A 55,395-nucleotide genomic window follows, 5' to 3' on the forward strand; every position below is an offset into this window, starting at 1 on the left:
ACCACGCCGACGCGGCGCTCGTCGAACTGTCCGGCGCGAAGGCCGCCACGTCCTTGGGCGACATCGGCGAATGGCTGCGGCTGAGGGGCACGATCGGTGTCTGCGCACAGCAACTCGGCGTGGTCGAACGAGCGCTGGAGCTGACCGCGGCGTACGCGCGGGAGCGCAAGCAGTTCGGTCACCTCATCGGGAGTTTCCAGGCGGTGCGGCAGCGGCTCGCCGACGCCTACGTCGACGTCGAAGCTGTCCGGCTGACGCTGTGGCAGGCCGCCTGGCGGCTCAGCGAAGGGCTTCCGGCGGCCGAAGAGGCCGCGACGGCGAAGTTCTGGACGGCCGAGGCCGGGCACCGGGTCGCGCACACGGCCGTGCACGTCCACGGCGGGGTCGGCATCGACGTCGACCACACGCTGCATCGCTATTTCGTCGCGGCGAAACGGCTCGAGTTCACCTTGGGCGGGGCGACCGCGCAGCTGCGGGGCCTCGGCGACCTGCTGGCCGCGGACCCGGCATGACCCCCACGGTCACGGAACTCCTGCTCGCGCGGGCGGAGGACCGCTCGACCGGCCTGCTGTTCGAAGACCGGCGCTGGACCTGGGCCGAACACGTCCGAGCCTGCGCCGGGCACGCCGCCGCGCTCACCGGCATCCTGCGGCCCGGCGGGCACTTCGGGCTGCTGGCGGACAACGTCCCCGAGTTCTCGTTCCTGCTCGGCGGCGCGGCGCTGTCGGGACACGTGCTGGTCGGCCTGAACCCCACACGGCGGGGCGCGGCGCTGGCCCGCGACGTCGCACTGGCCGACTGCGAGCTGGTGTTCGCCGAGGAGAAGTACCTTTCGTTCCTGTCCGAGGCGGATGTCCCGGTGCTGCCCCTGAGCGATCTCGAACCCGCGCGGGAGGCTGTCGTCCCCGTGGCCGCGAAGCCCGAAGACCTGCTGATGCTGATCTTCACCTCGGGCACCAGCGGCGACCCGAAGGCCGTCCGGTGCACGCACGGCAAGATCACCTACCCCGGCGAGATGCTGGCCACCCGATTCGGTCTGTCCACAGAGGACACTGTGTACGTGTCGATGCCGATGTTCCACTCCAACGCCATCATGGCCGGCTGGTCGGTCGGGCTCGCGGCAGGCGCGGGGATCGCGTTGCGGCGGCGGTTCTCGGCGTCCGGTTTCCTGCCGGACGTACGGCAGTTCGGGGCGACGTACGCCAACTACGTCGGCAAGCCACTGTCCTATGTGCTCACCACTCCCGAACGGGACGACGACGCCGACAATCCACTGAAACTGGTCTACGGCAACGAAGGCGCGGAAGCCGACCTCGCCGCTTTCGGCAAGCGTTTCGGCTGCCACGTGGTCGACGCCTTCGGTTCGACCGAGGGCGGCGTGAACTTCGGCAGGGACGCCACCACCCCGGCCGGCTCGCTCGGCCGGCTGCTCGACGGCGTCGCCGTCCTCGACCCGGAAACCGGGAAGCCCTGTCCCCCGGCGAAGTTCGACGAAGGCGGGAAGCTGCTCAACGCGGCCGAGGCGGTCGGCGAACTGGTCAACACCGGCGGGCCCGGATTCTTCGCCGGGTACTACGGTGACCCGGCGGCCGAGGCCGAGCGGATGCGTGACGGGATGTACCACACCGGCGACCTGGCCTACCTCGACGCGGACGGCTACTGCTACTTCGCCGGACGGCTCGGCGACTGGCTCCGCGTCGACGGCGAGAACCTCGGCACCGCCCCGATCGAACGCGCGCTCCTGCGGCATCCCGCCGTCCGCGAGGCGGCCGTGTACGGGATACCGGATCCGCGGGTGGGCGACCAGGTGATGGCCGCGCTGGCCTGCCGGTCATCGATCGACCCGGACGAGTTCGCCGCTTTCGTGGTGGCGCAGGGCGATCTCGGGCCGAAACAGTGGCCACGGTTCGTGCGGGTGGTCGAGGAACTGCCGCGGACGGCGACGCACAAAGTGCTCAAGCGGGAGTTGGCGACGGAGGGGACCTCGGGAGCCTGGGAGGTGCGGTACCGGACGTCGTGAGCGGTTGTGATCGACTCGCTGCCATGAAGGTCCCTTTGCTTACCCTCAAAGTAGGGAAGGAGGCCTTCACCACCCGCGCCCATGAGCAGGTCTCGACGGCTCTATGCGCGGACCCGGAGGGAGTCGTGGGGTGAGTCGAAAATGATCGTGCCGCGCAGGGCGCCTTCACCGACTTCGCGATGAGATGGCCGCGCCGGACGGCAGGGTTTGAGACTGACTTGCGGGCCGACGCCGGTGCGAAGTCGTCCGTTTCTCGCGTGGGTCGTGAGTGGTAAGTGTCGTTAGAACGACACTTACCACTCACGACCCCGAACTCCCCAAGCCGGGCACCTGCCTTCGGAGAAGTGTCTCTTGTGGACGCGAGGCCGGACTAGACGCGTTTGGTCACGCGGCCGAGACGGAAACCCAAGGCCATCCGCGAAGTGGTGCCGAACCGATCGTGCAACTCGGACACGATCGTGCGCACGGTCCTGCTGCTCAGGCCGAGGCGGTTGGCGACCTGATGATCCGTGGCTCCCTCCACCAGCAGGTCCGCGACCTGCCGCTGCCGTCCCTTGAGACAGGCGCCCCGGCCGGGCCCGCCACCGAGCGGCCGCGATTCCGACCAGAGGACCCCGAAGAACTGGCCGCAGGGACCGACGAGCGGGGGACGCAGCACCAGCGCGCCCGCGTGCAGGCTCAGCTCGTCGAGCGGCACGACCGCGTACCGGGCGTCGAAGACCAGCATGTGCCGCAGCACTCCGCCGTACACCCTGATTTCGGTCTGCCTGGCTTTTTCGTGGTGCCGCACCAGCTCACCGCCCGCCAGCCGCGAGTCGACCACCAGCCGCCTGCGGCCGGGGCTGAAGAGCATCGACTCCAGCAGCGCCGGGTCGCAGACGCCCGCCCGGCTGCCGTTGGAAAGAATTCCGGACACGAGTTTGGTGGTTTCACAAAAACGATCGATACGTCTGAGCGTATCGCACCGTCCCGACAGCACCTCCACGAATTCCATTCGCCGAGTCATGGGGCCATCGGCCAGTCGGTTGTAGATCATCTGAGCATCATCACCACCATCCGAATACCCCATCCGACATTCCCAGCGACCTATTCTCAAGAGCACTCGGAGGATGCGACAGGGCCATCCGGGGGATGAGATGTCCACAATCGGGGATTATCCGGCGGAAGCCGCTTCGGCAGGCCGGCTTCCGGTGGACCGGTCCTCGGACAACTGATTCTCGACGAGCCGCCGGTACAACGGGCAGGACACGGTGAGCTCGTCGTGCGTGCCGTCTCCGGCGATCCTGCCCTCGTCGAGCACCAGTATCCGGCCGGCCCGGCGGACGGTGGCCAGCCGGTGCGCGATGATCAGCAGCGCGCATTCACGTCCGGCCCGCTCCAGCGCCATGGTCAGCGCGAACTCGTTGATCTGGTCGAGATGCGCACTCGGCTCGTCGAGAAGCAGCAGGTCAGGCCGCGTGAGCAGGGCGCGGGCGATGGCGACCCGCTGCCGCTCTCCGCCGGAGAGCATGTTCCCGCGTTCACCGACCTGGGTGTCGAGCCCGTCGGGCAGGCCGGCGACGAGCCCGGCGAGATTGACCGTTTCCAGCACCCGCGCGAGGTCCTCCGCATCGGCGTCCGGCGCCGCGTACAGAAGGTTTTCCCGCAGGGTGCCGTGCAGGATGGGCACGTTCTGGTCAACCAGTGCCAGCCGGGAACGACAGTCGGAAAGTGACATTCCGTTCAGGTCGGCGCCATTCAGCAGTACCGTTCCGGAAAAGGGCTGATAAAAACGCTCGGCCAGTGAGAAAACTGTCGACTTTCCCGCCCCCGACTTTCCGACCAACGCCACGCTCGTCCGCGGTTCGACCCGGAACGAAACGCCGTCCAGCACCGTCCTTTTCCCGTAGGAGAATCGGACCTCGCGAAATTCCAGCACCGGCGCGGACCGCACGGGGAGTATCGGCGAGCGGGGCACCGTGTCGCTTTCGACGGGCAAGAGAGACGCCTCGTGCACCCGCTGCAGCGCGCCCATGCCGCGCTGGACGAGGCCGATTCCCTGGAGCAGGGAGATGAGCGGCACCACCAGGTAGGTCGCGTACAACAGGAACGCCACCAGCTCGCCCAGCGAGGTCGCGTTCGCCGCCACCCGCGCCCCGCCGATGAGCAGCACCAGCAGAAGCGAGCCGCGGATGGCCAGTTCGACGGCCGGGGTCATCACCGAGGTCAGCTTCGCCGCCTGCACCCCCGCGGCGAAGGCCGACTCCGCCCGCTCGCCGATCCGCCGCTCCTCTCGCGGCTCCGCCCGGTTCGCGCGCACCATCCGGATCGCGCCCAGCGCGCGTTCGAGGTCCGCGGCCATCTCGCCAACGCCGCGTTGCGTGCGCTCGCCCGCCTCGCGGAGCCTGCCGAGCAACGCCGCCACCACGACGGCGGCGACCGACACGGTCGCCGCCACCAGGCCGAACAGCACCGGGTCGAGCAGCAGCATCAGCACCGCAGTGCCCAGTCCCGTCAACCCGCCCGCGACGAGCTGCACCGACGCGGTCGACACCACGTCGCGCAGCACGGTGGTGTCGACGCTGAGCCGGGAGATCAGGTCGCCGAGCCGATGGTCCTCGTAGGCGGGCATCCGCAGCCGCAGCAGGCGCGCGATCAGCCGCTTGCGCACGCTGAGCACCACGCGTTCCCCCGACCGCTCCAGCATGAACAAGCCGAGCCCGTCCACGGCGGCCTGGACGAGGAAAAGCCCGGCTATGCCCGCGATGAACCACCAGGAGAGCGGCCGCGTGCCCACCGAGTCGATCCCGTGCCGGACCAGCAGCGGCTGGAGCATCCCCAGCCCGGACGCCGCCACGGTGAGCACGATGGCCAGCGTCAGCACCCTCCGGTGGCCCGCGGTCAGCCGCAGCAGATCCCGGAAGCCCGCCCGATCGCTCATCGGACCCGATCCGGCGGCCCGACCGCGACGAGCCTCGCGAAATACCCGGCGGAGACCCCTTCGCCGACCGGCTGCCCGTCCACCTCGACCCAGGCGTGCGCGCCGAACGGCGGCCGCGCCCGGACGCCGACGCACCACGTCGGCCAAACACCACGCAGCCTGCACAGCAGCGCCACCGCCAACGACCTTGGCAGACAGCCCTTCGGGCCGAGACAGGCCAGGCTGACCGCGAGTACCGCCTCCCTCGCGGCCTCCGCCTGCTCACAGGTGGCGGGCCGGGCGCCGCGGCGGAGTACGCCGAAGACCACCCGGATCCGCTGGGGCGGCAGCATCGCGATCAGCCTGGCCACGGCGACCGCCAGCCGCGCGGCGAGCCGCCGCGCGAACGGCAGTGACCGCGACCTGCTGAGCGCGCTCGGGGTGGTCACGGCGTCACCAGGCCAGCCGCGCGCAGACCCTCCACCAGCGCGGTCACGTCCTGCTCGGCACGCTCACGCGAAACGTCGTACTCCTCGATGAGCGCGCCGGCCGCTTCTTCGCTGTCACCGCCTTCCAGCAGCGTCCGCACGACGATCCGGCCGCTCGGGTTGAGCTGGAAATACCGGCCCTTGCGCTCGTCGAGCAGCACTGACCCGTAGTCTGTGTCCACAATGGACACGTTGGGACGGAACGCGAGGCTCATTTCTCCTCCAGAGAGAGCAAGGGCTTCGAGAGCGTGCGCAGCCATACCTCGCAGCCGATGGTCGGATACAGGATGCCGTCGCGAAGCTCCGGCGTTTCGGGACGCGATGCCAAGGCGCCCAAGCGATTCCGGTCGACGAGGCCGAGCTCGGCCAGCCGCGAGTCCGCCCACAGCTCACGCAGGTCGCCCCGGCTGGCCCGCAGGCCCGCCGCGGCGTCCATCGACGCCTGCGCCTTGCTGGTGCGGGCCAGGCATTCGCCGGGAACCACGCCGCGCATGGCTTCGGTGAGCACCGGTTTGTACGCCCACGGCGTCACCCGGTCGTCCGGCCGGATCGACAGGCAGGCCTCGATCACCCGGTCGTCGAGGAAGGGCGACTGGATCGGCAGCCCGGCCCGCGCGCTCATCTGCTCCCATTGCCGGATGATCCGCGTGCAGGACAGGATCTGCTCAAGGTCCGCGTGCTCGCCCCTGGTCCTGCCGAGCGGCTCCGCGGTGAGCGCCGCGTCGCGGATCTCCGCGCTCGCCAGCTCTTTCGCCTCCGGCGTCGCCCAGTCGAACAAGCGGGGCGGAGTACTCCAGCCCAGCGCAGCGGTCACCGGTGCGGTCTTCGCCGCTCGGACGTCGGCCGCGGTGTCCGAGAGCCACCGGCGGTACGAACGGGAATCCGCGAGCGCGCGGACCATGCCACCGAGCGGCCAGGTGAACAGCGCGCGGAAACCCCGGAGCGCGCCCAGTGCGAACAACGGGCGTCGCCGCAGAATCGTGTGATAGTGCGCTTCCGAGCACCAAGCGACGTGATCGCCGCCGATGCCGGTCAGCCGGACCCGGCTGCCCTTGGCCGCCAGCGGCGCCAGATCGCTGAGCAGCCTGGCCCTGTCCATCATCCCGATGGTCGGTTCGTCGAGCGGATCGTCGATTTCGAGCAGACCCGCATAGACCAGCGGAGACGCGGCGACGTCCCACACCACATGCTCGACCTCGGGCAGATGCGCCGCCGCGCGCGCCGCCCAGGCGAGGTCGTCGTCGGCCGGGTCGAGGCCCGGCCAGGTGCTCGCCACGATCTTCGCGTCGCCGCGTGCGGCGAGGAAGGTCACCGAGGTCGAGTCCAGGCCACCGGAAAGATCGCAGGCGACCACGCCACCGGCGGCCGTGCGCGCGTCCACCGCGGCGGTGAGCGCTTCCCGCACCAGCGGCGCGCCTTCCGCGAGCGAGCGTTCCGGGCGCGGCGGATCCCACCACCGCACCGTGCGGGCGGCGAGGCCGTCCGGCGCGAGCATCAGCGCGCTGCCCGGCTCCACCCCGTGCACCCCACGCCACATCGGCTTGTGCAGCAACGGATGCGGGACCGGGAACAGCAGCCGGACCGCGAGCGTCCGCTCGTCGATGTCCGCGCCGGCCGCGTGGGCGAGGATGTCCGCGCGGTCGGCCGCGATCACCACGCCGCCGATCCTGGTGTGGTGGACCAGCCGCAGCCCGGACGCGGTGCCCTGCACCCGGCAGTGCCCGTCCACTGAGGCCACCAGGTGGAAACTGCCCGGCAGTTTCGCCGCCAGCGCGTCGAGTCCGCCGGGATCGCGCAGCCGCGCGGCCGCGGCGGTCAGCTCCTTCTCGGTGACCGGGCACCAGCCGATCACCGCCAGCCTGGTCCGCCCCGCCGAAGCCACGACGATCCCGTCATCCGGCCACCGGCCGGTCAGCCACGGCCGCCCCGACGCGTGGGCGAGCGTCCGGGACCCAGGTGCGTGCAACCGCGGGGCCACGGCGAGAGCGGCTTCGTGGTCGGGAAAGACCGCGAAGTACTCCTCGCCGTGACCCAGCGTGTCAGTGACTTGACGCATCGACGCAGACGGTCAGCGCGTTCAGTTCTTGCTGAAGATCAGCCGGTCGTTGCCGTGCCTGGCGAGCAGGCCGGTGACCTCTTCGAACTCGCCGGCGTCGATCAACATGGGGGTCTCGTATTCCTTCATGGCACTCACCTTTCGTCGTTCTTCCTTCGGTTCGGGCGTGCACGCGCCATCACCGAACGTAACAAGGGGCTCGCCGGTTCCACAGCGAACGAAGCTTCCGGAACCGGCAATTGCCACAAGCGGCACTCAAGGTGCGAACGAGGAGCCCCGGGACCGATCCCAGGGTCGGCACCGGTGATCTTCCCGATGTCCCGGCACCGGCCCGCTCCCTACGTTCGGTGCCATGAAACGAATCACGCGCCGGATCGGCGTACTCGCCACCGCGCTCGCCCTGCCCGCCGCCCTCCTCGCGCCGTCCGCGTCGGCGGCGCCCGTCCGCCTGAGCCTTCCCGTGCCGACCGGCCCTCACGCGGTCGGCGTCACGGACCTCCACCTGATCGACCACTCCCGCCAGGACCCGTGGGTTCCCGGCGCGGCAAGGGAATTGATGGTCACCGTGCGGTACCCGGCACTGCCGAGCGGAAAGCCGAAAGCGCCGTACATGGCGCCGGGTGTGGCGAAGGTGGTGGCCGAGGGCGACGCCGTCAAGCTGGGCATGGCGGCTGATCGGCTCGACTACCGCTTCCCCACCCACTCCAGGACCGGCGCCCCCGCGGTCGGTGGCAAGCGGCCTGTCGTGCTGTATTCGCCCGGCGGCACCTTGTCTCGTTCGCACGGCACCACGCATCAGGAACAACTGGCGAGCGAGGGCTACGTCGTCGTGGCCATCGACCACACCCACGAAGCGGAAGCGGTGGAGTTCCCCGGCGGCCGAGTCGCGAAGAAGGCCTTGCCGCCGTCGAGTATCGAGGTGTCGAAGCGCGTGATCGACACTCGCGTCCGTGACACGCGTTTCGTCCTCGACTCGCTCGGGCTGAGCCAGGCCGGCATGTTCGGCCACTCCGCCGGTGGGTTCACGGCGGGCGAGACGATGGTGGCCGACCGGCGTGTCGTCGCCGGGGCGAACCTGGACGGCAGCATGGCCCACTCGCAATCGCAGCGGATCTTCGGCCGCGTCGCCGACGAAGGACTGGACCGCCCGTTCCTGCTGATGAGCGCCGGTGACCACAGCGCCGCGTCGGACGCGTCCTGGCAGGAGTTCCTGAGCAACCAGCGTGGCTGGACGCGCGAAGTGCGGTTGCCGGACGGAGAGCACTTCAGTTTCACCGACTACCAGACGCTGTTGCCGCAATTGGGCAACGCCCCGGCCTCGTTCGTCGGCACCATCGATCCCGCGCGCAGCGTCGCTGAACAGCGCACCCTGCTCTCGGAGTTCTTCGGCAAGACGCTGCGTCACCGAAGCAGTGACGTGACCAAGGTGTCCTTGAGCCAGGCTTCGTAGTCGTCGTGACTCCACCCGGCCTCGGCGACAAGGCTGGTGTGGACGTCGGCGCTCATCAAGGCCACGGCGATGTCCGCGGCCCTGGGCACCACGGCGCGGCCGCTCTCGCGGACACGGCCGACGACCATCTCGATGCCGAGCCGGTTGCGCCGGGCACCTTCCGCCTGTGTCGCGGCGATGTCCGGATCGACGGCGGCACCGGAGCTCAGCATCGCGACGATGTCGCCGCAGCGTTCCCGGACCTGGCGGGCGACCGTGGCCAGCAGGCCGAGCAGCGCGACCGGGTCCTCGGTCCGCTGCGCCTCGGCGACGAGGTCGGGGATCCCGGCCTCGTCGTCGAGGAGGTCGACGAGCCCGCCGAGGACACCGGCCTTCGAACCGAAGTGCGCGTAGACGGTCTGCGGGGACACCCCCGCCTCCTGGGCGATGAGGCGGATCGGCGTCCGCGCGTAGCCGCGCTCGGCGAAGAGACCGCGGGCCGCCGTCAGGATCGTGCGCAGCGTCAGCGCCTCACGACGGTCGCGCAACCGGACGATGCCGGGAAGGTCCGCGGGCATATACGCTCCTCGAAAGTTGGAACGTTGTTCTAAGTAATGGAACTTTGTTATAGGAGGATAGCGATGACCACCGAGGAGATCATCACCGCACTGGAACGCGCCTGGAACGCGGGCGACGGCGAGGCGTGGGCCGCGAACTTCGCCGAGGACGCGGATTTCGTCGACGTCGTCGGCCGCATCCAGCGCGGCCGCGCGACGATCGCGCGCGAGAGCCAGAACATCTTCGACACCATCTACCGGGGCAGCACGCTGCGGATCCGCCAGGTGTCGAGCCGTCCGCTCGGCGGCGGGTTCGATCTCGTGCACACCGCCACCCTGCTGACCATCCCCGCCGGTCCCCTGGCCGGGGAAGCGCGGGCGGTGCAGACGAAACTGGTCCACGACGGGCGGATCGTCGCGTTCCACAACACGATCCGGGGCGATATCGCGGCGTTCACCGGCCACGACGCGGACCTCGCGGCCCGCTCGCCCCAGGAGTGGGATTCCTGACCGGCGCCGTTCCCGGCAGACTCACGCTGTGACGCGACTGAGGAAGCACTGGCTCTGGCCGCTCGTGATCAGCGTGCTCGCGCTCGGCGCCTTCGCCGGGCTCGGCCTGCTGACCCGGGCGGTGCTCGGCTCGCGAGGCAACCGGGCGCTGGCGGACACCGGCGAGTTCGGGGTGTGGTCGATACTGGTCGGGGCGTCGGCGGTGCTGTTCGCGTTCCTGTTCGCGCACTCGGTCCACCTGACGGCCTGGCGCCGTCTGGCCGGTGTCTCGCTGTGGAAACCGGCGGTGGCCTACGGGATCTTCGCGGTGGTCCTGTTCGCGTTCCAGTGGAGGACCGGCTCACCGATCGAAAACCTCAGGCCCACGACGGCGATCGGGGTGTCGCGGACCCTGCTCGCCCTCGGCCTGGTCGCGGCGGCACCCGCGGTCTTGGGCCTGTGGCTCAACCACGCCCGGTTGCGCCGGATCTCGCGGGTGTTCGACGGCGAGGCCCGGGCGCAGGCTTCCGATGTGCTCGGCGAACTCCTCGATTGCAAGCGCGCCAACGGGACCTGCCTCGCCGTCCTGGCGCTCATCGTGTCCACCGCGGTCATCGACGCCGGTGCCCAGCGCCGGGCGTTCCTGGCCACAGGCACGCCGAAGGAGGCTTTTCCGCCGGAGAGCGTGCTCCTCTACGGCGCGCTGTTCACCGCGATCTCGCTCCTGCTCTACGTCCCGGTGTTCCTCGCGTGGAAGACCCGGTGCCTGCGGCTGGTCGACGAGATCTACCCGCTGCCGCCCGACGCCCGGCCCGGCGAGGACTGGGTCGCCGGACGCGCCCGCCTGACTCAGCTTCTCGGCACCGACACCACGGTGGGCAAGACCGTCACGGCGGCCTTCGGCATCCTCGCGCCGCTCGCGGTGAGCGTCCTCAGCGTGGCACTGCCCGGGCTCAAGTAGGGGCGTTGATCGGTCGCAGCCGCCGCGGCCCGGTGTCGGGCCGGGACGGCGGCGGGCCCAGCACGATGCGGGCGTTCGCGACGAAGGCACCGTCCGGTGACGCCAGGATCGGGTCGAGCGTCATCGAGCGGACCTCGGGATTGTCCTCGGCGAGCGCCGCGACGCGCAGCACGATGTCCTGGAGCGCGGCCAGATCCGCCGGTTCGTCGCCGCGATATCCGGTCAGCAGCGGTGAAGTCCTCGGTTCGCGCAGCAGCGTGGCGGCGTCGACGTCGGTGAGCGGGACCGCGCGGTAGGCCCGGTCCCCCAGCAGCGTGCTGACCAGCCCGGACAGACCGAACGAAACGAGCGTGCCGAACGATGGATCGTCCTGCAGTCCGACCACGCACGAAATTCCCTTGGGCGCCATCCGCTGGACGTAGACCTCGTCGTCATGGGAGATCTCGCGCAGATCGGCGTACGCCCGGCGCACTCCGTCCACAGAGGACAGATCGAGCCGCACGCCCGCGAGGTCCGGCCTGCCGCGCAGCCGTTCGTCGACGGCCTTGAGGGTGACCGGGAAACCCAGCTCCTCGGCCGACTTCACCGCCTCGTCGGCGGACGAGGCGACCCGGAACGGGACCACGTCGATGCCGTAGCAGCCCAGGAGCCGGACCACGTCGTCGTCGGAGAGCAGCGTCGTCTTGCCGTCCTCGCCCGCCAGCAGTTCCCTGACGATCACCTGCGCCTGCTCGGCATGCAGGCCCGCGGGGCGCACGAGGTTGCCCTGTGGGCGCTGCCGCCAAGCGGCGTAGCGCACGACCCGCGCGAGCGCGTTCACCGCCCGTTCGGGACTGGGGTACGACGGAACCGAACCCCGCGTCGGCACGCCGTCCTCGGACAGCACGGCCAGTTCGTCCGGCACCCCCTCGACGGCGAGGAAGGTCGACACGATCGGCTTGTTCTTGTCCATCTCGACGACCGCCTCCCGCAGCGCGCGGGCGTAGGCGGTGCCCGGGATCGCGAGCGGCGGGACGAAGACCACGACGAGCGCGTCGGTCTCCGGGGAGTTGAGCGCTTCGCGCACGGCGGCGGCGAATTCCTCCGGGCTCGCCTGCGGCCCGACGTCGACCGGGTCGGCGGTCAGCCGGAGGCCGTGCGCCCGCGCGGTGTCGGCGGCGAGCAGCCCGATGGCGCTCGAGTTGCCCACGATGGCGACCCGCGGCCCGGCGGGCAGCGGCTGGTGCGCGAAGACCAGCGCGGTGTCGAAGAGCTGCGCGAGCGTGTCGACGCGGACGACACCCGCCTGCTCGAACAAAGCCTGGACACTGGACTCGTCGACCTCCGCCGAGGTCGCGGCGAGCTGCGGGCGGACCGCGTGCCTGCCGGATTTCACCGCCACCACCGGCTTCGTGCGCGCCAGCCGCCGCGCGAGCCGCGCGAACTTGCGCGGATTGCCGAACGATTCCAGGTACAGCAGGACGAGGTCGGTCGCCGGATCGGTTTCCCAGTACTGGAGGAGGTCGTTGCCCGAGACGTCGGCGCGGTTACCCGCCGAGACGAACGTCGAGAGCCCGAGACCGCGCGCCTCGGCGTCGGCGAGGATCGCGGTGCCCAGCGCACCGGACTGGCAGAAGAACCCGGTGCGGCCGCGCGCCGGCAGGCGGGGCGCGAGGGTGGCGTTGAGCCGGACCGAGGCGTCGGTGTTGAGCACGCCCAGCGCGTTCGGGCCCACAACCCGCATACCGTGCGCCCTGGCCTCTCCGACCAGCCTCAGCTCGGCGTGCAGCCCGTGCGGCCCGGCCTCGGCGAACCCGCCGGAAACGATCAGCAGGGTCTTGACCCCCTTGGCCAGCGCACCGTCCAAAACGGACTCGACGGCCTCCGCGGGCACGGCGACGAGCGCGAGGTCGACGTCCTCGGGAATGTCCACGACGGACGGATAGGCGCGGACGCCGCGAACGGACTTGTGCTCGGGGTTGACGGGGTAGACGGTGCCGGCGAAATCGGCGCTGAGGAGGTTGGTGAGGGCGACGTAGCCGATCTTGGTCGGATCGGTGGACGCGCCGATCACCGCGACCGACTTCGGATGCAGCAGGTTGTGCACGCTGCGCGCCTCGGCGGCCTGCTCCCTCGACCGGGCGACCGCGAGCGACTCCTCGGTCGGATCGATGTCGAACTCCAGGTGCAGCACGCCTTCTTCGATCTCACGGCTGACCTGGTAGCCCGCGTCACGGAACACCCGGACCATCGCGGCGTTCTCGGCGAGCACCTCGGCGACGAAGCGGCGAAGCCCGGATTCCGAGGCGGCGGCGGCCAGATGCTCCAGCAGGATCGACCCGAGCCCGCGGCCCTGGTGGGCGTCGTCGACGACGAACGCGACCTCGGCCGACGGCCCCTGTTCGAGCCGTTCGTACCGGCCGACCGCGACGATGTCGTCGCCCAGCAGCGCGACGAAGGCGACCCTGTCGTGGTGGTCGACGACCGAGAACCGTTCGAGGTCCCGCTGCGGGATCCGCGGATAGGCGCCGAAGTACCGGAAGTACCGGGTGCGTTCGGACAGCCTGCCGTGGAAGGCGACGAGCCCGTCGGCGTCGCTGGGGATCACCGGGCGGAGGTGCACCGTGCCGCCGTCGGAGAGCAGGACGTCGGCCTCCCACTCGCGCGGGAAGTCGTACGGATCGCGTTTGGTGTCCTCACTGGCCATGTCAGTCCCTCGGATCGTCCGGATCGAGGCCGTGCAGCGGGAAGATCGCGCGGCGGGTGTCACGGATGGCGATGTCGACCGGCTCGTCCTCTCCGTCTCCCCACGGGACGAACGCGGTCTCGCGTCCGTCGGACATGCCGGCCGGGATCTCGGCCTTCGGCGCCGCCCTGGAGATCGACGCGACCCAGTTCGGCGGCAGTGCCGTCGCCGGGTCGACGTCGCGGCCGAGCACGGTCGCGAGCAGGTGGGTCCAGGAGCGCGGCACCACCCGGATCAGCTGGTAGCCACCGCCGCCCACGGCGAGCCAGCGGCCACCGGCGTGCGCTTCGGACAGTTCGCGCAGCCGCCGGTAGATGGCGCGATGGCCGTCCACCGACAGCGAGAGATCCGCCAGCGGGTCTTCCTCGTGCGAGTCGACGCCGCACTGGGTGACGAGGATCTGCGGCCGGAACTGCTCCAGCAGCGACGGCACCACCGCCTCGAACGCGCGCAGCCAGCCGCCGTCGCGGGTGCCGGGCGGCAGCGGGAGGTTGACCGCGGTGCCCTCGGCCCCGCCCTTGCCGATCTCCGCCGAGTAGCCCGTTCCCGGCCACAACGTGAACGGGTGCTGGTGCAGGGAGACGGTCAGCACCCGGGGGTCGTCGTAGAAGGCCGTCTGCACGCCGTCACCGTGGTGCACATCGGTGTCGACGTAGGCGACGCGGTCGAAACCGTGGTCCAGCAGCCACGAGATCGCCACCGAACAGTCGTTGTAGACACAGAAACCGGACGCCTTGCCCGGCATCGCGTGGTGCAGCCCGCCGGCGATGTTGACCGCCCGGGTCGCCTCGCCCTCGGCGATCTTCCGCGCGGCCAGCAGCGTCGAGCCCACGACCAGCGCGGAAGCCTCGTGCATCCCGGTGAACACCGGGTTGTCCTCGGTCCCGAGCCCGTGCGCGAAGTCGGCACCGGTCATCGGCGCCTGCCGGACGGCCTCGATGTATTCGGCGAGGTGCACGCGGCGCAGGTCGTCTTCGCCTGCCGGGCCGGGGACGAGCAGGTCGACCCCGTCGAGCACGCCGAGCTCGGTGGCGAGCCGGATCGTCAGTTCGAGCCGCACCGGGTTGAACGGATGCTCGCCGCCGAGGTCGTAGCCCAGCAGCGAGGAGTCCCATACGACGGCCGGTGCTCGCATGGTCCGAACTCTAGTGCCCTGCGGCGGCTCGCGCGTCGTTCCGGACGCCCGCGGGTCAGCCGGGCAGATCCCCGGTGGCCACCGGCCGCTCCGGATCACGCGACCAGTGCGACCACGAACCCGCGTACAACGCCGCGGGCTCCGGGTGACCGGCGACCTCGAGCGCGAGCACGACGGACGAGGCGGTGACGCCCGATCCACAGTAGACACCGACCGGGGTCTCCGGGGCCACGCCGAGACCTTCGAACCGCTCGGCCAGCTCCGAGGCGTCGCGCCAGCGCCCGTCCTCGCCGAGATGACCGGAGAAGGGCGCGTTGACCGCGCCGGGGATGTGCCCGGCGCGCGGGTCGATCGGCTCGGTCTCCCCCGCGTACCTCGGCCTCGCCCGCGCGTCGAAGAGCAAGCCGTCCCTGGCGAGCGCGGCCGCCTCATCCGCGTCCAGCACCGGCATGCCGCCGGGCTTCACGACGATGTCCCCCTCCTCGGGCGAAGGGACCTCGTCGGTGACCGGGCGCTCCTCCTCGGCCCACGCCGCGAACCCGCCGTCCAGCACGGCGACCTCGGCGTGCCCGGCCCAGCGCAGCAGCCACCACGCCCTGGCCGCGACCGAACCGTCGGCGTCGTCGTAGACCACGACCGGGTGACCGGCGCGGACCCCGGCCGCCCGCAGATGCCGCTGCAGCGTCTCCGGTTCGGGCAGGGGATGACGGCCGCCGTCGCCCGGCTCCCCGGCGAGCGCGGTGTCGAGGTCGACGTACACCGCGCCAGGGAGATGTGCCTCACGGTAGGAATCGGCACCCGGCGGCCCGGCGAGCCGCCAGCGGACGTCGAGCACTACGGAGCGTGCCGATTCCGGCCCGGACAGCCGCGCGGCGAGTTCGCTGGTGGTGATCATGGGGCGCATGGGGCCATCTTCCCGTGCGTCACGGCTCCCTGCCCAGCTTGGGGGACTTTTCCCGGCTCGGTGCTTGTTCTCCCCACGCCTGCGTCGCTGTCAGTGCCAGCGACTACGATGAGCAACGCGGACGAAGGGGACAGCGTGAACGATCTCATCGACACCACAGAGATGTACTTGCGTACCATCTACGAGCTCGAAGAAGAAGGTGTCGTCCCGCTGCGGGCCCGGATCGCGGAGCGGCTGCAGCAGAGCGGCCCGACCGTGAGCCAGACCGTCGCCAGGATGGAGCGCGACGGACTGGTCGTGGTCGCGGACGACAGGCATCTGCAGCTGACCGAGCACGGGCGCGAACTCGCCATCGCGGTCATGCGCAAGCACCGGCTGGCCGAGCGCCTCCTGGTCGACGTCATCGGCCTGGAGTGGGAGCACGTCCACAACGAGGCCTGCCGCTGGGAACACGTGATGAGCGAGGCCGTCGAGCGCAAGCTGGTCAAGCTGCTCGACCACCCCACCACGTCGCCCTACGGCAACCCGATCCCGGGGCTCGACAAGCTCGGCGACGGCGATCCCGCTCCGCCCGCCGAAGCCGACCTCGTGCGGCTCGACGAGTTCGCCCGCATGGGTGGCGGCGAGGTCGAGATCCGCCGTATCGCCGAGCACGTGCAGCTGGACGAGACGCTGATGACGGAGCTCAAATCGGTCGGCATCGTGCCCGGCAACCGGGTCAAGGTCGGCAAGACGGCGCCCGGCGGCACCATCGAGGTCACCGGCGGGAGCAGCTCCGCGCAGGTGCCCGTGTCGGCGCTGCACGCCGTGCTGGCGCAGGCCAGGTGAGCGCCGCGTCCGACGCCGCGGAGACCTTCCTGGCCCTCCACGGCCGGGCTCCGTCCGGGGTCTGGTCCGCGCCGGGCCGGGTGAACCTGATCGGTGAGCACACCGACTACAACGACGGTTTCGTGCTGCCGTTCGCCCTTCCGCACCGGCTCGCCGCCGCGGCGACGCCGCGCGAGGACGGTGTGCTGACCGTGGCCACCCTCGGCTCGGACGGCAGAGTCCAGGAGTCCGGCCCGCTGGCCATCGCCGACCTGCGGCCCGGCTCTGTCGAAGGGTGGGCCGCGTACCCGGCGGGGGTCGCGTGGGTGCTGCGTGACCAGGGTCTCGGTGGCGGCGCGGACGTGGCGATCGCGGGAAACGTGCCGTCGGGGGCGGGTCTGTCCTCCTCCCACGCGCTCGAATGCTCCGTCGCGCTCGCCCTGCTGGGGCTGGCGGATATCACTCCGGGCACCGGCGGGGGTTCGCCGAGCCTGCACGAAGTGGCGCGCTGGGTGCAGCGTTCGGAGAACGACTTCGTCGGGGCACCGACCGGCCTGCTCGACCAGACCGCTTCCCTGTGCTGCACGGAATCGAACGTGCTGTTCCTCGACGTCCGCTCCGGTGAGATGGAACAGGTGCCGTTCCCGCTGGAGGAATCCGGCGTCCGGATCCTGATCATGGACACCCGCACGAAGCATTCGCACGCCGAGGGCGGCTACGGCGAACGCCGCCGGGGCTGTGAGCGCGCCGCGGAACTGCTCGAGGTGAAGGCGCTGAGGGACATCGACGTCGACGGGCTGGACGCCGCGCTCGGCAAGCTGCCCGACGAACTCGTGCCGCTGGTACGCCACGTGGTGACGGAGAACCAGCGCGTCCTCGACACCGTGGAGCTGCTTCGGGCGGGTCGCATCACCGAGATCGGTCCTCACCTCGATGGCTCGCATGCGAGCATGCGCGACGACTACCGGATCTCCACCCGTGAACTCGACCTCGCCGTCGATTCGGCCCGCGAAGCCGGGGCGCTCGGCGCGCGGATGACCGGCGGCGGCTTCGGCGGTTCGGCGATCGCGCTGGTCCGCGAGTCCGATGTGGACACCGTCGGGCGAGCGGTGAAGGCCGCCTACGAAGCGGCGGATCTGCGCCACCCCAGGCTGTTCACCGCCGTGCCGTCGCGCGGCGCCGGCCGCGACGAGCTCTAGCCCGGAGCCGGCCCCGCGGCGTGATGCGCGTGTTTTCAGGCCGGACACGCCGAGGCCGGATTCCGTCGACCGCACCCGCACCCCCGGGCGCGGCCGGTGGCCGGGGGCGAGGACACTGGGCCGCGACCGCATCCGCAGCAGAAAGGCGCGAACGTGACCGACGAACCGACCAAGACCCTGAAGCTGATGGTGACGGGCGGAGCCGGTTATGTGGGCAGTGTCTGCGCGGCCCGCCTCATCGAGGCCGGACACGACGTCACCGTGGTCGACGACCTCTCCACCGGGCACGCCGACGCGGTGCACCCGGACGCCACCTTCGTCGAGGGCGACGCCGCCGAGGTCGCCCGGCGACTGCTCGGCGACGGCTTCGACGGTGTGCTCCACTTCGCCGCCAAGTCGCTGGTCGGCGAGTCGATGACGGATCCGGCGAAGTACTGGGAAGGCAACGTCCTGACCTCGCTCCGCCTGCTCGAGGCGATGCGCGATCACGGCACGAAGCGGCTGGTGTTCTCCTCCACCGCGGCCACCTACGGCGAGCCCGAGTCCTCCCCCATCCCGGAGACGGCGCCGACCCGGCCGACGAACACCTACGGCGCGACGAAGCTGGCCATCGACCACGCGATCACCTCGTTCTCGCGCGCCCACGGCATCGCCGCCGTCAGCCTGCGCTACTTCAACGTCGCCGGCGCCTACGGCTCCTTCGGCGAGCGGCACACCACCGAAACCCATCTGATCCCCCTCGTGCTCCAGGTCGCCACCGGGGACCGCGAGCGGATCCAGATCTTCGGTGACGACTACCCGACCGCGGACGGCACCGCCATCCGCGACTACATCCACGTCGTCGACCTCGCCGACGCGCACCAATTGGCCCTGCGTTACGCGGGCGAGGGCGAACACCGCATCTACAACCTCGGCAGCGGCACCGGCTTCTCGGTGCTCGAAGTGATCGAGGCGTGCCGCCGCACCACCGGCCACGAGCTCCCCGCCGCGGTCGCTCCGCGCCGGGCGGGTGACCCCTCGGTGCTGGTGGCCTCCAGCGAGCGGGCCGGTGACGAACTGGGCTGGAAGCCCGAGCGCACCGACCTCGACGGCATCGTCGCCGACGCCTGGGCGTTCACCCGGTCCCGCCGGAACGCCTGAGGCCGATCTCGGGCGTTCCTTCGGCTCGCTGCCGCAGGACCACCCGGGCCACTTCGGACGGCTCCACCATCGTTTCCAGCGCCCTGGTCAGCAACTTCGCAAGCCCATGCTCCGGGTCGGTTTCGCGCGCCCTGACCAGGGCGATCCCGGCGGTCGCGAGGTCGCCGCGGGCGTAGGCGGCGTGTGCCTTCAGCGCCAGCGCCTCGGCGGCTTCCGGCGCCGGAAGTTCCCTGGCCAGCGTGAGCCAGAGCTCCTCCGCCGTGCGGGCGAGTGGTGAATCCGCGGGGGCGGCGGTGAGCATGCAGGCGCCCCGGACCTCCACCAGGGAAAGGGCCCAGGCCAGCCGGACGGCCTGATCGTCGGTGATCGTCCGGTCGCCGGCGTCGGCGCGGGCGAGCGCGGCGTTCACCTCGGCGATAGCGGCTTGGACGAGATCTCCGCCTCGCCATGGCGGCTCGGCCAACCTGGTCAGAAGATCGGCACGCCGGGCGAGCGTCTCCGGTGCGACGGGGTCGAAGAGGCGCTCGACCTCTTCCCGGCTCGCGTGCGTGACCTGCCCGGCGCCGGTGACGACCGCGGCGGCCACCGAGTCGCGCGGGTCGGGCAGGAGACCGCCACAGGTCCTTTCCCGGTAGCAGCCCCAGCGCACGTCGGCGGCGATACGCGGCGTCCACACCGAATGCTTCGGCGAGATGCCGTACTCGGTCAGCGATGTCTCCAGGCGCCGGATGAACCGGCGTCGCGGGGGCCGCCCCGCCTTGTTCGCGACACCACCGCCGACCACCGCCACGGTGGCACCGGTGTGGCCGGTCACGGCGAGCCGGACCGCCAGGTCACGCGCCTGGTCGAGTTCCAGGCCCGGCGGTGGCAGGTCCACGCGCATGACGAGGCCCTGCTGCTTGCGTCCCGGGCCACGCAGGCCGAAGACGACGACGGAGTCCTCGGGATGGAAGCCGAGGAGGTACGGGATCGCGGCGAGCAGGTCCGCCGGATCCGTGAGATCGACCTTGGTCCTGCCGGTCGGAGTGGATGTGGTCATGCCCCCACCCTGCGGCGGGAATGGGGCCGCCGGGTGGGGGCACGACATATCTGTGGACAGCCGGGACCGTTGTGGACAACCGCCGCGGGACCGAGCGCGGGACGCCGATCCTGTCGGTGGGGTGGTCTACTGTGCCCGGTCCCGCGGGGTCAGCCGCAGTGTTCGAACGGGCTCTCGTAGGCGTTCGTCCCGACCGAACCGCCCCACTTGACGCAGGTCGCGGCGGCCGTCTTCGTCACCGGTCCGGCGTAGTAGGTGAAGCTGCCGGAGTCGGTCACCCGAGCCGAACCCTGGACTTCGAGGAACGCCGAGACCGGCGAAGCGGTGCCGAGCGAAACCGCCTTCAACGTGGTGACGCAGTTGGCCTTGGTCGACGCGTTGTAGAGCAGGTACGCGGTACCCGAACCGTTCGCGAGCCCCTGCGAGTCGACGACCGAGAACCCGCTGCCGCACACCTCGGTGGCCTCGTACGGGTTGCCGCCGCACGAGTTCTTGCTGGTGAAGTTGGTGTGGCCGTAGTACGGCACCGCGACCCCGTGCAGCACCGCCTTCTGCGCCACCCCGTTGAGCCGCTGTTCGAAGTGCAGGTGGGGGCCGGTCACGCCGCCGGTCGCCCCGGCCGTGCCGATCTGCTTGCCGAGGCTGACGGCCTGGCCGACGGAGACGGACTGGGTCGACAGGTGGGCGTAACGGGTACGCCAGCCGCCGCCGTGGTCGATCTCGACCCAGCGCCCGTAGCTCGTGCTGCCTTCGTTGGCGACCCGGGTGACGGTGCCGCCCGCGGACGCCAGCACCGGCATCCCGGTGATCCCCGACTTCTGGAAGTCGACCGAGTTCGCCGGGCTGTGCCCGCTGAACGTCGCCGCCGTGACCGTGACACCGCATTTGAACGGGACCTGGAAGTTCGGGGCGGCCGACGCCTGCGTCGTACCGGCGAGAGTCAGGCCGAGCGCGGGGATGACGGCGGCCGCGGCGAGCACTGCGAAACGGCGCAACCTGGACATGGAGACCTCCATCAGGTGGGGAAGCCGGACAGGCCGAAGCAAAGCCGGGGGAAATACATTTTCCGTACAAGGCCGAGGTCGGGTCGGGGTTTTCCACTCGGGGACGACGGATCCATCCCGCAGCCGCGCCTGCATCGCAGGCGTCGGTCGGGCAGGGGCCCCAGCAATGCCCGTCTGTCGGCCGTGCGTGTTTCGTGTCGTCCGGGGCTTGGTTACCCAGCGGATTCTGGCGGGGGTCGATGGCCGCGGTGTGACGTTGCGGAAGCCACTTTCGCAACGCTGGAGGTTGCGAAAGTGGCTTCCGCAACAGCCCTCCGCCACGGCCGCGATGTGAAAGTAAGGAAGGCCTCCCTCCCTACCCTCAAGGTAAGGAAGGAGGCCTTCACGGACGTCGGCCCCGCTCAGCCGAAAGCGGCTCGCAGCGCGGGCTTGCCACCCGCCACCGGCAGCACCAGCGAAGTGCGGTTCAGCTCGACCGAGACACCGGCGCCCGGCTTCGGCCGGAGCGTGTAGTCGTGGTCGCTGGAGGCCACCAGGAACTCGATCTTGTGCCCGGCCGCGAGCAGATAGTCCTTCGCGACCAGTTCCACCTCGACCTTGTAGTTCTCACCAGGGGTGATCGGGTCGGTGCGGGCGGGGTCGCGCCGGTTCTGCGGGTCGGTCCAGCCGCGGGTGATCACCTTCGCCGTCCCGTCCGGAGCACGGTCGAGGAGTACCGCGGTCACGTTCGCGGCCGGCTTGTCGAAGGACAGCGACAGGTCGGTCTTCACCGTTCCGGAAAGCCGCACGGGCTGCTTCGCCGCGGTGGTCGAGTACAACAGCCGGTTGCCCGACGACGTCGCGGCGGCGAGCTGTTCGATCGTCTTGCTCGCGTCGTCCGCCAGCGTCTCGACGGCGGCCTTGCCCGGAACGGGGTTGCGTGTGTCGAGCTTGCCCTTCGAAGAACCGCCGGGCCACGGGTAGAGCTTGACGTCCTGGGTGCCGGGCAGCGGCCACTCCGGCTCGTCCACCCACGACTTGTCCTCACGCTGGATGGTGGCCTTCGGCTCACGCTCGATGCCGTTGTCCACGTCGTAGAGATAGTGCGACATCCACTTGTTCAGCGTGGTGAGCCAGACGTCGCGGCGGAGACTGTACGGGTCGGCGTGCCCGGCCTGGTGCAGCCAGATCTTGTGCTCGACGCCGCGCGCCTTGAGCATCTCGTACCAGCGGGTGCCCTGGTCGGTCTTGACGTTCCAGTCGCCGAAGCCGTGCACAACGAGCACCGAGGCCCGCACCTTGTTCACGTCGTTACGGTAGTTCCGCGCGTCCCAGAAGCGGCTGTAGTCCCCGGTCACGCGGTCCTGATCGACCGCGATGCCGTCGATCAGCGGACGGCAGACCGCGCGATCCTGACGCGTGTAGACGTACTCCGCGAGCACGTCCGCGTCCTCGCCCTGGAACCCGCCGGCCGCGACGACGGCGCCGTCGTTGCGGTAGTAGTCGTACCAGCTGGAGATCGCCGCGATCGGAACGATCGTCTCCAGCCCCTCGACGCCCGTACTGGCCACCGCGTTGGGCAGCGTCCCGTTGTAGGACACGCCCATCATGCCGGTCTTGCCGGTGCTCCAGTCCGCGACCGCGGCCTTGCCCGCCGCGTCCCGTGCCGTCGCGCGGCCGTTCAGCCAGTCCACAATGGACTTCGCGCCGATGGTCTCGTTGACGTCGCCGCTGCTCGGGCAGCCGGTGGACTGGCCACTGCCGAGCGACTCCCCGTACACCACGGCGAAACCGCGGGCGGTGAAGTAGTCCTGGTAGCGCCAGCTGATCGGCGCCGCGTTCGGGCCGACGGTCTTCGTCGCGATCCGCGGGCCCGCCGGGGCACGCTTCGCACCGGGCACGTACAGCTCGACGTCGACGTTGTGGTTCGCGACGTCGTTGCCGCCCGCGTAGTACGGGCTAGCCTGGTAGACGACCGGGACCTTCATGCCCTGCTGCGTCGCGCGGGGCCGCACCACCTCCGCGTGCACGAGGTCGTCCTTGCCGTCACGGTCGCTGTCGACCGGCGCGGTGACCCAGACGTTCTCCCGGATGACGTCCGCCGGGTCGAACACCGGCTGGGCTTGGCCGTCCTTGAAGACCGGCGTCGGCGGCGCGTCGGCCTGCGCGGGCAACGCGGTCGCCGGAAGGACCAAGACGGCGGTGAACAGGGCGGCGAGCCTGGCGACTCTCACAGGACCCCCAATGGCGGGCGGGCAAGACCCAGCTGAGGTTTCCGGCCACCCGAACGAGAGTCAAGAGACTAACGTCGGAGGCATGCCGAGCACCCTGGAAGCACCGATCGTCGCCGTCACCGTCTACCCGCACCACGCCCGGATCACCAGGCGGGGGTCGGCCGCCCTCGGCGGCGAAACGCGCTTCGTCTTCGCCGGCCTGCCGTGGAACCTGGACACCGACTCGGTCCGCGTCACCGGTTCCGGTCCGGCGGTCATCGCCGGGGTCGACGTCGCCGTCGAGCGCCATCCCGCGCCCGCGGACGCCTCCCTGCGCGCGCTCACCGAGCAGCGGCGCGCCGATCAGGCGGTGGTCGACGAGGTCGCGGACGCCGTCGCCGCGGAGACCGCGAAGGTCGATCTGCTGACCGGGCTGGCGACACGCAGTGGCAAGAGTTTCGCGAAGGCGCTCGCGGAGGGTACGGCGGAACCGCCCCGGGTCGCCGAAGTCACCGACGCGCTCGGCACCCAATTGGCCGAGGCGCTCGGGAAGCGCCGCGAACTCGGCATCCGCCTCGCCCGGCTCCGAGACGACCTCAAGGCGCTCGACCGCGAGATCGAAGCCAAACAGGGAGCGTCCGAAGTGGATAGCGCGGCGGTCACGGTCGAGCTGGAGAGCCACGAGGACGGCGCGGAGATCGGCCTCGAACTGTCCTATGTGGTCGCGAACGCGAGCTGGGAACCGGGTTACGACGTGCGCGTCCGCGGTGAGGACGTCTCGCTGACCTGGTACGGGCGGATCACCCAGCACACCGGCGAGGACTGGCCGGAATGCGAACTGGCCCTCTCCACCGCGCGGCCGGCGAACACCGTGGAGGTGCCGGAACTCGATCCGTGGTTCCTAGACCGCTTGCGTCCGGTCCAGCCGTCGATGGCACGGATGGCGTACGGCAGCGCGTCGCCCGCGGGCGGCGGGATCCCGGAGTCGGTGGGCATGCCGGCTCCCGCCGCGCCCGCGATGGCGGCGCGGACCGCGTCCGCCGAACAGGGCACCACCGCGGTCACCTACCGGCCCGGCCGCCCGGTGGCGGTCCCCTCGGGAGCGCAGGGCCACCGCACGACGCTCGCGCAGCTGGAGCTGACCGCGAAACTGGGTCACGTCACCGCTCCGGTGGTGTCGCCGGAGGCGTTCCTGCGGGCGACCGTGGTCAACACTTCGGAGCACACGCTGCGGCCGGGCAAGGCGTCGGTGTTCCACGAGACCGAGTTCGTCGGCACCACGCGGCTGGACGTCTGGGCTCCGGGCGAGGAACTCGAACTCGCCCTCGGCGTGGACGACCGGATCCGGGTCGAGCGCGAGCTCACGCACCGCACGGCGAGCAAGGCGACGCTGTCCGGGGTCCGCAAGCGGGAGGCCGCCTACACCACGACGATCGTCAACCACAGCCCGCGCGAAGCGGTCGTGACCGTGCTGGACCAGGCACCGGTCTCCCGGGACGACGCGATCACCGTCCGCGATGTGCGCACCGTGCCGGAGCCGGTGGAGCGGACCGAGCTGGGCGAGTACACCTGGCGGCTGACGCTCGCTCCGGGCGCGAAGAGTGCCGTGACGCTCGGGTACCGGGTGGACGTCGCGAAGGGCGTCGAGCTGGCCGGCTGGCGGGAGTAGCCGGCCCGAGGGCCTACAACAGGCCACGCCTGCGTGCGGCGACGACGGCGTCGCGGCGGTGATTGACGCCGAGCTTCCGGTAGATGCCGCGAAGGTGGGTCTTGACCGTGTTCACCGAGACGTAGAGCGAGTCGGCGATCTGCTCCGCGGTCCGCATGGACGGCAGCTCGGTGAGCAGTTCGAGCTCGCGTGAGGTGAGCGGATCGACCGGCGCGCCCGGGTGGGCCGGTAGCGCCTGCAGCACGGCGCTCGCGAACTCTTCGGTGCGCCCGAACCGTCCGGCGCCACGCACCAGGAGCTCCCGGATGTCCTGCCCGGCGTCGTGGAACGGCCGGAGCGCCTGCAGAGGGGCCGCGAGGTCGAGCGCGTGGCCGAGGGCGGTGTGCGCCCGGTTCTGTTCACCGGCCTGGTCGGCGAGAACCGCTTCGAGGAGCCAGCTTTCGATCAGGGTGTGCGCCACCAGTGTCCTGGTCTGCCGCTCGATGACCGGTCGCAGCCGACGGCGCGCGGCGCCCGGCCGACCGCGATGCAGGTGCACGAGGGTGCTCAGCAGCGCGTGCTCCGCGTAGGGCGCGAGCAGATGCCGGTGCCGTTCCATCACGTCCATCGCCCAAGTGGGTTCTCCGACGCGAAGGGCCAGCCGTTGCTCGATCGGGGCCGTGCAGGCGAGCAGCCACGGTGCGACAGGTTCACCGGCGAGCCGTTTGCGGTGGCCCCGCAACGTTTCGACGACCGCGTGCGGATCGGCCGCGAGGCCGAATTCGACGGCGGCGCTGAGTGTCGCCGTAAGCAGTTCCACGGCCGGGTCCACGACGGCGGGCAGGAGCCGCGACGCCAGCGCGGAAAACCGCCGGGCGCTCTCCTGATCCAGCCGTTGGTAAGCCGCCAAGCCGAGAACGGTGTACAGGAACGCGGTCCGCGAAGTCTCGGTCCAGCCGTGGGACCGGGCCAGTTCGAGGGCGGCACCGGTGTGCACGGCCAGCTCGGCGAGATCACCCTGGACACAGGCGATCCCCGCGAGATGGATTTCGCACTGCAGGCTGATGGCGTCGCGGCGCTCCAGGGTGGCCATCCGCAGCGCGCGTTCCAGATCCTCGGTGGCACCCGGGATGTCGCCCAGCCATAAGGCGGCGGTCCCCCGCGTGGCCAGCGCAAGCAGGTCGAGGTCGGTGTCGCCGGTGTCGCCCGCGCTCGTGGCGCGGAGTTCGGCGAGCGCCTCCTCCAGCTGTCCGCCGTATCTCGCGCGGTAGACGACGGCCACGGCGTTCAACGCGCGCAACCGTCCGGAACGCAGCGGCTGGGCCGACGTGTCGATCCGGCCGAGGTACCGGTCCGCCGCCACGAGGTCGTGGTCGTCGAGTGACGCGATGGCGGCGACGAGCGCGACCTGTGGCCGGGCCAGTAGATGCTCCGGCAACGCGCCGAGCAGCCGGTGCAGCCGCGGCCCGTGTCCTTTGAGGACGATCCGCAGCCCGAATCGCTGGACGTATCGGGTGATCAGCTCCTCGTCCTGCGCCGCGACGCTGTGCTCGAACGCGGTGAGCACGTCCCCGGAGTCCGTGAACCACTCCGCCGCCGAACGGTGAAGCCTGCGATAGGCCCGCGGATGGCGTCGGCTCAGCTCCGCGCGGAGGTACTCGCGCAGCAGAGGATGACAGCGGTAGCGACCCTCTTCACGGCCGGGCTGAGTGATCAGCGCGTTGGTGCGGGTGAGCGTGTACAGGATCTGGCCGGCGTGCTCCTGTCCGGTCAGCCGGGTGGCCAGCCCGTCGGTGAGGTCGGGACACACCGACACGCTCAGCAGGAACTCACGGACGTAGGTGGGCTGCGGCCCGACGATCTCCCCCGACAGGTACTCGGCCAGCAGGCGGTCGTCGCCGGTGAAGGCACGGATGGCGCCGCGGGCGTCCGGCGCGGAGTCCAGCGCGAGCGTGAGGAACCGCAGGCCGGCCGCCCATCCTTCCGTTCGTTCCATGACCCGGTCCAGATCCGCCTTGGACAGCGCCAGGTTCTTCCGGGCGAGCAGTTGCCCCGTCTCCTCCTCGGTGAAGTTCAGCTGGTGCGCGGTGATCTCCCGCAGCCTGCCTTCGAGCCGGATCTGGGGCAGGATCAGCGGTGGCGGGAATCGGGTGGCGATGACTACCCGTACTCCGGACGGCAGATAGCGCAGGAGCAGGTTCACGTTCTTGACCGCGTCCGGCTCGGTCAGCTCGTGCGCGTTGTCCAGCACCAGGATCACCGGCCGCCGGAGCCGTGCGCACGCGTCGACGAATGCGCCGACGCCTTCGTGCGCGGAGGCGTCCCGCGCCAGTGCCGGTCCGGGGATCGCGCCGCGGTACACCGCCTGGAGGATCGACGACCACCAGGAGAAGACCTTGTTGTCGTTGGCGTCCAAGGAAACCCAGGCCAGGTGTTCACCGCCGGGGTGGTGGCGTGCCCGGCGCCGGAACCAGCTGCCGAGCAGCACGGTCTTCCCGGATCCGGCGGGTGCGTTGAGCAACGTGACACTGGGGATCTCGCCCGACGTGGCCTGATCGAGTACGTCCAGCAACCGGTCCCGTTCGAGCACGTCGGCCGCGGGCGGTGGTGGCGCGAGTTTCGGCGCCGGTACCACGACCGCTTCTTCGTCGTGGGTCTCCGGCGCCGTGCCCTCGACGCGGGTCATCGGCCGGCGCATGACATCGCCGCGCTGGAGAGAACATGCCAGGCGAAACCCAGAACGCGGGAAGTCCCGCTGAAGACGAGGCCGATACCGGAAAGTACCGCCTCTCCCGATGACCTGCTTCCCGGTTGCGCCGAAAGGACCAGCACGAAAGTCAGTGCTGTCAGAACGAATTTGGCTCTGGACCGACCACGCGGCTCAGTGCTCACCGATTGTCTCCCTTCGATTCCCCAGACGAGTGAGGGAACCGATCTTGCTCACCCCGTGCGACGGTCACCTCCTCCGTGGCGGGTGAGACGAGTCACCGCTGGTCGCGAAGAGTGGTGACCGAGGGACTTTTCTCGCGGTGGGTGACGGAATCGAGGCGTCGTTTTCACCCGCTGAGAACGAAGAAACCCGCGCGGCGGCGGCGCATTCTGGAGATCGCGGATCGAAAAGCCCGATTCTGCCCCAGGGCTCCGGCGGTGAGACCGCCGCGCGAGCGTTGTCCGTCGCCGGAGGGAACCGGTGGCGGGCAACGCGATTCTTGTGCCGGAATACCCTCTGACGGGAAGTACGGAATGACGGAATCGCTCACGGTGCTCCCGCTCGCGATCACCATGATGGCCGGGCCGCAATTCGTGTCGGCGCTGATCCTGATCACGACGGCGCGTGCCGTGCCGACCTCGCTCGCGTTCGTGGCGGGGGTGGCCACGGCCGTGACGGCGGGAACCGCGCTCACCACCTGGCTTGCCGGGCTCCTGCCGCCCGATCCCCTGCTCTCCGGCTCGGACGGCTCCGTCTACACGCTGATCCAGTACGGGCTGGTCGCGTTTCTCCTCGGAGTGGCGATCTGGAACTGGACGCGCCGCGAGACCGCGGAACCGCCGAAATGGCTGGGAACGCTCATGTCGGCGGGCCCGCGGCGAGGATTCCGTACCGGATTCCTGCTCATCGCGTTCTTTCCGTCGGACATCGTCGTGATGTGCGTCGTCGGGCTCGACCTCGGCCGCGGCGGGGCGGGGTTCGGTGCGGCGGTCCCGTTCCTTCTGACCACCACGCTGATCGCCGCCCTGCCGCTCCTGGCCTACCTTCTCTTCCGGCGACGCGCCGCCCGGCTCATGCCCGCCGTCCGCGACTGGACGAACGACCACGGCTGGTTGCTGAACATCGTGGCGTGCCTCTTCTTCGTCGTGCTCATCCTGTTCTGATCCCGCCGGGCGAACCCACCAGCGCGGTGACCCAGCTGCGTCCCGGGTCGTCGACCAGCGCGGCCAGCGCCAGCAAGGTCGCCGGAACCGACAGCAACGTCCCGAGCGGGCCGAGCACCCAGGCCCAGAACACCAGCGCCACGAACGTCGCCGTCGCGGACAGGCCGACCGCGTTGCCGACGTACCGCGGCTGGATCAGTGACTGCAGCACGAAATTGATCACGAGGTAGATCACCACCACCGCGACCATGGCCCGCCAGCCGCCGTCGAGGAGCGCGAGCGCGGCGGGCGGGCCGAGGCCGAGCAGGAAGCCGATCGTCGGGATGTAGTTGGTGACGAACGAAAGCAGACCCCACAACGCCGCGAGCGGAACTCCCAGCAAGACCAGCGCGAGGAGGTCGATCGCCGCGACGATGAGCCCGAAGACCGTGGTCACCGCCAGGTACACCCGGACGCGACGGCCGAAGTCACGCAGTGCTTCGGCCGTACGCGCCCGCTCTCCCGCGATCCCGGCGATCCGGTCGTCGATGTCCGCCGTCTCCGCGCTGAGGAACAGCAACAGTCCCAGCAGGAAGACCAGACTCGTGGTGACACCGGTCAGATCGGCGAGTAGCGAACCGGCGTAGGAAACGAGCTTGCCGGGATCGAGAGCGTGGAAGATGTCGCGCAACTGACCCGGCCCGGCACCGAATTTCGCCAGCACGCCGGCGATTTCTTCGTACAGGTCGGTGATCCGGTCGCCGTAGCGCGGCAGCAGCTCCGCGAGCTGGGCGATCGAAACGATCATCGCGAAGCAGAAGGCGATGAGAATTCCGTAGACGAACACCACGAGCGCCGTCGTCGCCGCCCAGCGCGGGAAGCCGAAACGCCGCAGCCTGCCATGCGCGGGACTGAGCGTGATCACGATGACGAGCGCCAGCAACGTCGGCGCCGCCAGCCACGCGACCGCTTTGATCCCCGCGATGGCGACCACGACCGCGGCCGCGCCGAGCAGGACGACGAGCGCCCGCGGTGTCCGTGTCGCAGGCCGGTCGATCACCATGACTCACGGTTCGGGACCGCGTCGCCATGGACGACGACCGCCCAGATCACCGTCACGCACAAGGCGATCACGAGCATCGACCACAGCGGGTGAGCCGAGAGGAACACCAGATGGGTCACCGCGTTACCGGCCGCGAAGAGCACCGCGACCACCCTCGCCCAGATGGCCCCCGAGATGAGGAAGACACCGGAGACCGCCACCAGCGTGCCGCCCACGAGATGGGCCCACGCCCAGCCGGTCACGTCCAGGACGAGCGAGTACTCCGGGCCTGAGATGTAGTAGTCGCCCCGCACCAGCGCCACGATCCCGGCGATGACGTCGAACGCGCCGAGGATCAGCATGATCACGCTGGCGAAGACGATCCAGCCTGCCCAGACCGGTCGTGTCCCGGACCGGTCGGCGAGATCGGCGCCGGCACTCCACTGCTTGCTCATTTCGTCCCCGTTCCCGGCGCGTCGGCGGCCTCGAGTTCCGGTTCCGGCACGAAGCTTTCCCGCAAGGCGGACTCCTGTTCGGGCGTCAAGTTCGTGAAGATCAGCTCCGGCGCTTCCTGGCCGCCGAAGGCACCTCGCACCTTCTCGATGACCGCACCCGAAGTGAGCAGGAACAGCGCCGACGTGCCCTCGGTGACCTCTCCCCTGATCTTCTTGATCAGGTCGTCGTCGATGCCGTAATCCGCCGTGAGACCGCCGAAAGCGCCCGCCGCGGCACCGAGCGCCGCGCCGAGCAGCGGTACCAGGAAGATCAGGCCGAACAGCAACCCCCAGAACGCGCCGCTCAGCGCGCCACGGCCGGCCAGATTGCGCAGCTGCCGGAGCTTCGGTTTGGAGGCGCCTTCCGGCCACGACACCGTCGCGGCGTCGTGCACCGAGACGAGCTGGTTCTTCGCCAGGCTCCGCACCGTCTCCGCCGCGCGATCCGCGCCCTCGGCCGAGCGGAACGTCCAGATGGTCAACGTGTCCACGGCTCACCGTCCCTTCTGAAAATGGGTGATCTGACGGTGGCCATCGGACAGCCGCGACCGGGGTGCGCACATCACCTGAGGCGGATGAGCGCCGGGGCTTCACCCTGGCCGGGAAGTCACCCGGCCAGGGTGAAGCCCGGCTTCCCGGGCACGGGCGAGGGTGAGCGGAAAACCCCTTCCGGCAAGGAGCCGCCCGTGAACCACCACCAACCGCCGATCGCCGACCACGGGCTGATCGGAGATCTCCAGACCGCCGCGCTGGTGAGCACCGGCGGTGCGATCGACTGGTTCTGCTGTCCCCGGTTCGATTCCCCGAGCGTGTTCGGCGCGCTCCTGGATCCTCGCGGTGGCCACTGCCGGATCCGGCCCGTCCGGGAGCCGTACACGTCGCGTCAGTTCTATTTCCCCGGCACCGCCGTGCTGATCACCCGGTTCATGACCAGGCTGGGTACCGGCGAGGTCATCGATTTCATGCGCCCGGTCACCGGCGGGCGCACCGATGGCGGTCACCGGCTGATCCGGCTGGTCCGCTGCGTGCGCGGGACCGTCGAGTTCGCCATGGAGGTCGTCCCGCGTTTCGACTACGCGCGCAGTCCGCACACCACCGCCGTCACCGAGGACGGCGTGCTGTTCCACAGCGAAGACTCCGCCCTGACCCTGCACGCGGTCCGGGAGCCCGGTGATCCGCCACCGGTGCACGCCCACGTCATCGAAGGCGGCGTCTACGGCTCGGTCATCCTGAAAACCGGGCAGGCCAGGGGTTTCGCACTCGAGTCGGACGGCGGGGAGCCGCGCGCGATCCGGGTCGCCGAGATCGAGCGGACCTTCGACGACACCGTCCGCTTCTGGCGGGACTGGCTGAACCAGTCGACCTATCGGGGGCGCTGGAGGGAGATGGTCGACCGGTCCGCGATCACCCTCAAACTGCTGACCTACGCGCCGACCGGGGCGATGGTCGCCGCGCCGACCACGAGCCTGCCGGAACAGATCGGCGGCGAACGGAACTGGGACTACCGCTACGCCTGGGTGCGGGACGCGTCCTTGTCGGTGTCGTCCTTGCTCGCTCTGGGGTTCACGGACGAAGCGGTCGCGTTCGCCCGTTGGCTCCGGGAGCGCCACCTGAGCGGCGACGGACGGCTGAAGATCATGTACCGCGTCGACGGGGCGTCGGATCTGCTGGAGGAATCCCTCGCGCACTGGTCCGGGTACCGCGGCTCGGTCCCGGTACGGATCGGCAACTCCGCCGCCGATCAGCTCCAGCTCGACGTCTACGGCGAACTGCTCGACACCGTGTACCAGGCGGACAGGCGGGGCGCGGAGATCGGCCACGACGGCTGGAAGGCGCTCACGGATCTGCTCGATTGGCTCGCCGCGAACTGGGATCAGCCGGACGACGGCATCTGGGAGACGCGGGAAGGAAAAGCCGACTTCACCTACGGCAGGCTCATGAGCTGGGTCGCCTTCGATCGCGGTGTCCGCCTCGCGACGGCGCACGGGCTGCCCTGCGCGCTCGACTCCTGGCGGGACGAACGCGACCGGGTCTACGACCAGATCTGGGAGCACGGCTGGAGTTCGCTCAAGCAGGCCTTCGTCCAGCGATACGGCTCGGTTTCCCTCGACGCGTCCCTGCTCCGCATGGCCGACGTCGGGTTCATCACCCCGCACGATCCGAGCTGGCTGGCGACCCTGGCGGGTATCGAGAACGAGCTGGTGACCGACAGTCTCGTCTACCGCTACGACCCGGACGCCTCACCCGACGGCCTGCGCGGAGACGAGGGCACCTTTTCGCTGTGCACGTTCGGCTACGTCACCGCGCTCGCCCGTGCCGGGTATCCGGAGAAGGCGCGGCTGGTGTTCGAAAAGATGCTGACCTACGCCAACCACGTCGGCCTGTACGCCGAAGAGATCGGCCCGAACGGCGAGCAGCTCGGCAACTTCCCGCAGGCTTTCACCCACCTCGGGCTCATCGACGCCGCGCTCACCCTCGACAGGGCCATCGGATGAGCCGTAGGCGCGGAGGGCCGTTCCCGCATCGGGAACGGCCCTCCGGCTGATCAGCCCTGCGAGATGTAAGCCTCCAGCTGTTCCTGGCTCTTCTCCAGCTGCTCCATCCGGGTCTTCACGACGTCGCCGATGCTCACGATCCCGGCGAGCCTGCCGTCCACCACGACCGGGACGTGCCGGATGCGGCGTTCGGTCATCAGGACCGACAGCTGGTCGACCGAGTCCTCGGGGGTGCAGCTCGCGACCATCTTCGTCATGATCGCGGACACCGATCCGTCGAGCAGCTGGGGCCCGCGCTCGTTGAGCCGGCGCACCACGTCCCGTTCGGAGACGATCCCGACGATCGCGCCCTCGGCGTCCACGACCACCAGCGCGCCGACGTTGTGCTCCGCCAGTCTCTCGAGCAGTTCGGTTACGTTCGTCTCCGGCGAGACGGTCGCGACGGCCGCCCCCTTGGTCCGCAACAGATCGGAAATCCGCATACGCGCTCCTCCCGGATGGGTGACCTGAGTCACTCCAGGTTATGGCTTCACCGCCCTGCGCGAAAGTCCGGAGAGTCCGGTTCGAGACCGAGTCTGATCGCGAGCGCGTCGTACGCCTGGATGATCCCGACGCCGTACGGATCGTCGCCGAGCGCGCCGAGGGTGGCCCGCCCGAGCTTCCACTGGGCCTTCGCGGCCTCGTGATCACCGAGTTTGCGGTAGTCCTCGGCCAGGTTCAGGTGCAGCGACGGGTAGAAGCCGCGCACGGCCAGCGTCGCGTGGTACTCCTTGGCGCGGTCATCGGTGAGCGAATCGGCCGCCGCGAGGGCGCGCAGATCCCAGGCGAGTTCGTCGGCCGGGTCGTCACAGACGTCGGCCATGTAGTGCGCGAGCGCGCACCGGTGCAGCGGGTCGCCGTCCTCGCCGATCCGTTCCCACAGCGCCGCGAACTTCTCGCGCGCGCCGGCGCGGTCACCGGAGATGTGCAGCTGGAGGCCGGTGTTGATCTCGGCCATCACCTCGTCGGTCACTTGACGTCCGAGGCCGGGGCCGCCCAGGTGTTGCACGCCGACGTCGTCTTCCCGGAGAAGCCGGCCTTCGCCCATTTCAGCTGGTTACGGCGACTGCCGTGGGTGTCGCTGTCGTCGGCGCGGCCGTAGTCGTCGAGGGCGGCGTTGGCCAGCGACCTGCTGATCGAGCCACGACCGGCGGCGGCCGCGAGGGCGAGCGCGCCGAAGCAGTTCGCCTGCAGTTCGATACGGCGGACCAGTTCCTTGTCGGCCGGGCTGTCCTCGTTCGGCGACGACATCTTCTCCGCGGCCGCCGACAGGATCCCGCTGGAACGCTGGACGTGGTGTCCGTACTCGTGGGCCATCGTCGCGAGGTGACGGGACCGCTCGAGGCCCGCGTCACCCAGCATCCACTGGGTCGGCGCGTAGATCGTGGTGTCGCCACCGCAGTAGTAGGCGACGGCCTCGTTCTCGCCCGGCGCCTTCCCGCACGCGCTGGTCTCGGGCAGCGTCACCTGCACGGTCACCGTCAGCGCCGGCTCGTTCGCCTGGTCCAAGGCGGGTTTCCAGGCTTCGGCCAGACACGACACCAACGTCTTGTAATACGTCTCCAGTTTCGCGGGCTCGCGGCTGATCGCGGGCAACCGGCAGGTGACCGCGCCGAGCGCGACCCCGTCCGCCAGCAGCGGGTTCGTCTCGAGTTCCCGCACCTCCTTGGGCGCGGGCTTCGCGTTCCCGGCCGGCGCCTTGGCCACTTCCGAGGTGTACACGCCGGGCGCCGGGAGGGCCTGGCCGTCGACCGTCCGCGGTCCGCCCGCGATCGCCATCCCGGTGGCGGTCAGCGCGGCGACGATGAGCAGACCGACCACGGCGTTCCCCGCGTTACGAGGCTTTTCCGGGCGAGGCGGCGAGGGCGCGAACGGTCTGGGTACCTCGTCGGTGCCGGTCATGATGTCCCCCAAACGTGCGAGTCCACAGCATACGGAATGCCAGACCTGGTGGCGCCGGGACGGAGCGCCCGGCGAGACTGTGGGTATGAGTGACGAGGACCCGTACCTGTGGCTGGAAGACGTGACCGGCGAAGAAGCGCTGGACTGGGTGCGAGCCCGCAACGCCGAGGCTCTGGCGGAACTGGCGGACGGCGAGCGGTTCGGCGGAATCCGTGACGAGGTCCGCGAGGTCCTCGACGCCGACGACCGCATCCCGTACATCCGGCGCCGCGGCGAATACCTGTACAACTTCTGGCAGGACTCGGCCAACCCCCGGGGCCTGTGGCGCCGCACCACCCTGGAGCAGTACCGGCTCGACACGCCGGAGTGGGAACTCCTCCTCGATGTCGACGCACTGGCCGAGGCGGAGGGCGAGAACTGGGTGTGGCAGGGCGCTGCCGTCCTCCGCCCGGGCTACGACCGCGCGCTTGTCGAACTGTCGAGGGGCGGTGCCGACGCGACGGTCGTCCGCGAGTTCGACCTCGGCGAGCGCCGTTTCGTCGAAGACGGGTTCTTCGTACCCGAGGCCAAGACCAGGATCGGCTGGATCGACCGCGACCGCGTCTACATCGGCACCGATTTCGGCCAGGGGACGCTGACCGATTCGGGCTATCCGCGGCTGGCGAAGGAATGGCGGCGCGGCACCCCGCTCGAAACGGCGACGGTGGTCTTCGAGGGCAAGGCGGACGACGTCTCGGTGTCCGCCCACCACGACCCGACCGAAGGCTGGGTGCGCGACTTCGTCTACCGATCGATCGACTTCTACCGCACGGAAAGGTATGTCCGGACGGCCGCCGGGCTCGACCGCATCGAGGTCCCCGAAGACGCGCAGACGTCCTCGCACCGCGAGTGGCTGCTGATCCGGCTTCGCTCGGACTGGACCGTCGAAGGCACGACGTACCCCTCCGGCGCCCTGCTCGCCTGCGGGTTCGACGCGTTCATGGCGGGCGAGCGCACTTTCACGACTCTGTTCACACCGGACGCGCACACGTCGCTTGAGTACTGGGTGTGGACGCACAACCACCTGCTGCTCTCGACCCTGTCCGACGTCCGGACGGAGCTGCGCGTCCTCACGCCGTCCGACGGCTGGACCTCCCGGCCGCTCGCCGGCGCCCCGGAACTGGGCACCGCGCAGATCACCGGCACCGACCCCGACGTCAGCGACGAGTACCTGCTCGATTCCAGCGGCTACACCCAGCCGTCGACGCTGAGCTACGGGCACGTCGGGGGCGACGTCGAGGTCCTCAAGCGCGCTCCCGCGTTCTTCGACAGCGAGGGCATGACGGTCTCGCAGTACTTCGCGACCTCCGAAGACGGCACGAAGATCCCGTACTTCGTCGTACGCCCCTCCGACGCTGAAGGCGGGCCGACGCTGCTGACCGGCTACGGCGGCTTCGAGGTCTCACTGACCCCTGGCTACAGCGGCATCATCGGCCGCGGCTGGCTCTCGCGCGGTGGCACCTACGTCGTCGCGAACATCCGCGGCGGCGGCGAGTACGGGCCGGACTGGCACACCTCGGTGACGAAAGCCAAGCGGTACAAGGTGTACGAGGACTTCTCCGCTGTCGCGGCCGACCTCGTCGAGCGCGGCATCAGCGAGCCCGCGCGCCTCGGCATCCAGGGCGGCAGCAACGGCGGACTGCTGATGGGGGTCATGCTGACGCGCTATCCGCATCTGTTCGGCGCGATCGTGAGCCAGGTGCCGCTGCTGGACATGAAGCGGTATCACAAGCTCCTCGCGGGCGCGTCGTGGATGGCCGAATACGGCGACCCCGACGATCCGGCGGAATGGGACTTCATCGGGAAGTACTCGCCGTACCAGAACGTCCACGCCGGACGCGAGTACCCGCCGGTCCTGTTCGTCACCTCCACCAGGGACGACCGGGTGCATCCCGCGCACGCCCGCAAGATGGTCGCGCGGATGCTGGAGCAGGGACACGACGTGCGGTACCACGAGAACATCGAGGGCGGCCACGGCGCGGCGGCCGACAACGAGCAGCTGGCGCACAAATGGGCGCTGATGCTCGAATTCCTGTGGGAGAAGCTCGCCTGATCGGCCGGGAAGGGGACTTTCCGGCGGAAAGTCCCCTTCCCGAGGTCACTCCGCGACCTTCGCCAGCACGACCCCGCCGACGATCAGCGCCATCGCGGCGAACCGGCCGAAACTGAGCGGATCCTTATGGATCACGATGCCGAACACGATGGCGCCCACCGCGCCGATGCCGGTGAAGACGGCGTACGCGGTGCCGACCGGGAGCGTGTCCATCGCCTTCGACAGCAGGTAGACCGCAGTGACGCCCAGCACGAAGCACAGCACGGTCGGCCAGAACCGGGTGAAGTTCTCCGTCGGCTTGATGCTCTGCGACCAGGCGACCTCGACGGCTCCTGCCAGCAGCAGGATTCCCCAGCCCATCAGACTTCCCTTCCGGCCTTTTCGGCACCGAAGAGCGCCTGCTCCCGCGACGCGATCCGCTCGGGATCCCGCGGGCCCAGCCCCGGGTCGACGAGGGCGTTCGTCAGTTCGGAGTTCAGGAACGTGACGTCCCGGACGTCGTAGTGCCCGGCGAAGAAGTCGCGCAGGTAGCGCTCGTGGTGGTCGAACGGCTCGCGCGGGGTGCCGGGCAAGTAAGTGCCGCCCCGCGCTCCCGCGACCACGAAAGCCTTGCCCGCCAAGGACATCTTCGGGAACGTGACCTGGTCGATCCACAGCTTGAGCGTCGCGGGGATCGAGAAGTTGTACATCGGCGCGCCGATCAGCACGACGTCGGCGGCGAGCAGTTCGGCCAGCAGCGGCTCGATGACCGCCCAGGCTTCGCGCTGCTCCGGCGTCTTCACCACCGAGGCGTAGCCGGCCGGATCGGTGATCCCGGCCTGGAGGAGGGCGTCGCAGATCTCGGTCCAGGCCTGGCCGATCGGCGGCACCGGGTCGGCGGCGACGTCGCGGTAGGTGTAGCCCGCGCGCGGATTCGCGGTACGCCAGACCTCGGCGAAACGAGCACTCAGCTCACGGGAGAAGGACGCGCTGCGGGCGCTGGAGTCGAGGTGGAGAAGGTGGCTCATCGGGGCCTCCCGGACCAGGAAGTGGACACGGCGTCCACTTGCTTCGCCGGGTACAAGTGGACGCCGCGTCCGGATATTCCCTAGGCTGCGGACATGCCAGAAGACCTCCTCGCGACCGGCCAGGGACGGGAACGCTCGGACGCCGCCCGCAACCGAGCGAAGATCCTGAAGGCCGCCGAAGAGCTCTTCGCGGCGCGCCCGGCCACGGACGTCACCATGGAGGACATCGCCAAAGCCGCCGGAGTCGGCCGGGCGACGCTGTACCGCCGCTACCCGGACCGCTCGGCGATCGCCGTCGCCCTGCTGGACGAGCACGAGCGGGAATTACAGGAGCGGCTGCTCACCGGCCCTCCCCCACTGGGACCCGGCGCGCCGCCCGCCGAGCGGCTGGCCGCGTTCTACGCGGCGATGATCGGGCTGCTCGCCCGGCACGCGCATCTCGTCCTCGGCACCGAGGTCGGGCATTCGCGCTTCACCAGCGGGCCGTACCGGCTGTGGCGCACCCACGTCCGCCATCTCGCCGAGCAGGCGGAAGCCAAGGATCCGGACGCGCTCGCCGACATCCTGCTGGCGCCGCTCGGCGCGGACGTCTTTCTCCACCAAACGGGCGAACTCGGCCTGAGCGTCGAACGGATCATCGACACCCTGGCCGAACTCGCCCGGCGAACGCTCTCCTGATCAGCCGGCGAGACCGTCGACGACCAGCTTCATCACGGCCTGCCAGTGCTCACGCTGCGCGGCACGCTCTTCCGGGCCGGCGAGCCGCTCCTGATGGAAGACCACGACCGTCTTGCCCGGCCCGGCCGGACGGAGCCCCACCTGGACCGTGCTCTCGTGATCCCAGTCCTTCGGACGCCAGGTGAGACGGATCTTCTCCTGCTCGCGGTAGCCGCGGACCTCGCCGACGGTGCCGTTGGCCGTCTCGTACGGCGCGCCCTTCTCCGGCTCCAGCCGGACGTCACCCAGCCAGGTCGCCAGGCCCGGACCCGAGAGGTACTCCCACACCTGTTCCAGCGGATACGCCACCGTCTTGGACACGCCGATCTCCCAGCCCGCGTCCTTCGTCTTGCCGATCATCACGCCTCCGCCGTAACCGTCTTACCTGGTTTCTGAAACCGACTATAGTGGTTACATGACTCCGGGAACAAGACTGCTCGTCAACGCCCAGGGTGAGCGGTACCGGTTCGATCCGGGCAGCCTCAGCCTCGAACTCATGCTGACCGGCGGCCCCGGCCCGTACGAGCGTTACGAAATCGCGCACACGCCGTCCGCCCTCGCCGAGTGGTTCACCGGCTCCCGGCTGGCGCTGACCGCTCCCCTGACCGACGTCCGGATCCGCCCCGCCGAACTCGCCGCACTCAAGGAACTCCGGGGCGCCCTCTACCGCGTCGCCCCCGCCCTCGCCCGCGGCGAATCGCCGTCGGAGGACGACCTCGCCCTGCTGAACAGCGGGACCGCGGAGACCCCGAGGCCGCTCGTCGACCCGGGGACACGGCGGCTCGCCTGGGCGCCGCCCGTCACCGGGAAACAACTCCTCGGCGCCGTCGCCCGCGACGCCATCGGCCTCGTCGCGGGCGAGCGGTCCGGCCGCGTCCGCGAATGTTCCGCCGACGATTGCCATCTGCTGTTCTTCGACACCTCCCGCTCGGGCAACCGCCGCTGGTGCTCGATGGAGCGCTGCGGCAACCGCGCCAAGATCCGGGCGTACCGGGCCCGCACCGAAACCGCGTGATCGCTAGGATTCCCGGCGATGCAGGGTGAGGCGAAACTGGAACAGCGCGTCGTCGAGACGGCGGAAAAGCTGCTGTCCAAACGGAAATCGGTGACCGCGCTCGACGTCCTGAGCGGCATCGGCTGGCTGCCGGAGAACATGCTCAAAAGCTGGCAGCAGGGACGGATCCCCGACCTGACCACCGCCTTGCCCGTGAGCGCGGAAAAACTGGAGTTCGCCCTCGACGCGCTTCATCGGTGGACGCGGGAAAAGGCCCTCGAAAGCTCGGATATCGAGCATGTCGGCGCGACCCGCGACCGGGCGGTCCTCCGGGTGGCTTCGGGTGAACTGGCCGGTCTCGAACCGCTGTTCCGGACGCAGTGGCTCATGCCGGGGCTGTCCGAGGCCAAACGAGCTCAAGTCCTCGCCCGGCAACGGAAAGCGCCGGACCTCGTCGTCTCCGTGGCCTTGAAGGACTGGACGTGCGCCGACTGCGGCGGCACCGGCGACCTGCTGTTCATGGAGAACGAAAAGCCGCACTGCCTCGACTGCGCCGACCTCGGCCACCTGGTCTTCCTGCCCGCCGGCGACACCGCCCTGACCCGCCGGGCGAAGAAGGCGAGCCGGCTTTCCGCCGTGGTCGTCCGCTTCAACCGGTCACGGAAGCGCAGTGAGCGGCAAGGGCTCCTGGTCGAGGAAGCGGCACTGCGCAGCGCCGAGGAACAGTGCCTCGCCGACGAGGACGTCCGGGAACGGCGCCGCGACCGTGATCGCGAACGCCGCGCCCACGAGGACGTCGAGTTCACCGCCCGGTTCCACACCGCGATCACGGAGATGTTCCCCGGCTGCCCGCCGGAGCGGGCCCGCGCCATCGCCGAACACGCGGGCCGGCGAGGCAGTGGCCGGGTGGGCCGGTCGGCCGCCGGGCGGGAGCTGGCCGAACGAGCGGTGTTCCTCGCCGTCGTCGCCTCGGTCCGGCATCTGGACACCGAGTACGACGACCTCCTCATGGCGGGCGTGGAACGACAGGCCGCCCGCGAACGGATCCGCACCACCATCGACGCGGTACTCGAACGCTGGCGTTCCTGACCGCTGTCACGTTCCGGGCGCGGGCCTCGTCCAGGGGGCATGTTCACCGCATACCTCATCGTGGCCATCGCGACGATCGCCATCAACGCCGGGATCGCCGCCGCCGATTTCGCGCGTGTCCCGTTCGTCCTCAAGAACTCCGCCGAGGTCAACGTCCCGCAATCGTGGATCCCGCCGCTGGCCTCGCTGAAGGCCGCGGGCGCGGCCGGGCTGCTGCTCGGCCTGCTCGGGGTGCCGTACATCGGGACCGCGGCGGCCGCCGGGCTCGTGCTGTTCTACCTCGGCGCCGTCATCACCCACGTGCGCGCCCGCGTCCTCTACAACATCGCCTTCCCCTGTGGGTTCCTCGCGCTGGCGGTGGCGACGTTCGTCCTCGATCTCGCTCAGGCGAGGTAGGGATCGAAGTGGTCGGCGACGACGTCCGCGACCGCCTCGGCATCTCGTGAGCCGTCGATCTCCAGCACCCGGATGCCGAGATCCTTCGCGGTACGGACGGCGTCCTCGGCCACGAGCCGGTCACGCTCGATCCGGTTGCGCTGCGCGCGTTCGGGATCGCCGACCCGGTGCGCCACCGCGGCGGCCCTGGGCAGCACGCGGAGCTGGTGCTCGCGGATACCGCCGGTGGCACCATCACGATCATCCGCCGCGGTGAATCCAGGAGCGGCGCGACCAATTCCGGCCGCAGCCCCCAGCCTTCGGCGAGGATCGGGCGCCCGGAGACCAGCGCGCGCAGATCGTCCAGCGCTCAGGCGAACCGCAGCGGGAAATCGGCGATCGTGTCGGCGGCCATCCGTTCGGGAGTGGTGTCCACCCAGACGGTCTCCGGGTCGGGATCGGCGGCGGGCAGTCCCTTGAGGACGCGATGAGCGATGCGGCGGTCCTGATGGGCGCGGGCGTCGTGGAAGTCGTAGTGGTAGACGGTGATGCCGTGGCGGTGCGCCAGCAGCCGGGACACGGTGGACTTTCCCGCCCACTGGCCGCCGCAGATCCACAGAGCTCGGCCGAGAGTGCAGAAGGGATCGCTGGTCACTGATTTTAACCCCCTGGAGTGATCTTACGTGCCAAGCTTGCAGGGTTCACGTTCTCAGGGGGGAGCCACTGTGACAGCGCCACGTTACCGGCCCGATCGCCGCGGGAAGCACCTCGAAGACTGGTGGCTTGAAGAGTCGGATTCCGCCCGTTTCCTCAAATATCGCGGTATCCCGGCCACCGCCGATCACGTTCTCGGTGTCCTGCCAAGAGCCAGGAAGGTCGGGACGCTGAAACACGACGCCGAATGGCCGTACCGGATCCGCATGGACTTCGAGCCCGACCGTTCGCTGAGCGATTTCATGGAGTTCTTGAAGGAGGTCCTCGTCATCCAGATCAAGCAACAGGGCTTCGTCGACGCGGCGATCGCGCTGGACTTCTACCGGAGGCCGGTCGAAGACGGGTCGTCCGAGACCGTCCACACGGAGACGGGCAATCTGCTCCGGCAGGTCAAGGATTACACCCCGACCGAGCAAGAAGAGTGGAATCGTGCGGGACAGGCGTTGTGCGACTCTTTGAGCGACGTGGTGGTCCGGCATGAGTGGTTCAACGAAGCCACTCGCATTCTCGCCGTTCCCGGCCATACCCTGGCCAAGCGCTCGGTCAGCGTCATTCTCGGCACGCTCCTCTCCCACGAATTCGGCATTCCGCTGACCACCGTCGAATCGAAGAGCGGGGACCGGAAACCCGCCAAGAACATGACACCTGAAGAACGTAAAGCGTTGCTCCACGAATTCCGGGTCGAGGAAGACCTCGAAGGCCGGACGGTGCTTGTGCTCGACGACATCTATCACACCGGTTACACGATGGCCGGTGTCGCCAACGCGGCCAAACGAGCAGGAGCCACCACGGTCCTGGGCCTGGCCGCCGCCAGGAATCTCCGCCTCTAGATCGATAGCAAGGAGCTGTGCGGGGACGGCGCATCTCCGTCCCCGCACAGCTCCTGAACCTAGCTGCAGCCGGAGGTGGCGCCGCACCCTTCACAGGCGTAGCAGGAACCGGCGGGCCGCATCTTGGTGCCGCACGTCATGCAGAGCGGCGCGTCGGAGGCGGTGCCGAGGTTCAGTTCGACCAATTCCGCCGTCGAATGCGCCACCTTGGGGGGCTCCGCGCTTGAAGAGTCCACAGTGGACCGAAGGGCGTCCAGGTCGACGTTCTCCGGTTCGGCGGCGGGTGCGGTGCCGTAGTTCGCCTCGACCTGTGCCGAACGTTCGTCGGCGGTGAAGATGCCGAGCTGCGAACGCTTTTCGTACGGCAGGTAGTCCAGCGCCAGCCTGCGGAACAGGTAGTCCATGACGCTGGTGGCGATCCGGATGTCGGGGTCGTCGGTCATGCCGGCGGGCTCGAAGCGCAGGTTCGAGAACTTCGAAACGTAGAACTCCAGCGGGATCCCGTGCTGCAAGCCGACGGAGATCGACATCGAGAACGCGTCCATCACGCCGGAAAGGGTCGAGCCCTGCTTGCCGAGCTTCACGAAGATCTCGCCGAGGCCGTCGTCCGGGTACGAACCGGCGTGCAGATAGCCCTCGGCGCCGCCGACGGTGAACGAGACCGTCTGGCTCGGGCGCTTCTTCGGCAGGCGCTTGCGGACCGGCCGGTACTCGACGACCTTTTCGGCCTCGGGCTCGGCCTTCTCCTTTTCCTTCTTGCCGGTGGACAACGGCTGGCCGACCTTGCAGTTGTCGCGGTAGATCGCGAGCGCCTTGAGGCCGTACTTCCAGCCCTGGAAGTAGATCTCCTCGACCTCTTCGACGGTCGCCGACTCCGGCATGTTGACCGTCTTGGAGATCGCGCCGGACAGGAACGGCTGCACCGCGGCCATCATCCGGACGTGGCCCATCGGCGCGATGGACCGCTCCCCCACCGCGCAGTCGAACACCTCGTAGTGCTCCTGGCGCAGGCCGGGAGCGTCGACGACGTGGCCGTGCTGGGCGATGTACTCGACGATCGCTTCGATCTGCTCGCCCTGGTAGCCGAGTGCGGCCAGGGCTCGCGGGACGGTCTGGTTGACGATCTGCATCGAGCCGCCACCGACCAGCTTCTTGAACTTGACGAGCGAGAAGTCCGGCTCGATACCGGTCGTGTCACAGTCCATCATGAAGCCGATGGTGCCGGTGGGAGCGAGCACCGAGGCCTGCGCGTTGCGCCAGCCGCTGGTCTCGCCCAGTTCGATGCCGCGCTTCCATTCCTGGGTCGCGAGCGCGCGGACCGCGGCGTCGTTGGAGTGGTAGGTCCGCACCAGTTCGTTGGCGGCGGCGTGCTTGCGCATGACCCGCTGGTGCGCCTCGGTGTTGCGCGCGTAGCCCTCGTACGGCCCGACGACCGCGGCGAGTTCGGCGGAACGCCGGTACGAGACACCGGTCATCAGCGACGTGATCGCGGCGGCGAGCGCGCGGCCACCGTCGGAGTCGTACGCGTGCCCGAGCGCCATCAGCAAGGCACCGAGGTTCGCGTAGCCGATGCCCAGCTGACGGAACTTGCGGGTGGTGTCGCCGATCGCCTCGGTCGGGAAGTCGGCGAAGCAGATCGAGATGTCCATCGCGGTGATGACCAGCTCGACGGCCTTCGCGAACAGCGGCGCGTCGAAACCGCCGTCCTCGGTGGCGAACTTGAGCAGGTTCAGCGAGGCGAGGTTGCAGCTGGAGTTGTCCAGGTGCATGTACTCCGAGCACGGGTTGGACGCGGTGATCCGGCCCGATTCGGGGCAGGTGTGCCAGTCGTTGATCGTGTCGTCGTACTGCAGGCCCGGGTCGGCGCATTCCCAGGCGGCTTGCGCGATCGTGCGGAACAGCTTCTTGGCGTCGACCCGGTCGATGACCTCGCCGGTCGTCCGGGACCGCAGGCCGAAGTCGCCCTCCGTCTCGACGGCCTGCATGAACTCGTCGGAGACGCGGACCGAGTTGTTCGCGTTCTGGTACTGGACGGACGCGATGTCCGAGCCGGAGAGGTCCATGTCGAACCCGGCGTCGCGGAGGACCTTGATCTTCTCCTCTTCGCGGGCCTTGGTCTGCACGAACTCCTCGACGTCCGGGTGGTCGACGTCGAGCACGACCATCTTCGCCGCACGACGGGTGGCGCCACCGGACTTGATGGTGCCCGCGGAGGCGTCGGCACCACGCATGAAGGAGACCGGACCGGACGCGGTGCCGCCGGAGGACAGCAGCTCACGCGAGGAACGGATCCGGGAGAGGTTCAGGCCTGCGCCGGAGCCGCCCTTGAAGATCAGGCCTTCTTCGCGGTACCAGTTGAGGATCGACTCCATGGTGTCGTCGACCGAGAGAATGAAACACGCCGAGACCTGCTGCTTCGACGTCGTGCCGACGTTGAACCACACCGGCGAGTTGAAGCTGAACACCTGGTGCAGCAGCATCCAGGTCAGCTCGTGTTCGAAGACCTCGGCGTCGGCGGGGCTCGCGAAGTAGCCGTGTTCGCGACCGGCGTTCACGTAGGAGTGGACGACGCGGTCGATCAGCTGCTTGAGGCTCTGCTCGCGCTGAGGTGTGCCGACGGCGCCGCGGAAGTACTTGCTGGTGACGATGTTCGTCGCGTTGACCGACCAGAAGCCGGGGAACTCGACACCTCGTTGCTCGAAGTTGACCGTACCGTCGCGCCAGTTCGTCATCACGACGTCCCGGTGCTCCCAGGTGACCTGGTCGTACGGGTGGACGCCCTCGGTGGTGAAGACACGCCGCACGGTGAGCCCACCGGTCTGTTTCTTCTTCCCGCTCGTCCGCGTTGTGGCCGGGTTACCTGTTCCCACGGTCTCGGTCATGGGTCTTTCCCTCACTCCCACGCGGGAGGCGGCATCAGCCGTCTTTCGCGTCTTGATCGCTCTCGTCCGGTGTCGCAGCCATGGCCTCGCGAAGGTCCGAGATCTCCTTCTCGAAGTCCTCGACCGAGGAGAAGGAGCGGTAGACACTGGCGAACCGGAGATAGGCGACGCCGTCGAGTTCGCGCAGAGGACCCAGGATCGCCAGGCCGACCTCGTGACTCGGGATCTCCGCCAGCCCCGCCGACCGGATCGATTCTTCGACCCGCTGTGCGAGCTGCTGCAGCGCGTCGTCGTCGACCGGCCTGCCCTGACAGGCGCGGCGCACCCCCCGGACCACCTTGTCCCGGCTGAACTGCTCGGTGACCCCGGATCGTTTGACGACGGCGAGCACCATCGTCTCCGAAGTGGTGAAGCGCCGGCCGCAAGCGGCGCACGAGCGCCTCCGCCGGATCGCCTGACCCTCATCCACCTCTCGGGAGTCGACGACCCGAGAGTCCGCATGCCGGCAGAACGGGCACCTCATCCGCCGATCACCTTCCCCTCCGCGCCGGCCGGTCCCGAATGGACGCCCGTTCCCGCCGCCACGCAACGGCGAAAAGATCGACATGTGGATCGATCTGTGGACATCCGGTGGGTGAACACCGGCCAGCTGTGGACAACTGGTACCGAGTCTACCCCAAGCTATGGACCAACTACAGCCATGTAACTACTACATATAGCGGTGGAGACTAGGGCGAGGTCTGGGCCCGCGCAAGCGCAACGGCCGGACCGATCAGACACGAATGAGGAGCTCACCCACGAGGGGTGAGAACGACATCGGGATCACCTCCCGCCTTCCGCGATCTCGGCCGCGACCGGCACCGTGAGCGGCAATCCGGGGACGAGAACGGCGTCTTCCAGGGAGTTGAGCTCCTTGATCTTGGCGATGACCGCGCCAGTGTCGCTTCCTGGCGCGAAACGCGCCGCGAGATCGGACAGGGTCTCCCCCGCGGAAACGGACACCGTCGTGGTCCGTTCGGGCACCGCGGCGCCGGGAACACCGGCCAAGAACAGACCCAATCCGGTGATGAGTCCGGCGACAAGCAAGGCCATCCCGACGAGCGACGGCCACCTGAGCGGGAGCCGCCGAGGCGCCGGGCAAGCCGGGGAGACGGTGGCGACACCGGGGCGGCGGCCCGCCACGACCCGCGCCCTGGTCGGCGGGCGCAAGGGCTCACCACGCCCGCCTCGCACCACCCGCACGGGCCGGGTCACCCCTGCCGGAACGGACCTGGGGGAACTGGGCCGCACCAGTCCTCGATCGGCCAGAATCGACATCAGAACCTCCTCGCAACTCCTGCTGCGCTCGCGCCGGACCGGGACCCGGCGATCAAGATCGAACAGGCGTTCTATCGAACGCCCGTGCGAATGTGTACCACCTCCCACCGACAAAAATCGAGCGACACGGCGTGTCCATCGAACAGATGTTTGAAATCGTCGTCCCGGCGGGCTAACGTCGTTGACCAGGGCGTCTGCTGCGCGGACGCCGCCGGTGCCGTGGGCGGGAAGATCGTCCGCCACCGGCGAAGACACGCGAAGTCGGTCCGGGCGACCGGACGTACTGGGAGGCGACGCAGAGATGAAGGAGCGATACGGTGGCTAAGGAGAGCAAGGCGGGGAACGCGCCTAGGCGCTCGGGCAAGGTGCGCGCCTTGCCCGAGGTCTACGAGGTGGACGAGACCCTGACCGTGCGACAGCAGCAGGTACTCGACGTGATCAAACTGTGGGTGAGCCGCTTCGGCTACCCGCCGAGTGTGCGTGAGATCGGCGAGGCGGTCGGCCTGACCTCCACTTCGTCGGTGTCGCACCAGTTGCAGGCCCTGCAGCGCAAGGGTTATCTGCGACGCGACCCGAACCGCCCGCGTGCGGTGGGGGTGCTCGCCACGACGGACGACAACCCGATGGGCATCGACGTCGAGCAGCCCCAGTCGGCCGCGAAGGCCGCGTACGTGCCGCTCGTCGGGCGGATCGCCGCCGGTGGGCCGGTCCTGGCGGAGCAGGCGATCGAAGACGTCTTCCCGCTGCCGAGGGAGATCGTCGGCGAGGGTGAGCTCTTCCTGCTCAGCGTCACGGGTGACTCGATGGTCGACGCCGCCATCACCGACGGCGACTGGGTCGTCGTGCGCCAGCAGCCCACGGCGGATCCGGGCGAGATCGTGGCGGCGATGATCGACGGCGAGGCGACGGTCAAGACGTTCAAGCGCAAGGACGGCCACATCTGGCTGATGCCGCACAACGAGGCGTACGAGCCCATCCCGGGTGACGACGCCACGATCCTCGGCAAGGTCGTCGCCGTTCTTCGCAGGCTGTAGTCCGGAGCCGGAGCACGCCGGGATCCCGGGTCACCCGACCCGGGTCAGACTCGGCAGCTTCGGCAGACTCTTCGCTTCTCGGTCAGGCGCGCCGCTTGCGCAGCCTGCCGACCAGGAGAAGGCCGCCGATCACGACTACCGCGGCGATCCCGGCCTGCACGTACGGGAAGTCGGACCCCTGGCCAGAGCCACCGGCCGCCGAGGTCCCGCCCGGCGTGCTGCCCTCGGACTTCGCCGCGTCCACGGCGAGTGCGGCAGCGCCCTTCACCGCACGGATCTGCTCCCCGACGCCCTCCCCGCCGGACAGCAGCGTCCCGTCCGGGTCGAAGGCGATCGCCTCCCCCTGTTTCTCGTTCGGCAAGGGCACGCGCACGGGTTCGCGCTGCAGCGCGCTCTTCAGGTCTCCGTCGGTCACGGCGTAGAGGTAGGCGTCGGTGTAGGTGCGCAACGCGACCACCGAGCCGTCGGCCATCGAGGCCGCGCCGGTCACCGTCATCGAGCCGATCGACCCGACCGGTCCGCCCGGCGTCGAAGTCTCCTTGATCTGCAGCGAACCGACGCTCTCCAGCGGCGTCGGGCCGGGGCTGGCGAGCGGCCCCGTCGGCCGGTACACCTTCGCGTCGCCGAAGACGTCCTTGGTGATCAGGTACGGCGTGCCGGAGCGGTCCATGATCAGCGCTTCGACGTCGTGCTGCCCGTCGGGATAGGTGAGCCGATGCAGCGTGGCCTTGCCCTGGGGAGTCAGCGAGATCAGCGCGACCGTGTCCCGCTTCTTGCGGTTGTCGCCGGTGTCGGAAAGCCAGAAGGTGCCGTCGGCGGTGCGGGCGAGGTCTTCGGGGTCGTAAGGGTCCGTCGCGGCCGAGATGACCTTCTGGACCTTGCAGTCACGGCCGAGGACGAAGACCTGCGTCTTGGTGCCGCCGTCGTTGAGGGCGTACAGGTGATCGCCGTCGGAGACCAGTCCGGACAGTTCACCGAGCCGGGATTCGCTGTTCTTGCACACCGGCTGCGGAGCCGGTGCCTCCTGCGCCATGGCGGGAGCAGTCCCGCCGATGAACGCCACCAGCACGATCGCGGCCGCGACAATCCCCCGCACATCCACCTCCGAACCGTGGAACCCCTGAAGTCCCACACTACGGAGACGTCCGGGACCGCGCGCAGTTCGGTGCGGACGCCGAGATGGGGCGGAATGTCGCGAAGGCCACTTTCAGCGGCGAGCCAGGCCCGAGGTACGTGAAGGCCCCCTTCACTGCGTTGGACGCAATGAAGGGGGCCTTCACGTACCTGCTTACAGAGCCGAATTCGTCTGGAAGTCGCTCAGCGCCGCGGCCAGTTCGGGCCTGCCGCGGACGACCAGGCGCGTACCGGTCTCGACGTGCTCTTCCTCCAGCACCTCGCCATCGGCGTGGGCACGGGAGACGAGTTCGCCTCGTGAGTACGGGATCAGCACCTCGACCACGACCTCGGGCCTCGGCAGCTTCTCCGCGATCACCTCGGCCAGCTCCGTGATCCCGGTGCCGGTCCGCGCCGAAACCTGCACCGAACCGGCCATCTGGTGCCGCAACCGGGCCAGCGACACCTCGTCGGCGGCGTCGGCCTTGTTGATCACCAGCAGCTCCGGCGGGAGCGGCTCGGAACGGCGCTTCGTGATCTCGGCGAGCACTTCGCGCACCGCGTTGACCTGCTCTTCCGGCGTCGGGTCGGCACCGTCGACGACGTGGACGAGCAGGTCGGCGCTAGCCGCCTCCTCCAGCGTCGAGCGGAACGCGTCCACCAGCTGGTGCGGCAGGTGCCGGACGAAACCGACGGTGTCGGTCAGCGTGTAGGTGCGGCCGTCGGGAGTCTGTGCCCGCCGGGTCGTCGGATCCAGCGTGGCGAACAGCGCGTCCTCCACCAGCACCCCGGCGCCGGTCAGCGCGTTGAGCAGGCTCGACTTGCCGGCGTTGGTGTAGCCGACGATCGCGACGCTCGGCACCTCGTTGGCCACCCGGCGACCGCGTTTGGTCTCGCGGATGGTGTCCATCGCGGCGATCTCGCGGCGCAGCTTCGACACGCGCTTGCTGATCCGCCGCCGGTCGGTTTCGAGCTTCGTCTCACCGGGACCACGCAGGCCCACACCACCGTTGGCGCCGCCCGCCCGGCCACCGGCCTGCCGGGACAGCGCCGCACCCCACCCGCGAAGCCGCGGGATCAGGTACTGCAGCTGGGCCAGCTCGACCTGCGCCTTGCCCTCCTTGGAGCGGGCGTGCTGCGCGAAGATGTCGAGGATCAGGGCGGTGCGGTCGATGACCTTCACCTTGACCTTCTCCTCCAGCTGGCGCAGCTGGCCGGGTGAGAGCTCACCGTCGCAGATCACCGTGTCGGCACCGGTGGCCGCCACGATCTCGCGCAGTTCCTTGACCTTGCCCGAGCCGATGTAGGTGGCGGGATCCGGGCGGATCCGCCGCTGCACCAGGCCTTCCAGCACCTCGGAGCCTGCCGTTTCGGCCAGCCGGGCGAGTTCGGCGAGCGAGGCCTCGGACTGGAGGGCACTGCCCTCGGTCCACACACCGACCAGAACGACGCGCTCCAGGCGCAACTGCCGGTATTCGACCTCGGTGACATCCGCGAGTTCGGTGGACAGGCCCGCTACCCGGCGGAGCGAGGCGCGGTCCTCGAGCTCCAGTTCGCCGGTCGATGGGTCCATGTCGTTCAGATCGTTGTGTGTCAGTTCCGTCATCGTGCCTCCATGGTCCCACGTTTCGGCGGCGGGACCGAATTCATTACCTGCTGGGATACTTCGACAGGTAGATGGCCGTGCGTTTCGCGTCCGGGTCGACCGGCCGCGAGATGAAGTCGTCGACGAGCTCCATCAGCCTCGTTTCGAACTCGGCGATCTGCTCGTCCGGTACCTGGACGACCATGCGCGTCTGCTGCACTTCGTCGAATCCCACGTCGGCGATCTCGGCCAGGTAGGCCTCGAAGATCGCCTGATCGATCCCCCTGTCGCGGGAATCAAGATGCCAGGACAACCCGGTCGAGCGATACGGAATTTCTTTCGCGCCGCGCGTGCCGCGTCTCGGCGGGAGCGCTTCGAGGAACCCGGTGTCGACGAGCTTGCGCACGTGGTGCAGCGTCGTCGCGGGGTCGCGATCGAGCCGTTCGGCGAGTTCCTTGTTGGTCAGCGCCTCCGAGTACGTCAACCGGATGATGCGCAGCCTTATTCCGGAGGCCATGGCGGCGATCTCGGCCTCGGTGGCGGCACGTCGTGGAGTGGGCACGGGGACAGCCTAGAGCCGAAAGTGATTGACAGTTTCCAATCACTCACGCCAAGGTGGCGTCGTGCGCAGAGATTCCCTGTTCTTCCACGCGGACTTCCGGCGGCTCTGGGCGGGCGACACGGCCAGTCAGGTGGGCGCTTTCGCGGGGCACACCGTGATCCCCCTCCTCGCGGCCACCGTGCTGGCCGCGACGCCGTTCCAGATGGGGCTGCTGACCGCGGCCGAGACGGTCGCGTTCCTGATCATCGGGCTGCCCGCCGGGGTGTGGGTGGACCGGATGCGGCGCCGGGCGCTGATGCTGCGGGCCGACTTCGTCCGCGCGGCGCTGCTGTTCACCGTTCCGCTCGCCTGGTGGGCGGGGATCCTGTCGCTGACGCAGCTGATCGTCGTCGCCACGCTCGTCGGCGTCGCGACGGTCTTCTTCGACGTCGCCTACCAGTCGTATCTGCCGTCGCTGGTCGGCCGGGAGCACCTGCTCGAAGGCAACGCGAAACTCCAGGCCAGTCAGTCGGTCGCGTTCCTGACCGGGCCGGGGGTCGGCGGCGGGCTCGTGCAGCTGGCGGGCGCGGCCAACGCCGTGCTGATGACCGGGGTGGGCTTCCTGACCTCCGCGCTGTGCCTGCTGCGGATCCGCACCGTCGAAGAGGTTCCCGAGCAGCATGAAGACGCGAAGCTGCTCCCCCAGATCGTCGAAGGACTGCGGTTCGTCTTCACCGACGCGGCTCTCCGCTCGATCGTCGCCTGCACCGCGACCGCGAACCTGTTCAACGGCGCCTTCACCGCGGTCGAAATCCTGTTCCTGAACCGGGAACTCGGCCTGTCACCGGCGGTCGTCGGTCTCGTGCTGGCGACCGGTGGCGTTGGCGGGATCATCGGGGCGATCCTGGCCGGGCGCATCACCCGGCGGATCGGGCAAGCCCGCTCGATCTGGTTCGTCCCGCTGCTCACCTGGCCGTTCCAGCTGCTGCTTCCGCTCGCCGCGCCGGGCTGGCGGATCGTGCTGTTCCCCGCGGCGCTGGCGATCGCGGGGTTCGGGATCATCGTCTACAACGTCGCCCAGGTCTCGTACCGGCAGGCCGTCTGCCCGGACCGGCTGCTCGGCCGCATGAACGCCAGCGTGCGCTTCGTGGTGTGGGGCATGCTGCCGCTGGGCGGACTGGTCGGCGGTGTGCTGGGCGAGGCGATCGGGATCCGGGGGACGCTGTGGTTCGTCGCGGTCGGCGAAGCGGCCGCGGTGCTGTGGGTGATCTTCTCGCCGATCCGGAAGCTTCGTGACCTGCCGCGCGAACCGATCGCGGTGGGCTAGACGAGCCCGGCCCACCAGGTTTCGTCGAGTTCGCCGCGCGCGACGATCTCCGCCGGTCCGGTCAGCGTGGACCCGCCGCGGCGGACCTCGACCACCACACGACCGCCGGGGATGTCGACGGTCGCCTCACCGGTGTCGGTTCCCGCGAGGTGCAGCGCGGCGGCGACCGCGGCGACCGTGCCCGTGCCGCAGGAGCGTGTCTCGCCGACGCCGCGTTCGTGAACGCGCATCTTCAGCGCGTTGTCGCCCAGCAGGTTGATGAACTCGAGGTTCACGCCCTCGGGGAACACGTCGGAGTCGAAGTCGGGCTGGTCGCGCAGATCGAGCACGTCGACGTCGTCCTCGACGACCGACACCAGGTGCGGATTCCCGACATTCACCGCGACACCGGAGAACGGCTGCCCCGCGACCACGGTGACCGAAGTACCGGTGATCGTCGCCGGCCCCATCTGCACGGTCACCGATCCGTCCGCGTGCACCCGCACCGGCCGGTCTCCGGCACGGGTGCCGATGACGAAGTCGCGCTCGGGCACGAGCCCGGAATCGACCAGGTGGCGGACGAAGACGCGGACCCCGTTGCCGCACATCTCCGCGATGGACCCGTCGGCGTTGCGGTAGTCCATGAACCATTCGCCACCGGACTCGACACCCAGTGCGGACGACCGCACGATCCGGAGCACGCCGTCGGCGCCGAGACCACGCCGGCGGTCGCACAGCGCCGCCACCCGCGCTTCGGTCAGCTCGAGGCGGCCGTCGGGGTCGGGAAGCAGCACGAAATCGTTCTGTGTGCCGTGTCCCTTAAGGAATTCGATGCCGCCCATGGCCGCAAGATTACTGGGCCGTCACTTCGAGGACGCGCTCGGCCAGCCGCTCCGAACCGCCGTCGAACCACTGGATGCGCTTGTCCCGCCGGAACCAGGAACGTTGCCTCCGCACGAACCTCCGCGTGGCTTGCGCGGTGGCCTCGGAAGCGGCTCGGAAGTCGCCGTCGCCGTCGAGCGCGGCGATCACCTGCTGGTAGCCCAGCGCCCTCGACGCGGTGAGCCCGTCGCGGAGTCCTTGGCCCAGCAACGTCCGGACCTCGTCGACGAGTCCCGCTTCGAACATGAGCTCCACGCGGCGGTCCACGCGGCCGTCGAGTTCGGCCGGTCCGCGGTCGATGCCGATCAGGACCGTGTCGTAGCGCGCGGGTCCCGGTTTCGGCAGATTCGCCGAGAACGGTTCGCCGGTGATCTCGATGACCTCCAGCGCGCGCACGATCCGGCGGCCGTTGGTCGGCAGGATGGCCGTGGCGGCCACGGGATCCAGTTCCGTGAGCCGGGCGTGCATCGCGGCGACACCGATTTCGTCGGCTTCGGCGGTCAGGCGGGCGCGCACGTCCGGATCGGTGCCCGGGAACTTGAGGTCGTCGAGCACGGCTTGGACGTAGAGGCCCGATCCGCCGGTGAGGATCGGCACGCGACCGGCATCGAGGAGTTCTTCGACGCACCGGCGTGCGTCGCGCTGGTACGCGGCGACGGACGCCGTCTCGGTGACCTCGAGGACGTCCAGCAGATGATGCGGCACGCCCCGCCGCTCTTCGGGGGTCGCCTTGGCCGTCCCGATGTCCATCCCGCGGTACAGCTGCAACGCGTCCGCGTTGACGACCTCACCCCCGAGGGTGAGGGCCAGTTCGACCGCCAGCGCGGTCTTCCCGGTGGCCGTGGGCCCGACGACCGCGACCGGCCGGATCACGCGTGCTCCCAGACCGCGACGTGGTAGCCGACGCCGAACGGCGCGGCGGAGTAGAGGACCTCGGCGGTCCAATCCCCGTCTTCCGCCAGTCCGGCGAGGACCTGCCAGGGCGCGCGGCCGCCCGCCCCGAGTTCGGCCGCCAGGGCCGGGTCGAGTGCGGACAGTGCACCCGTGTCGGCCTTGGCCAGCGCGTCGCGGATCCCTGCGTCGAAACCCTCCGCGCGCTCGTCCTCGCCGCCAGGGGAACGCGGGCCGTGGCGGCTCGAACCGTCGCCGAGGACGAGCACCGCGGCGGGTTCTCCCAGCTCCTGGGCGAACTGTTCGCACTGGCCGGAGGGGATGGCGGGGTCGACGAGGTGGACTCGGACGGACGACGCGCCACCCTGCTCACGCAGCCAACCGGCCACGAGCGCGGGCAACGGCAGCTCGGTTTCGGGAGCGGTCACCCGGCTGAGTGAGACTCCGAGGTCGACGCCGAATCCCCGGAAGGAGCCGCTCGCGTGCTCCGGTACCTCGGGCGCGCCCGGGGCCGCGCCGACGACGACCCAATCCGGCGAGACGTCGGTCAGGCGCCTCGCGGCGCTGAGGCAGGCTTCGCGCAGCTCGGCGCACTCGTCGGCCGCTCCGGCGGCGAGTTCGGGGATGAGCAGCGGGGGTTGCGGGAGCACGGCGACACGGCGGATCACGGCCGCCGACGTTACCTTCCCCGCCCACGGGGACCGGCAACCGACCGACACCGAGGGTCCTCCGGAAGTAGGATCACTGCCCTCTGGTGGTTCATCCGGTTCCACGGTGGCCGCTGAGCTGCTTGAATGCCGCAAGGGGTTGATGCCCCCGAAGCAAGACGGCAACGCATTACCCGGCCCCGCCGCTAGGCGGGGCGCCCGCGCCAGCGGGCGTACAGGCGATAAGGAGCCTGCGATGGCCCAGGAGAACACGTCCACCGGTACCCCGGCACCGCACCCGGTACCGCACGCGCTCGGTGGCGGGCACCCCGCACCCCCCGTGCCGCCCGCCGAGCCCAGCCCGTCCGCTTGGGGCAGGGTCGACGACGAAGGAACGGTCTACGTCACCACACCCGACGGCGAGCGCGCGGTCGGTGTCTGGCAGGCCGGGAGCCCGGACGAGGGTCTGCTCCACTACGCGCGCCGCTTCGACGACCTGCGCACCGAGGTCGAGCTGCTGGAAACCCGGCTGGAGTCCGGCGCGGGCGATCCGAAGCACGCACTGGCGACGGCCACACAGCTGCGTGACGGCCTCGCCGAAGCCGCCGTCGTCGGCGACATCGCCGCGCTGAGCGGCCGCATCGAGCAGGTCATCTCCCACGCCGAGAAGGCACTGGCCGCGGCCAAGCAGGAACGTGAGGAAGCCCGCGCGGCCGCCGTCCTCCGCAAGCAGGCCCTCGCCGACGAGGCCGAGAAGCTCGCCGCCGAGTCGACCCAGTGGAAGGCCGCCGGCGACCGGCTGCGCGCCATCCTGGACGAGTGGAAGACCGTCAAGGGCGTCGACCGCAAGACCGACGACGAGC

The 55,395-nt window shown here is 69.7% G+C and carries 54 protein-coding genes (2 of these 54 cut by a window edge); 20 read left to right on the forward strand and 34 right to left on the reverse strand.

The annotated features are described in order from the left end of the window. Both BLW75_RS11815 and BLW75_RS11820 read left to right on the forward strand, forming a co-directional pair. Window positions 1-512: the end of an acyl-CoA dehydrogenase family protein gene (locus BLW75_RS11815; RefSeq protein WP_034322627.1), read on the forward strand. The gene continues 562 nt to the left of window position 1, outside the view; only the last 512 of its 1,074 coding nucleotides appear in the window; the start codon falls outside the window, past its left edge; it ends in the stop codon at window positions 510-512. Then, a complete protein-coding gene (locus BLW75_RS11820; protein ID WP_034322629.1) occupies window positions 509-2,020 on the forward strand; it encodes a long-chain-fatty-acid--CoA ligase in 1,512 nt (503 codons plus the stop codon). The genes BLW75_RS11815 and BLW75_RS11820 overlap by 4 nt, the downstream gene beginning before the upstream one ends. A 370-nt stretch (window positions 2,021-2,390) precedes the next feature. On the opposite strand, the gene BLW75_RS11825 is transcribed toward BLW75_RS11820, so the two are convergent. The 6 genes from BLW75_RS11825 to BLW75_RS42220 form a co-directional block, all read right to left on the reverse strand. Next, on the reverse strand, window positions 2,391-2,936 hold the full coding sequence (locus BLW75_RS11825; protein ID WP_158005430.1) for a helix-turn-helix transcriptional regulator: 546 nt from the start codon (window positions 2,934-2,936) through the stop codon (window positions 2,391-2,393). A gap of 237 nt (window positions 2,937-3,173) precedes the next feature. After that, the gene (locus BLW75_RS11830) at window positions 3,174-4,940 is read right to left on the reverse strand and encodes an ABC transporter ATP-binding protein (protein ID WP_034322632.1); all 1,767 of its coding nucleotides are present in this window, start codon (window positions 4,938-4,940) and stop codon (window positions 3,174-3,176) included. After that, a complete protein-coding gene (locus BLW75_RS11835; protein WP_034322635.1) occupies window positions 4,937-5,368 on the reverse strand; it encodes a lasso peptide biosynthesis B2 protein in 432 nt (143 codons plus the stop codon). The genes BLW75_RS11830 and BLW75_RS11835 overlap by 4 nt, the downstream gene beginning before the upstream one ends. Next, window positions 5,365-5,622, reverse strand: coding sequence for a lasso peptide biosynthesis PqqD family chaperone (locus tag BLW75_RS11840; RefSeq protein WP_034322637.1), 258 nt, complete (start codon window positions 5,620-5,622; stop codon window positions 5,365-5,367). The genes BLW75_RS11835 and BLW75_RS11840 overlap by 4 nt, the downstream gene beginning before the upstream one ends. Further along, a complete protein-coding gene (locus BLW75_RS11845; RefSeq protein WP_034322640.1) occupies window positions 5,619-7,463 on the reverse strand; it encodes a lasso peptide isopeptide bond-forming cyclase in 1,845 nt (614 codons plus the stop codon). Before BLW75_RS11845 ends, BLW75_RS11840 begins: the two co-directional genes overlap by 4 nt. 21 nt (window positions 7,464-7,484) lie before the next feature. Beyond that, window positions 7,485-7,592: a keywimysin-related RiPP gene (locus tag BLW75_RS42220; protein ID WP_103746198.1), complete on the reverse strand. Its 108-nt coding sequence runs from the start codon at window positions 7,590-7,592 to the stop codon at window positions 7,485-7,487. Between the two features lie 223 nt (window positions 7,593-7,815). Between BLW75_RS42220 and BLW75_RS11850 the strand changes: the two genes are divergently transcribed. Continuing rightward, window positions 7,816-8,913, forward strand: coding sequence for an alpha/beta hydrolase family protein (locus BLW75_RS11850; RefSeq protein WP_034322642.1), 1,098 nt, complete (start codon window positions 7,816-7,818; stop codon window positions 8,911-8,913). Here the strand turns inward: BLW75_RS11850 and BLW75_RS11855 are convergent. Next, the gene (locus BLW75_RS11855; RefSeq protein WP_034322644.1) at window positions 8,865-9,470 is read right to left on the reverse strand and encodes a TetR/AcrR family transcriptional regulator; all 606 of its coding nucleotides are present in this window, start codon (window positions 9,468-9,470) and stop codon (window positions 8,865-8,867) included. The two genes, BLW75_RS11850 and BLW75_RS11855, sit on opposite strands and share 49 nt — an antisense overlap. A gap of 63 nt (window positions 9,471-9,533) precedes the next feature. Here BLW75_RS11855 and BLW75_RS11860 point away from each other — a divergent pair, with 63 nt between their 5' ends. Both BLW75_RS11860 and BLW75_RS11865 read left to right on the forward strand, forming a co-directional pair. Then, window positions 9,534-9,959 (forward strand): SgcJ/EcaC family oxidoreductase, encoded by a 426-nt coding sequence (locus BLW75_RS11860; protein WP_034322646.1) that lies wholly within the window; start codon window positions 9,534-9,536, stop codon window positions 9,957-9,959. Window positions 9,960-9,987: 28 nt separating this feature from the next. Further along, window positions 9,988-10,899, forward strand: coding sequence for a hypothetical protein (locus BLW75_RS11865; RefSeq protein ID WP_034322648.1), 912 nt, complete (start codon window positions 9,988-9,990; stop codon window positions 10,897-10,899). On the opposite strand, the gene BLW75_RS11870 is transcribed toward BLW75_RS11865, so the two are convergent. From BLW75_RS11870 to BLW75_RS11880, 3 genes are read right to left on the reverse strand one after another with little or no spacing between them, the layout of a single operon-like run. Beyond that, window positions 10,892-13,585, reverse strand: a complete 2,694-nt coding sequence (locus BLW75_RS11870; RefSeq protein WP_034322652.1) for a bifunctional acetate--CoA ligase family protein/GNAT family N-acetyltransferase — start codon at window positions 13,583-13,585, stop codon at window positions 10,892-10,894. The two genes, BLW75_RS11865 and BLW75_RS11870, sit on opposite strands and share 8 nt — an antisense overlap. Window position 13,586: 1 nt before the next feature. Beyond that, entirely contained in the window at window positions 13,587-14,759 is a 1,173-nt protein-coding gene (locus tag BLW75_RS11875; protein WP_034322655.1) for an acetoin utilization protein AcuC, read from the reverse strand. 55 nt (window positions 14,760-14,814) lie between these two features. Then, the gene (locus BLW75_RS11880; RefSeq protein WP_034322658.1) at window positions 14,815-15,663 is read right to left on the reverse strand and encodes a sulfurtransferase; all 849 of its coding nucleotides are present in this window, start codon (window positions 15,661-15,663) and stop codon (window positions 14,815-14,817) included. 108 nt (window positions 15,664-15,771) lie between these two features. Here BLW75_RS11880 and BLW75_RS11885 point away from each other — a divergent pair, with 108 nt between their 5' ends. The 3 genes from BLW75_RS11885 (at window position 15,772) to galE (ending at window position 18,809) form a co-directional block, all read left to right on the forward strand. Beyond that, window positions 15,772-16,491, forward strand: coding sequence for an iron-dependent transcriptional repressor DtxR (locus BLW75_RS11885; RefSeq protein ID WP_091597341.1), 720 nt, complete (start codon window positions 15,772-15,774; stop codon window positions 16,489-16,491). Continuing rightward, window positions 16,488-17,669, forward strand: coding sequence for a galactokinase (galK, locus tag BLW75_RS11890; protein WP_034322661.1), 1,182 nt, complete (start codon window positions 16,488-16,490; stop codon window positions 17,667-17,669). Before BLW75_RS11885 ends, galK begins: the two co-directional genes overlap by 4 nt. Window positions 17,670-17,855: 186 nt before the next feature. Beyond that, entirely contained in the window at window positions 17,856-18,809 is a 954-nt protein-coding gene (galE, locus tag BLW75_RS11895; protein ID WP_091599718.1) for a UDP-glucose 4-epimerase GalE, read from the forward strand. On the opposite strand, the gene BLW75_RS11900 is transcribed toward galE, so the two are convergent. The 3 genes from BLW75_RS11900 to BLW75_RS11910 all read right to left on the reverse strand — a co-directional run bounded on the left by BLW75_RS11900 (window position 18,784) and on the right by BLW75_RS11910 (window position 23,065). Beyond that, entirely contained in the window at window positions 18,784-19,848 is a 1,065-nt protein-coding gene (locus BLW75_RS11900; RefSeq protein WP_034322664.1) for a DUF4192 domain-containing protein, read from the reverse strand. The two genes, galE and BLW75_RS11900, sit on opposite strands and share 26 nt — an antisense overlap. Before the next feature lie 149 nt (window positions 19,849-19,997). Beyond that, on the reverse strand, window positions 19,998-20,852 hold the full coding sequence (locus BLW75_RS11905; protein ID WP_034322667.1) for a M23 family metallopeptidase: 855 nt from the start codon (window positions 20,850-20,852) through the stop codon (window positions 19,998-20,000). A gap of 401 nt (window positions 20,853-21,253) precedes the next feature. After that, window positions 21,254-23,065 (reverse strand): Xaa-Pro dipeptidyl-peptidase, encoded by a 1,812-nt coding sequence (locus tag BLW75_RS11910; protein ID WP_034322670.1) that lies wholly within the window; start codon window positions 23,063-23,065, stop codon window positions 21,254-21,256. Window positions 23,066-23,147: 82 nt separating this feature from the next. Between BLW75_RS11910 and BLW75_RS11915 the strand changes: the two genes are divergently transcribed. Then, complete coding sequence (locus BLW75_RS11915) at window positions 23,148-24,713, forward strand: DUF4139 domain-containing protein (protein ID WP_034322674.1); 1,566 nt, start codon at window positions 23,148-23,150, stop codon at window positions 24,711-24,713. 13 nt (window positions 24,714-24,726) lie between these two features. Here the strand turns inward: BLW75_RS11915 and BLW75_RS11920 are convergent, their stop codons facing one another. Next, a complete protein-coding gene (locus tag BLW75_RS11920) occupies window positions 24,727-27,378 on the reverse strand; it encodes a winged helix-turn-helix domain-containing protein (protein ID WP_158005431.1) in 2,652 nt (883 codons plus the stop codon). Window positions 27,379-27,935: 557 nt separating this feature from the next. Here BLW75_RS11920 and BLW75_RS11925 point away from each other — a divergent pair. Further along, a complete protein-coding gene (locus BLW75_RS11925) occupies window positions 27,936-28,565 on the forward strand; it encodes a GAP family protein (protein WP_034322681.1) in 630 nt (209 codons plus the stop codon). On the opposite strand, the gene BLW75_RS11930 is transcribed toward BLW75_RS11925, so the two are convergent. From BLW75_RS11930 to BLW75_RS11940, 3 genes are read right to left on the reverse strand one after another with little or no spacing between them, the layout of a single operon-like run. Beyond that, complete coding sequence (locus BLW75_RS11930) at window positions 28,552-29,607, reverse strand: AI-2E family transporter (RefSeq protein WP_091597344.1); 1,056 nt, start codon at window positions 29,605-29,607, stop codon at window positions 28,552-28,554. The two genes, BLW75_RS11925 and BLW75_RS11930, sit on opposite strands and share 14 nt — an antisense overlap. After that, window positions 29,601-30,041, reverse strand: coding sequence for a DUF7144 family membrane protein (locus BLW75_RS11935; RefSeq protein ID WP_034322683.1), 441 nt, complete (start codon window positions 30,039-30,041; stop codon window positions 29,601-29,603). The genes BLW75_RS11930 and BLW75_RS11935 overlap by 7 nt, the downstream gene beginning before the upstream one ends. Continuing rightward, a complete protein-coding gene (locus tag BLW75_RS11940; protein ID WP_034322686.1) occupies window positions 30,038-30,571 on the reverse strand; it encodes a DUF1269 domain-containing protein in 534 nt (177 codons plus the stop codon). Before BLW75_RS11940 ends, BLW75_RS11935 begins: the two co-directional genes overlap by 4 nt. Before the next feature lie 195 nt (window positions 30,572-30,766). On the opposite strand from BLW75_RS11940, the gene BLW75_RS11945 reads away from it, so the two are divergent. Then, window positions 30,767-32,575, forward strand: a complete 1,809-nt coding sequence (locus tag BLW75_RS11945) for a glycoside hydrolase family 15 protein (RefSeq protein ID WP_034322738.1) — start codon at window positions 30,767-30,769, stop codon at window positions 32,573-32,575. 50 nt (window positions 32,576-32,625) lie between these two features. On the opposite strand, the gene BLW75_RS11950 is transcribed toward BLW75_RS11945, so the two are convergent. The 3 genes from BLW75_RS11950 to BLW75_RS11960 are packed head-to-tail and all read right to left on the reverse strand — an operon-like array spanning window position 32,626 to window position 34,516. After that, window positions 32,626-33,057, reverse strand: coding sequence for a CBS domain-containing protein (locus BLW75_RS11950; RefSeq protein WP_034322689.1), 432 nt, complete (start codon window positions 33,055-33,057; stop codon window positions 32,626-32,628). Between the two features lie 47 nt (window positions 33,058-33,104). Further along, on the reverse strand, window positions 33,105-33,587 hold the full coding sequence (locus tag BLW75_RS11955) for a hypothetical protein (RefSeq protein ID WP_034322692.1): 483 nt from the start codon (window positions 33,585-33,587) through the stop codon (window positions 33,105-33,107). Beyond that, window positions 33,584-34,516 carry a neutral zinc metallopeptidase gene (locus BLW75_RS11960; protein WP_034322694.1) on the reverse strand — a complete coding sequence of 311 codons (933 nt, stop codon included), beginning with the start codon at window positions 34,514-34,516 and terminating at the stop codon, window positions 33,584-33,586. Before BLW75_RS11960 ends, BLW75_RS11955 begins: the two co-directional genes overlap by 4 nt. Before the next feature lie 85 nt (window positions 34,517-34,601). Between BLW75_RS11960 and BLW75_RS11965 the strand changes: the two genes are divergently transcribed. Then, window positions 34,602-36,608 (forward strand): prolyl oligopeptidase family serine peptidase, encoded by a 2,007-nt coding sequence (locus BLW75_RS11965; protein ID WP_034322696.1) that lies wholly within the window; start codon window positions 34,602-34,604, stop codon window positions 36,606-36,608. 45 nt (window positions 36,609-36,653) lie between these two features. Here BLW75_RS11965 and BLW75_RS11970 read toward each other — a convergent pair whose 3' ends face one another. Both BLW75_RS11970 and BLW75_RS11975 read right to left on the reverse strand, forming a co-directional pair. Continuing rightward, a complete protein-coding gene (locus BLW75_RS11970; RefSeq protein ID WP_034322700.1) occupies window positions 36,654-36,968 on the reverse strand; it encodes a DMT family transporter in 315 nt (104 codons plus the stop codon). After that, complete coding sequence (locus BLW75_RS11975) at window positions 36,968-37,615, reverse strand: FMN-dependent NADH-azoreductase (protein ID WP_034322704.1); 648 nt, start codon at window positions 37,613-37,615, stop codon at window positions 36,968-36,970. Before BLW75_RS11975 ends, BLW75_RS11970 begins: the two co-directional genes overlap by 1 nt. Before the next feature lie 93 nt (window positions 37,616-37,708). Between BLW75_RS11975 and BLW75_RS11980 the strand changes: the two genes are divergently transcribed. Continuing rightward, entirely contained in the window at window positions 37,709-38,293 is a 585-nt protein-coding gene (locus tag BLW75_RS11980; RefSeq protein ID WP_034322707.1) for a TetR/AcrR family transcriptional regulator, read from the forward strand. On the opposite strand, the gene BLW75_RS11985 is transcribed toward BLW75_RS11980, so the two are convergent. After that, window positions 38,294-38,692 (reverse strand): SRPBCC family protein, encoded by a 399-nt coding sequence (locus BLW75_RS11985; protein ID WP_034322710.1) that lies wholly within the window; start codon window positions 38,690-38,692, stop codon window positions 38,294-38,296. It lies immediately after the preceding gene. A 55-nt stretch (window positions 38,693-38,747) separates the two neighbouring features. Between BLW75_RS11985 and BLW75_RS11990 the strand changes: the two genes are divergently transcribed. The 3 genes from BLW75_RS11990 to BLW75_RS12000 are packed head-to-tail and all read left to right on the forward strand — an operon-like array spanning window position 38,748 to window position 40,811. Then, window positions 38,748-39,347, forward strand: coding sequence for a CGNR zinc finger domain-containing protein (locus BLW75_RS11990; RefSeq protein WP_091597350.1), 600 nt, complete (start codon window positions 38,748-38,750; stop codon window positions 39,345-39,347). An 18-nt stretch (window positions 39,348-39,365) separates the two neighbouring features. Beyond that, window positions 39,366-40,415, forward strand: a complete 1,050-nt coding sequence (locus BLW75_RS11995) for a DUF2293 domain-containing protein (protein ID WP_034322713.1) — start codon at window positions 39,366-39,368, stop codon at window positions 40,413-40,415. 39 nt (window positions 40,416-40,454) lie between these two features. Further along, on the forward strand, window positions 40,455-40,811 hold the full coding sequence (locus BLW75_RS12000) for a DoxX family protein (protein WP_034322716.1): 357 nt from the start codon (window positions 40,455-40,457) through the stop codon (window positions 40,809-40,811). Here BLW75_RS12000 and BLW75_RS43480 read toward each other — a convergent pair. Continuing rightward, the gene (locus BLW75_RS43480; RefSeq protein ID WP_241784063.1) at window positions 40,799-41,008 is read right to left on the reverse strand and encodes a hypothetical protein; all 210 of its coding nucleotides are present in this window, start codon (window positions 41,006-41,008) and stop codon (window positions 40,799-40,801) included. The genes BLW75_RS12000 and BLW75_RS43480 overlap by 13 nt on opposite strands. Window positions 41,009-41,160: 152 nt before the next feature. Then, on the reverse strand, window positions 41,161-41,445 hold the full coding sequence (locus BLW75_RS43485; protein ID WP_241784065.1) for a hypothetical protein: 285 nt from the start codon (window positions 41,443-41,445) through the stop codon (window positions 41,161-41,163). Between the two features lie 70 nt (window positions 41,446-41,515). Here BLW75_RS43485 and BLW75_RS12010 point away from each other — a divergent pair, with 70 nt between their 5' ends. Beyond that, window positions 41,516-42,334 carry a phosphoribosyltransferase gene (locus tag BLW75_RS12010; RefSeq protein ID WP_091597353.1) on the forward strand — a complete coding sequence of 273 codons (819 nt, stop codon included), beginning with the start codon at window positions 41,516-41,518 and terminating at the stop codon, window positions 42,332-42,334. 59 nt (window positions 42,335-42,393) lie between these two features. On the opposite strand, the gene BLW75_RS12015 is transcribed toward BLW75_RS12010, so the two are convergent. From BLW75_RS12015 to BLW75_RS43490, 3 genes are all read right to left on the reverse strand, one after another. Then, window positions 42,394-45,216, reverse strand: coding sequence for a vitamin B12-dependent ribonucleotide reductase (locus BLW75_RS12015; protein ID WP_091597356.1), 2,823 nt, complete (start codon window positions 45,214-45,216; stop codon window positions 42,394-42,396). 34 nt (window positions 45,217-45,250) lie between these two features. After that, the gene (gene nrdR / locus BLW75_RS12020) at window positions 45,251-45,739 is read right to left on the reverse strand and encodes a transcriptional regulator NrdR (RefSeq protein ID WP_034311932.1); all 489 of its coding nucleotides are present in this window, start codon (window positions 45,737-45,739) and stop codon (window positions 45,251-45,253) included. A gap of 299 nt (window positions 45,740-46,038) precedes the next feature. Next, window positions 46,039-46,533, reverse strand: coding sequence for a LysM peptidoglycan-binding domain-containing protein (locus tag BLW75_RS43490; protein ID WP_034311934.1), 495 nt, complete (start codon window positions 46,531-46,533; stop codon window positions 46,039-46,041). A gap of 317 nt (window positions 46,534-46,850) precedes the next feature. Between BLW75_RS43490 and lexA the strand changes: the two genes are divergently transcribed. Continuing rightward, the gene (gene lexA / locus BLW75_RS12030; protein WP_034311936.1) at window positions 46,851-47,567 is read left to right on the forward strand and encodes a transcriptional repressor LexA; all 717 of its coding nucleotides are present in this window, start codon (window positions 46,851-46,853) and stop codon (window positions 47,565-47,567) included. An 82-nt stretch (window positions 47,568-47,649) separates the two neighbouring features. Here lexA and BLW75_RS12035 read toward each other — a convergent pair whose 3' ends face one another. From BLW75_RS12035 to BLW75_RS12045, 3 genes are all read right to left on the reverse strand, one after another. Further along, window positions 47,650-48,663, reverse strand: coding sequence for an SdiA-regulated/phytase-like domain-containing protein (locus BLW75_RS12035; protein ID WP_034312274.1), 1,014 nt, complete (start codon window positions 48,661-48,663; stop codon window positions 47,650-47,652). A gap of 192 nt (window positions 48,664-48,855) precedes the next feature. Beyond that, window positions 48,856-50,286 (reverse strand): GTPase HflX, encoded by a 1,431-nt coding sequence (gene hflX, locus BLW75_RS12040; protein WP_034311939.1) that lies wholly within the window; start codon window positions 50,284-50,286, stop codon window positions 48,856-48,858. A gap of 43 nt (window positions 50,287-50,329) precedes the next feature. After that, entirely contained in the window at window positions 50,330-50,827 is a 498-nt protein-coding gene (locus BLW75_RS12045; RefSeq protein WP_034311941.1) for an ArsR/SmtB family transcription factor, read from the reverse strand. A 61-nt stretch (window positions 50,828-50,888) separates the two neighbouring features. On the opposite strand from BLW75_RS12045, the gene BLW75_RS12050 reads away from it, so the two are divergent. Continuing rightward, window positions 50,889-52,133, forward strand: a complete 1,245-nt coding sequence (locus BLW75_RS12050; protein WP_034311944.1) for an MFS transporter — start codon at window positions 50,889-50,891, stop codon at window positions 52,131-52,133. Here the strand turns inward: BLW75_RS12050 and dapF are convergent. The 3 genes from dapF to BLW75_RS12065 are packed head-to-tail and all read right to left on the reverse strand — an operon-like array spanning window position 52,130 to window position 54,553. Continuing rightward, window positions 52,130-52,954 (reverse strand): diaminopimelate epimerase, encoded by an 825-nt coding sequence (gene dapF, locus BLW75_RS12055; protein ID WP_091597363.1) that lies wholly within the window; start codon window positions 52,952-52,954, stop codon window positions 52,130-52,132. The genes BLW75_RS12050 and dapF overlap by 4 nt on opposite strands. A gap of 10 nt (window positions 52,955-52,964) precedes the next feature. Beyond that, entirely contained in the window at window positions 52,965-53,867 is a 903-nt protein-coding gene (gene miaA, locus BLW75_RS12060; RefSeq protein WP_198935736.1) for a tRNA (adenosine(37)-N6)-dimethylallyltransferase MiaA, read from the reverse strand. Next, window positions 53,864-54,553: a class III extradiol dioxygenase subunit B-like domain-containing protein gene (locus tag BLW75_RS12065; RefSeq protein ID WP_034311947.1), complete on the reverse strand. Its 690-nt coding sequence runs from the start codon at window positions 54,551-54,553 to the stop codon at window positions 53,864-53,866. The genes miaA and BLW75_RS12065 overlap by 4 nt, the downstream gene beginning before the upstream one ends. 235 nt (window positions 54,554-54,788) lie before the next feature. Here BLW75_RS12065 and BLW75_RS12070 point away from each other — a divergent pair, with 235 nt between their 5' ends. Continuing rightward, on the forward strand, window positions 54,789-55,395 hold the start of the coding sequence (locus BLW75_RS12070) for a DUF349 domain-containing protein (RefSeq protein WP_034311949.1). It continues 707 nt past the right edge of the window; 607 of the gene's 1,314 nt are visible here — the first part of the coding sequence; its start codon is at window positions 54,789-54,791; its stop codon lies off the right edge, out of view.

The organism is Amycolatopsis lurida (assembly GCF_900105055.1).
GTDB classification, from domain to species: Bacteria; Actinomycetota; Actinomycetes; order Mycobacteriales; family Pseudonocardiaceae; genus Amycolatopsis; species Amycolatopsis lurida.

What these genes read in the sequence shown, in the direction of transcription:
- BLW75_RS11820 (WP_034322629.1), top strand. Translation starts at nt 509, where the DNA reads ATGACCCCCACGGTCACGGAACTCCTGCTCGCGCGGGCGGAGGACCGC.
- BLW75_RS11830 (WP_034322632.1), bottom strand. Translation starts at nt 4,940, where the DNA reads ATGAGCGATCGGGCGGGCTTCCGGGATCTGCTGCGGCTGACCGCGGGC.
- BLW75_RS11840 (WP_034322637.1), bottom strand. Translation starts at nt 5,622, where the DNA reads ATGAGCCTCGCGTTCCGTCCCAACGTGTCCATTGTGGACACAGACTAC.
- BLW75_RS11845 (WP_034322640.1), bottom strand. Translation starts at nt 7,463, where the DNA reads ATGCGTCAAGTCACTGACACGCTGGGTCACGGCGAGGAGTACTTCGCG.
- BLW75_RS42220 (WP_103746198.1), bottom strand. Translation starts at nt 7,592, where the DNA reads ATGAAGGAATACGAGACCCCCATGTTGATCGACGCCGGCGAGTTCGAA.
- BLW75_RS11850 (WP_034322642.1), top strand. Translation starts at nt 7,816, where the DNA reads ATGAAACGAATCACGCGCCGGATCGGCGTACTCGCCACCGCGCTCGCC.
- BLW75_RS11855 (WP_034322644.1), bottom strand. Translation starts at nt 9,470, where the DNA reads ATGCCCGCGGACCTTCCCGGCATCGTCCGGTTGCGCGACCGTCGTGAG.
- BLW75_RS11860 (WP_034322646.1), top strand. Translation starts at nt 9,534, where the DNA reads ATGACCACCGAGGAGATCATCACCGCACTGGAACGCGCCTGGAACGCG.
- BLW75_RS11870 (WP_034322652.1), bottom strand. Translation starts at nt 13,585, where the DNA reads ATGGCCAGTGAGGACACCAAACGCGATCCGTACGACTTCCCGCGCGAG.
- BLW75_RS11875 (WP_034322655.1), bottom strand. Translation starts at nt 14,759, where the DNA reads ATGCGAGCACCGGCCGTCGTATGGGACTCCTCGCTGCTGGGCTACGAC.
- BLW75_RS11880 (WP_034322658.1), bottom strand. Translation starts at nt 15,663, where the DNA reads ATGCGCCCCATGATCACCACCAGCGAACTCGCCGCGCGGCTGTCCGGG.
- BLW75_RS11885 (WP_091597341.1), top strand. Translation starts at nt 15,772, where the DNA reads ATGAGCAACGCGGACGAAGGGGACAGCGTGAACGATCTCATCGACACC.
- galE (WP_091599718.1), top strand. Translation starts at nt 17,856, where the DNA reads ATGGTGACGGGCGGAGCCGGTTATGTGGGCAGTGTCTGCGCGGCCCGC.
- BLW75_RS11900 (WP_034322664.1), bottom strand. Translation starts at nt 19,848, where the DNA reads ATGACCACATCCACTCCGACCGGCAGGACCAAGGTCGATCTCACGGAT.
- BLW75_RS11905 (WP_034322667.1), bottom strand. Translation starts at nt 20,852, where the DNA reads ATGTCCAGGTTGCGCCGTTTCGCAGTGCTCGCCGCGGCCGCCGTCATC.
- BLW75_RS11915 (WP_034322674.1), top strand. Translation starts at nt 23,148, where the DNA reads ATGCCGAGCACCCTGGAAGCACCGATCGTCGCCGTCACCGTCTACCCG.
- BLW75_RS11920 (WP_158005431.1), bottom strand. Translation starts at nt 27,378, where the DNA reads ATGACCCGCGTCGAGGGCACGGCGCCGGAGACCCACGACGAAGAAGCG.
- BLW75_RS11925 (WP_034322681.1), top strand. Translation starts at nt 27,936, where the DNA reads ATGACGGAATCGCTCACGGTGCTCCCGCTCGCGATCACCATGATGGCC.
- BLW75_RS11930 (WP_091597344.1), bottom strand. Translation starts at nt 29,607, where the DNA reads ATGGTGATCGACCGGCCTGCGACACGGACACCGCGGGCGCTCGTCGTC.
- BLW75_RS11935 (WP_034322683.1), bottom strand. Translation starts at nt 30,041, where the DNA reads ATGAGCAAGCAGTGGAGTGCCGGCGCCGATCTCGCCGACCGGTCCGGG.
- BLW75_RS11950 (WP_034322689.1), bottom strand. Translation starts at nt 33,057, where the DNA reads ATGCGGATTTCCGATCTGTTGCGGACCAAGGGGGCGGCCGTCGCGACC.
- BLW75_RS11960 (WP_034322694.1), bottom strand. Translation starts at nt 34,516, where the DNA reads ATGACCGGCACCGACGAGGTACCCAGACCGTTCGCGCCCTCGCCGCCT.
- BLW75_RS11965 (WP_034322696.1), top strand. Translation starts at nt 34,602, where the DNA reads ATGAGTGACGAGGACCCGTACCTGTGGCTGGAAGACGTGACCGGCGAA.
- BLW75_RS11970 (WP_034322700.1), bottom strand. Translation starts at nt 36,968, where the DNA reads ATGGGCTGGGGAATCCTGCTGCTGGCAGGAGCCGTCGAGGTCGCCTGG.
- BLW75_RS11975 (WP_034322704.1), bottom strand. Translation starts at nt 37,615, where the DNA reads ATGAGCCACCTTCTCCACCTCGACTCCAGCGCCCGCAGCGCGTCCTTC.
- BLW75_RS11980 (WP_034322707.1), top strand. Translation starts at nt 37,709, where the DNA reads ATGCCAGAAGACCTCCTCGCGACCGGCCAGGGACGGGAACGCTCGGAC.
- BLW75_RS11985 (WP_034322710.1), bottom strand. Translation starts at nt 38,692, where the DNA reads ATGATCGGCAAGACGAAGGACGCGGGCTGGGAGATCGGCGTGTCCAAG.
- BLW75_RS11990 (WP_091597350.1), top strand. Translation starts at nt 38,748, where the DNA reads ATGACTCCGGGAACAAGACTGCTCGTCAACGCCCAGGGTGAGCGGTAC.
- BLW75_RS11995 (WP_034322713.1), top strand. Translation starts at nt 39,366, where the DNA reads ATGCAGGGTGAGGCGAAACTGGAACAGCGCGTCGTCGAGACGGCGGAA.
- BLW75_RS12000 (WP_034322716.1), top strand. Translation starts at nt 40,455, where the DNA reads ATGTTCACCGCATACCTCATCGTGGCCATCGCGACGATCGCCATCAAC.
- BLW75_RS12015 (WP_091597356.1), bottom strand. Translation starts at nt 45,216, where the DNA reads ATGACCGAGACCGTGGGAACAGGTAACCCGGCCACAACGCGGACGAGC.
- nrdR (WP_034311932.1), bottom strand. Translation starts at nt 45,739, where the DNA reads ATGAGGTGCCCGTTCTGCCGGCATGCGGACTCTCGGGTCGTCGACTCC.
- BLW75_RS43490 (WP_034311934.1), bottom strand. Translation starts at nt 46,533, where the DNA reads ATGTCGATTCTGGCCGATCGAGGACTGGTGCGGCCCAGTTCCCCCAGG.
- hflX (WP_034311939.1), bottom strand. Translation starts at nt 50,286, where the DNA reads ATGACGGAACTGACACACAACGATCTGAACGACATGGACCCATCGACC.
- dapF (WP_091597363.1), bottom strand. Translation starts at nt 52,954, where the DNA reads ATGGGCGGCATCGAATTCCTTAAGGGACACGGCACACAGAACGATTTC.